Origin of the sequence: Sphingobacterium sp. UBA7249, assembly GCF_002472835.1 — a bacterium.
Classification (GTDB): Bacteria; Bacteroidota; Bacteroidia; order Sphingobacteriales; family Sphingobacteriaceae; genus Sphingobacterium; species Sphingobacterium prati.
The window spans coordinates 186,613-244,283 of the sequence record NZ_DKST01000007.1 but is presented as its reverse complement, the minus strand read 5'-3'; the positions used below and the strand labels follow the sequence as shown (position 1 = coordinate 244,283).

Here is a 57,671-nt window from a genome sequence, read left to right as displayed (position 1 = left end):
TTTGACAGCAGCCCAAAAAGAATTGTTATGGACGGGAAATAGTTATTTTACAGGACTTAACAGATTCTTTGAAGAACTGGAGGAGCAGACCTATAAGATTCAATATCGCGTGATGTTATCACGTTACCGCGGTAAGACGGACTGTCCAGACTGCCGGGGCACCAGACTGCGCAAAGATGCGACCTACGTCAAGGTTGGGGGCAGGTCAATCACCGATATTGTATTGATGCCTTTGGAAGAAGCCTTGGCATTTTTCACAGATTTACCTTTGGCGGGAAATGAAAAAGTAATCGCCAAGCGCTTGTTGGCCGAAATTAATAACCGGCTACAGTTTTTATGTGATGTGGGCTTAAGTTACCTTACGCTAAACCGTCTATCCAATACCCTATCAGGAGGGGAATCCCAACGCATCAATTTGGCAACTTCACTCGGAAGTTCGCTCGTAGGTTCGATTTACGTATTGGATGAACCAAGCATAGGTTTACATCCGCGTGATACACAGCGTCTGATTTCGGTCCTTAAGTCCCTTCGTGATGTCGGTAATACGGTCGTTGTGGTTGAACATGAGCAGGAAATGATGGAAGCCGCAGATTACCTGATTGACATTGGTCCAGAAGCGGGAATCAATGGCGGTGAGCTGGTTTTTGCTGGAACGTATAGCGAGATCTTAAAAGATAGCAGAAGTTTGACAGGGCAATACCTGAGTGGCAAAAGCCAGATAGAAGTACCCAAGAAAAGGCGTAAATGGTCCCATAGTATTACCGTCAAAGGAGCACATGAGAATAATCTTCAGGGGATCGATGTCCAGTTTCCATTAAATACATTTACCGTTGTATCTGGTGTATCTGGCTCAGGAAAGACCTCCTTGGTAAAACGGATCCTGTATCCCGCCTTACAGAAATCAATTGGTAATTATTCTGGCGAGCAAACCGGGGTCTATGATTCTATCGAGGGGGATATAGCACAGGTGGAACAGATCGAGATGGTCGACCAGAACCCTATCGGTCGTTCTTCCCGTTCCAATCCGGTGACTTATGTGAAAGCTTGGGATGAGATCAGAGCGTTGTATGCTAATCAGGCTGCATCCAAAGCTGCGGGATTGAAACCTGCTGCATTTTCTTTTAATGTTGAAGGCGGTCGCTGCGACGTCTGTCAGGGTGAGGGAGAAGTAAAGATCGAGATGCAATTTATGGCAGATATTGTGCTACCCTGTGAGGCCTGCGGCGGCAAACGGTTCAAACAGTTTGTCCTTGATGTGCAATATAAAGGTAAATCCGTAGCCGATATACTCGAGTTAAGTGTGGATGAAGCCATCGTGTTCTTCGGCGATCAGCCTAAGATATTAGCCAAGCTACAACCTTTGCAAGATGTTGGTTTGGGCTATGTTAAGCTCGGTCAATCTTCCAGTACGCTGTCTGGTGGTGAGGCCCAGCGGATTAAGCTTGCCTCCTTTCTGATCAAAGGGAATAACAGCAAGAAAACCCTTTTTATCTTTGACGAGCCCACCACCGGCTTACATTTTCAGGATATTAAAAAACTGCTGAAATCGTTTGATGCATTGATTAACCTTGGCAATAGTATCTTGGTTATTGAGCATAACATGGATATGATCAAGTCGGCAGACTGGGTCATTGACATTGGACCTGAAGGGGGGAATAAAGGCGGGAAACTGGTTTTTGCGGGATTGCCCGAAGACCTTGTACATTGTAAAGATTCTTATACAGGGCAATTTTTAAAAACACATTTAAAAGATTAAACTTACTTTAGCACCTGTTATTAAATGACTTGCTAATGCAGAGCGTGCTGGAATTAAGAATAAAGAGAACAAGGAATGAAGAATCGTATTCGTGACCGAAGGTTTGCATGACTGAAATCTCAAATCTAATAGCTCAATACTAATATCTAACAACAATGATTAAAAGATTTTTTTTAAGTATCGTATTTGGAATAGCTGCACTCTCCACCATGGCACAACAACCGGACAGACCCAAATTGGTCGTCGGTCTGATGGTGGATCAGATGCGCTGGGATTATCTCTATCGTTTTGCGGATCGATATGGCAATGATGGTTTCAAGCGACTTTTGAAAGAAGGCTTCTCCTGTGAGAATACCCTGATCAATTATATTCCGACCTATACAGCCATTGGTCACAGTTCGGTGTACACCGGTTCTGTTCCTTCAATACATGGTATAGCAGGTAATGATTGGATTGAAGAGCTTACAGGTAAGAATATGTACTGTACACAAGATGATCATGTCGTTGGTGTGGGTACGACTGAAAAAGAAGGTAAACAATCTCCACGCAACTTGCTGGCATCTACCGTGACGGATCAGTTGAAATTGGCTTCAAATTTTAAATCTAAAGTCATTGGTATCGCGATTAAAGATCGCGGTGGTATATTACCTGCAGGACACTTTGCCGATGCGGCCTATTGGTTTGAGGCGAAGTCAGGCAACTGGATTACCTCCAATTTTTATATGGATAAACTGCCAAAATGGGTGGAGGACTTCAACAAGAAAAAATTGGCTGAAAAATATCTAAAAGGGGATTGGAAGCCCATGTACGATGTGAGTACTTATGCAGCCAACAGCATTGCCGACGATAATATTTATGAGGGAAAATACCCGGGTGAAGAAAAACCGACCTTGCCGCGTGCGACATCCAAGCTGATGAAAGATGAGGGCCTTGAGTTGATCAAAACAACACCGATGGGAAATCAGTTCACCCTAGATCTAGCCATGGAGGCGATCAAAAATGAGCAAATGGGAAATAATCCAACTAAAAATACCGATTTTCTTTGTGTCAGCCTTTCGGCAACGGATTATGTTGGACACCGTTATTCATTGACGGCGGTTGAAATTGAAGATATTTACTTGCAGTTAGATAAGCAGTTGGCCGATTTCTTCGCTTACTTGGACAATACAGTTGGAAAGGGCAATTATACCTTCTTCCTTACAGCTGACCACGGTGCCTCCTACAACTCCAGATTCTATATGGATATGAAAGGAAATGGCGGTTATTTCTATTCCCGTCAGATTATTTCGGATCTGAACAAAAAATTGAAAGCGAAATTCGGACAGGAAAAAATTGTCAAAAGCTTAATGAATTACCAAGTCCATCTGAACAATCAAATGATTGACTCGCTTCAATTGGACCGTGACAAAATAAAAGAGACCATTATTCGCGAGTTGCGCCAGACTGAAGGTGTTGCTTATGTTGCGGATATGGAAAAAGGTGAAAGCCTGATGATTCCACAGCCTGTCCGTGAAAAAATGATCAATGGCTTTAATTACAAACGGAGTGGCGTTATCCAAATCGTTTGTGAGCCGCAATGGTATGACGGAACGCCACGCTCTACAGGTACGACACACGGTACCTGGTCGGGATACGATTCCCATATCCCGTTAGTATTTATGGGCTGGGGCATTAAGCCAGGCGTATCCAATACAGAGGTACATATTGTCGATATTGCGCCGACCATTTCATCGCTGCTGCATATTACCGAACCTAATGGAAGTATCGGTAAACCCATTACAGCAGTATTGGGCCAATAACGATTTGATATTAAATACTATTTGCCCTTAGCATAGATCCGTGGATTAAACTGTGCTAAGGGTTCTTTTTTACCAGCTAGGTTATAGGTTTTATTCTATAGAATAAAAAACGTAAATTTGCAATTCAATAGGGGGTTAACAAATTATGCTTTCCAAAAAGACAAAATATGCAATTAAGGCACTTATGGTGCTCGGTCGTAACTACGGAAATGAACCTATGCAGATCGTTAAGATTGCACAGGAAGAAAATATTCCAAAAAAATTCTTGGAACAGATTCTCCTAGAGATGCGAAACGCAGGGATTCTCTATAGCAAAAAAGGTGCAGGTGGTGGCTATAGTTTAAACAAAGCTCCTGAGGATGTATTTTTATCGCAGGTGATGCGTCTGATCGATGGACCTATCGCTTTACTTCCCTGTGTCAGTCTAAATTTCTACCGCTCCTGTGAAGAGTGTACGGAAGAACATGCCTGTGGAATCCGGGATACATTTGTTGAAGTGAGAAATGCGATGTTACAAATTTTGAACGATACCAGCATCGCTCATTTAATTAGTAAAGAAAAAGAATTGAATCTAAATGTAGATTAGGTAAAATAAATTGAGTCGTCAAAAACGAAATGGAGATGTAACAGATAAGTTGCATCTCCTTTTTGTTTTAATAAAATACTGATAAACAGTATGCTGATTTCTTTGCTAGCCTATTTTTTTATTGTCTGTTATTTATATTTTTAATTTCTTAGTTATTTAACATTATTTTACGAATTTTCCGTAGTAACATTAATATCTTTATTGCGACAATATATAAACGGAAATTTATGAGACTAACCTACTCTTTAGTTTTGTTTCTTTTACTCTCAGCCATCAGCACTATTTCCTACGCCCAACAGCGGCTTATAGGAGTCGTTGTTGATGGCAAAGATCAAGCTAAACTTCATCAAGCCGCTGTTGCGCTACTTAATCCCAAGGATTCTATTTTAATCAAGTTTGACCGGACAAAAGAAAACGGAGCTTTTCAGATTCTTAACCTTGACACAGGCATGTATAAGATGGTCGTGTCTTATCCGCAGTATGCTGACCTTGTCAAAGATATCCATATTACATCCCAAGGTCTGGATCTTGGGGCTATATCATTGTCAAAAGCAGCATTGCTTTTAGAAGAGGTGCAGGTCAATGGAAGAATCCCAGTGGTGATCAAAGGAGATACAGTGGAATACGATGCGGGTAGTTTTAAAGTGGAGAAAGACGCTAAAGTTGACGATCTGCTCAGGGTACTGCCTGGCATTACGATTGACGGGACAGGTAAGATCACGGCGCAGGGCAAAGAAGTCAAGAAAGTGTTGCTTGATGGTGAGGAATTTTTTGGAGACGATCCCACCCTGATCACCAAAAATATCCGGTCGGATATGGTAAGCAAGGTACAGGTGTATGAAAAGAAATCGGATCTGGCTGTGCGCACCGGTGTGGATGATGGCGAACGTACACAGACCATTGATATTAAGCTCAAGGAAGATAAAAAGAAAGGAATTTTTGGGCAAGCAATTGCCGGTGGGGGGACAGATCAATATTATGCTGGTAAGATCATGCTCAATAAATTTAAGGGATCACAGAAAATTGCCGTTTATGGTATCCTGGCCAATGACGGTATGGTAGGATTGGGCTTTGAGGATAGCCAGAAATACGGTGTTGGCGGAAGTGATAATGTGCAGATGATGGATGGCGGTGGTATTATGATCACTTCCAGTGGGGATGATACGGATGGCGGGTTTGACGGGAGATACCGCGGTGGAGGAGTCCCCAAAGCCCTCAATATGGGCGTCAGCTATTCGGATAAAACTAAAGATGATAAACATAAGATTAATGTCAATTACAAGCGCAATCAGATCAACGTAGATAATACAAGCACCTATAATGCACAGAATAACTTGCCCGAGCGAGCACAGATAGACAGTAATATTACCCGATCAGACAATGAGAGCAAATCACATGTTGCCAATCTGAGATATGATTATAAATTGGATTCACTTACCGATCTGACAGTTAATATGGGCTTTAATAAATCCAGCAGGGACAATTTTTCTGACGCAGAAGCCTTCCAGAAAACTTTGGATGGTCAGCCTATCACAAATACTAGGTCACGCACGGACCTGAATAGTGATCAGGATAAATTCAATGTGAATGCTCTATTGACACGACGTTTTAAAAAAGAGCGCCGTTCCATTACATTCGGCCTGAACGCCAATACAGATCAGAACCGTTCGGAGACATGGTATTTTTCGGAAAACTATTTTAACAATGACAGACGCACCGATACGATTGATCAATTTAAAAAAGACAAGTTCAGCAATAACACCTATGGAGCGTCGGTCACCTATACCGAACCCCTGTCCAAAAAGATTACCGGTTCAATCGGATATTCATTCTCCAGCAATCAATCGGAGACGCTCAATCAAGCATTCAATAAAGATTCCATCAGCAACGAATATACGGTATTAGATCCGCGCGTCTTAAATGATTTTGATTTCTCCAGTATAAAAAACAGCATCAATACTGCATTGAGCTATAAAACCAATACGTTGACCATCAATTTGAGCAACCGGACTGATTTTGAGGCTGTAAAGCGGACGTATAACAATTTAAATACAATACTGCAACGAGATCAAACGTCTATTAGGCCCTCATTAAATGTGAACTATAAGATTTCGAAAACGAAAAACTTGCGGTTCAACTATTATGGGCAGACAGTTCAGCCTTCACTTACACAGATAGAGCCACTCAAGCAAAATAGTCAACCCCTCGTAGAATATTTGGACAACCCCGACCTCAAAGCCGGGTTCAATAATTCCTACTCCCTCAGTTATAATTCTTACAAACAGCTCAAAGACCAGAGTTTCTATTTTTACATCAGTGCAAATCAGGGAAAACGAAATATCAATAGCAGTATTCGTTATAACCTCGAAGATGGTACCCGACAGATCTCTTTTGTGAATATTGATAAAGACAACTGGCGTTTGTATGGGAGCGGGTCATATAGTTTCATGCTCCAGAAGAAATGGGGTTTGAGAATGAGTACGGGACTGAATACACAATACAATAGTCAATATAGCTATTTATCACTTTTCAATGAAGCGCCTAAGCTCAACCGTAATACAACCTGGAGTGTAGGGCCCGAAATAGGTTTTAACCGATACAAGGCCAATAAATTAGATTTTTATATCCACTTAAGTCCGGGAGTCGAACAGATGGATTCCTATCTGCAGCCCGAATTGAACCAAACCACATTTAAATTCGATTCGTATGCCCAAGTCACTTATTACCTACCCAAAGATTTTAAGATCTCGGTATCCATGCGGCAGGATTATCAGGCTGCAACAAAGACTTTGCAGTCTATTAACATGCTCAATATGAATGGGTATATCTCTAAAAAATTCCTGAAGGACAAATCGTTGGAAGCGCAGCTATTTGTCAATGATATATTAAATAAAAATATTGGGGTACGCCGTTATCAGGATGGAACCGCATTTGTCCAGACCAGTAACGATGTATTGCGTCGTTATGGGATGTTAAAACTGATCTACAATTTTACAACGATGAACCGGCCATGATTAAATTAGCATTTTTTTTATCCAAACTCCATCTGGTTGATGGAAATAAAATTAATTATTTACAGATGAAAGGAGGCATTGTCAAATGAGCAAGCAATTGATAATAATGATGTGGCTGTTAGGTATGTCCATTACGGCAATACACGCCCAGAATGCATTTTTCCCAAGCAGTGGTACGGTGACCTTCGAGCGCAAGTTTCATGTACAGAACTATTTGAAACGAAATTATCTGAGTAAGCCAGATCTCAATACCTGGGAGAAGCTTAATGTAGACAATGCCGTCAAAAATGGACCAGTTGAGGTGATCACACAGCATACACTGAAGTTTTACGATACAGAGACGTTGTTTGAAACCGTAGAGGAAGATTATCCCACTAATTATCGGAATGTATCCCAATACAATCCGTCATTAGCTGATTCAAAGACCTATATAAATTTTAAGAATCAGGACTTCATTAAATTATTGCCTTTTGGCGACGAGCAGCTGCTGCTGAAAGACTCCCTGCCGGCAGTGAAATGGAAGTATACGGATGAATACCGCAACATTGCCGGATATGATTGTAGGCGGGCAAACGGGATCATCCAGGATTCCATCTATGTTGTCGCTTTTTTTGCAGGACAGATTCCCATCCCAGGAGGGCCAGAATTAATCCATGGCTTGCCGGGGTTAATCCTGGGGATATCCGTTCCCAGTATGAATCTTAATATGTTCGCAACGAAGATTGAGCTCACCAATACCCCAGTTTCCAATGTGCTGACCAAAAAGAAAAAGGTTGTCGCAGAATCGAAAGCGGAAATCATCAAAAAGCTGAAAGATACAGTTTACGATTGGCTTGATGACAAGGATTTTCAGAGACGGCTTCAAACTGTGTTATTTTAAGTAAACAATTACGGCTAGTGGCTGAATCATTGAAGGAGAGGTAAATGGCTAGCCCGGGCCGGCCATTTACCATGTCAACTTCAAATTTCAAGTGAGCCAAGCTTAGGGTTTTATTACAGATACTTTATCCATTGTCATGGACGTTGCATCAGCCGATAAAATTGCCGGACGGAAGTCATCTTCAAGAAGCTTAAGCGTGATATTGTGCAGGTGCAAGCCTGATACGTGACGCACAAACAAACCCCAACAAGGCATTTCTCCAAACATTGAAAATTCAGGATAGTCATGGATTTTTTCCGGAAAATCTTTGAGCCTGCCCACCGGAAAATATGCTTGCGCTTTAGAAGCCCTGCCTGGGTAAGTGATATGGATATTTTCTAAGGTGACATCCTTCACCAGGTGTCCTGGAATACCTGTTATAGAGGAAGGGAAAGGATTATGATAAGCCGGTTCAGCCGCCCTGATATCATAATTAATATCAGGGCGTCCGAATGGCACCTCCACCTCCATATTTCCTATATACACGTTTGAGATTGTTCCGGGTGTCTTTTTAGTCCGGTTTCCCAGACGGATAAAGAGTGCATTTCCCGTATTTTTTGCTGTAATATTCGTTACCCTTATATTTTCGATGATACCCCCGTCCACCGACTCGATGGCAATCGCAGAGCGAAAGGTATCAAATACCTTGATCTGATCTATGATGACGTTTTTGAAGCCGCCGTATGAAGCCGTACCAAATTTTACCGCACTAGCACCCGACCTGACCGTACAATTGGCAATATAAACCGAGTCATTACTATTTCCCGGATAGTACGATTTGAGACAGATTCCATCATCAGCGGCATTGATGTCGCAGTTTGTGACACGTACATTTTTACAGTCAGTGATATCCATGCCATCGTTGTTCCAATAAGCGCGGTTATGCACTTTTACGCCGTCAATAGTGAGCCTGTTGCAAAGTTCGAACGACAGGCCCCAACAGGCAGAATTCCGTAAAGTAGCCTCTTTTATAGAGACATTGTTGCACAACGAAAAGCGAAACAGCTTAGGCCGTACTTTTTCATTAGGTCGGTTTCCCCAGGAAGAGTAATTAGGATCCTTAATAATACCCAGATGGTATAAGCTATCAATATTTAAGGCAAGAGCTGTGCCTTGTCCATCAATTGTTCCAGGGCCAGTGATGCTGAAATTATCAGCTCGATAGGCCACCAATAGGGCCAGCGAGGAATTATCATCCTGTTTGGGACTCACAGGATGGCCCGGCATTTCAATCTCTTTGTAATCAAGAGGATTGGTATTTCCCAATAGAGTAGCGCCTTCTTGTAGGTGTAATTCAATATTGCTTTTCATGACCAGAGTCCCGGTCAAAAATTGACCAGCCGGAATGATTACCCGGCCACCTCCGGCGGCTGTTGCCTGATCAATCACCTGCTGTATTATTTTTGTGTTAAGGCGCTGTCCATCACCTATCGCACCATATACAGTTATGGGGTAGTCTTTTTTCTGATGAGCATGTACCATAGTGCCACACAGCAGACAAGCGAGTAGGGACATCCTTAAAAGATTAAAGATAAAGGGTTGTATTCGTATTATTATCATATTATATACACATTTAAAATATACTAGTTCAGCAATTTTCTTTCAATTCTCAGCTTTATAGTACCATTAGCCCTAGAGCTATATTCGAGCTCTTGAAAGCGTAAGTACTGTTGCCGGCAGCACGCCGGCAACAGTACTTAATTTAGCTTAAAGGTTGGCAAAATTTTAATAACCTTCATTCTGGATTAGTCCAGGATTCGCATCGATTTCCGATTGAGGAATAGGCCAGACGTTGTATTTAGGCAGTACGTCTCCATACGAGGGATTTAGGCGTTTCACACGGTCATATAGCAATCCCAATCGCATGAGCGTTAACCTACGTTTTTCCTCAATGCCAAATTCCCGAAGCCTTTCGTCCAAGATAAGATCTATGTCCACATCCGATGATGCCACTGATTTTGCTGCTGATCTAGCGCGCACAGTATTGATATCATTGGCCGCTAATCCCGGATTATTTAAATTCATATAAGCCTCTGCCCGTATCAGATAAGTTTCTGCCAGGCGAAACATATATTGGTCCATATAAGTCACACCAGCATTAGAGCTGAGTTGGAGTGAGCTCCCTGGTAAAAACAAATTTGCTGGATGCTCCCCAGGAGTGGTACATTTTGCCTGGTAAGCGTAAAACGCCCTAGAAGGTACTGTGATTCCAGGTGGCGGATTCTTGGTAGAGATGACCTGACCATAATAGGGTGACCGGGGATTTGTCGCCATCATTTCCCGGACAAAGTTGAGGTTGCTATTCCGGATATCATTATCAAAGTCGCTTTTCCAGATCGTTTCGCTAAAGTAAGTAGTCGGTATAGACCAACCTATTCCACGGCCACCCGTGAGATCATCGGCTGGTGTAATAAACGGATTGACAGCAATGGTGCTGTTCGGAATCTGTGCGATATAAGGTGCACACTGTCTTTCCAAAGCATATCCGGTCCTACTCGAAGAAGATGCTCCACCGCCGGGGATATCCGTTTCAAATTGAACGACCCACAATCCTTCCATGTTGCCCGCTTTACGGTTTTGGTTCCCCGGTTGAAACAAGTCCCAATACACGTTACCATCCGACCTAGTAGATTTAGCGCCGAAGCGATTATGCATTAGTTGTACCTTTGCACTAGAAATTACCGACGAGGAGAGGTCAACCGCTTTCTGATACTGCTTATCTGCCAGGTACACTTCCGCCAACAAATGTTGAGCGGCCTGTTTGTTGATAGCACCATCAGCCACCTGGTCGATATCTTTTAATCCGGCAACAGCTGCCGTAAGATCTTGGATACATTGTGCGTATACTTCCGCTTTAGAAGCGCGGGTATAGTCCGTTTTCACATCAGTTACACGTGCCAAGTTGAGCGGGACACCACCATATAAATACCCTAGAGTACGGTAGGCAAAAGCCCTGAAAAATTTAGCCTGTGCCGTGATTTCTGTTTGTTGCTCGGCAGTCATTTTGCTCTGCGCAGCAAGATCGATGATGGTATTCGCGCCCGATACAATTTTGTAAAGATTCACCCAATGCACCTTGGGGATATCATGGGTTGGATTAAGTGAGGTGGCCATTGGAGTGAACCTATTGACACCCGTGCCCGGCTCGCCATCATACAGAAAATCACAACCAGCAATATATTGAAATGGCGTGAGGTCATCATTTGAATAAAATTCCGTGCGTACCTTTCCATAAAGGTCAGTGACTGCATTTTTAAAATCCGAATACGAGGCATAACCATTTTCTGTTGCCAAAAAGCCCAAAGGATTTTCATCCAGAAAACTTTTGCTACAGGAGCTTAACATCGTACCAGCTCCCAAGTTAAATAATAATATATAGAGTAATTTCTTCATCACATAAATAATTTTATCAGCCGATTAAAAAGTTGCTTTTATTCCTACCGAATACGCTTTTATGAGCGGTCTACCGCCGTTGCCCAAGTTATTCCCGGTCGCCGGTGAGATCTCTGGATCCCAGCCTTTCCACTTTGTCCAGGTGACCAAGTTTTTTCCACTGACATACAGTCCAAGATTTTGAATGCCCCACTGTTTTGCAAAAGCCATTTTCCCAAAATCATACGCCAAAGTAATGTCCTGTAGGCGCACAAAGCTGCGATTTCTATACACATTCGGATTAATAATTGGCTGCGCATTGATTAATAAAGGGTATTCCCCATTTGGATTAGCCGGCGTCCAGTAGTCAATTTGACTATTACGGTTGATTCTGGTAGCCAATTCATTCGTCTGTACAGATTGGGTGTTATCGCCCAAATAACCATTTTTGCCCCCCTGTATTGAATTGACAAATACACTCAAGGAGAAACTATTGTATTTAAAAGTATTCAAAAAACTGAATCGGTAAGCCGGATTGTCAGAGCCCAGAATGACCCTGTCATTAGCCGTATATTGGCCATCCCCGTTAGCATCCACCACCCGATAGCTACCCGGGTAAAAACCCTCCGGGATATTATCGTTCAATTGGTAGATGCCATCCGTCTGATAACCATAAATAGTGCCCAGAGGATGCCCGATAAATAAGCTACTCGATGGCAAATCCCCCGTTCCCAATAGTTCTAACACCTTATTTACATTTCTTGAAAAAGAGAAAGTTGTATTCCATTTAAAACGGTCATTTTGGATATTAGCACTGTTGACCATGAGTTCGAATCCCTTATTGCCCACAGCCCCGATATTAGATTGGATAGAGCCAAATCCAGTTAACTGCGGGATCACCCGAGCAAAGAGCAAGTCGTTGGTCCTTCTGTTGTACACTTCAAAAGATCCCGAAATACGGTTATTTAGGAATCCAAAATCCAGGGCAAAGTTTAATTCCCTTGTTTTTTCCCATTTCAGGTTCGGGTTGGGCAGTACAGCAATAGACTGACCAAAGCTGGTTGATCCACCATCGCCAAATACATAGCCTGGTACAATATTTACACGATCCAGCGATGTGTAACGTGGTGTTTGGGTACCACTGATGCCATATCCCGCCCTTAATTTACCGTAGTTTAACCAAGCAATATTTTTGGCAAAATTTTCATCCGAAAAGATCCAGCCAACAGAGGCCGACGGAAAGGTTGCGAATTTATTGTTCTTCGCAAATCCAGAGAATCCATCACGGCGCAGCGTTGCTGTCGCCAGATATTTGCCTTTGAAAGCATAATTTACCCGAGCCATCTGATAGTTAAGCGCTTCGCGGTAAGCATCCGACTCAATAAAAGGCTGGGCCGCCAGACCAATATTATTATACCCGAGTGTGATATTCGAAAAATCAATACCACGGGCGCGAGTCCGATCATATTTACGTTCCACAGCACCATATAAAGCAGTAGCCGTAATACTATGTGCGCCAAAAGTCCGATCATATGTCAGGATATTGTCCAACGTATAGTCATAGAGCTGTTCGTCATCTTTATACGCTTCACCTTTTTGATTCTGCGCATACTTGCTGGCGTAATAATGTTTATCAGTTCTATAGTTGTTTCCAAAGTTGATTCGGTAACTCAGGCCCTTTATAAACGGAAATTTGATATTGGCATACGTATTTGCGGTAAAGTAATTATGGCGTTCGTAATCATCCACATCATACGTAAAGAAAGGATTGAGATCAAAGGTGTCCGGCACCGGATTCACCGCGTATGAGCCATCCGGATTATAAGGTGAGTTGAGCGGGGACATGATAAAGAGACCATAGATGGAGGGCTCTGCACCATCTTTGTTCACAAAAGACCCCGACGCCTGTAGCCCCAGCGTCAGCCAATCATAAGGACGAGTCTCCACGTTAGAGCGTGCACTCGTACGTTTAAACAAATCATTAACAATAAATCCGGCCTGATTGGTATACCCACCGGAGATCAGGTAGCTCACCTTTTCACCACCCCCAGATATACTGAGTTGATTGTCGTTGATAAAGCCCGTCTTTGTTCCCGCATCCCACCAGTCAAAGTCCGTCCCAACGAGTTCCGTACGGCTTTCATTTGCGTGCGAGCGATGCACATACTTTGACAGGTCAAAATCAGGGTTGGGCTGGACATAATTAGGTCCTAGGTAAGACTTGTCCCAATACAAGTCTTTGATATAATCCAAAAACTCATTCCTATTCATCGGGCGGTTGTCAGTCGAAGGATTTTGGGTAGCATAGGACGAGGATAAAGCAATGACAGGTTTGGCATTATAGTTTCCCTTGCGCGTAGTAATGAGCAATACCCCATTAGCAGCTTGAGCGCCATACACCGCCGTTGCACTAGCATCCTTCAAGAGATCAATCGATTCAATATCATCCGGATTGATAGAGGAGAGATCATTGTTATACTGTATTCCATCCAGGATAATCAATACATTCTGTCCACCACTGATCGTATTTTGTCCCCGTACCTGAATGTTGGGCGTGCTACCGGCTTGAGTCACGGGGCCAATATTTAACCCTGGAACTGTTCCCTGCAGACTCTGCATGAGATTGGTGTTGGGGGCATCTCTAAAAGCATTGATATTCGCTCTGACGACAGACCCCGTGATATTACGCTGGCGTTGCGTACCATAGCCCACAGCGACTACCTTCACCTCCTCCAAGCTTTGAGTAGCCGCCTTGAGGACAACGTTTACATTGGGCTGATCCCCTATGGACAGCTCTTTGATTTCATAGCCCACAGAGCGCAGTAGCAGTACGTCTCCCGGGTTGGCAGCGATCGTAAATTGACCATTTTGATCCGATACCGCATTTGTTGCGGTACCCTTTACGGAGACTGTCACCCCAGCAATAGGTCTGTTGGTGGTATCCGTCACACGTCCTTTGATTTCGATCGCTATAGAGGTCGACGATTTTACCTGACCGATATCCTTTTGATTACGTATCGGGGTCAAGATGATCGTTTTGTCCAGTACTTCCCAAGTAAAACGTTGGCGTTCAAATATGTTAGACAGGGCCTGTTTTATGGGTGTATTTTTTAAGTTAACACTGACAGGAGCAGCTTCCTTTAAATAAGCCGCATCATAAAAAAAGGCATAGCCGGTCTGTTTTCGAATTTCTTTGATTACTTTTTCTAAGGGAGCCTTTTTGAGCGATAAACTCACCTGTTGCGAATATACAGCTGCCTTGATCTGTATGCAAGCCACAAAGGTTAGTAAAAAAGTGAATTTCATGGTCAGTAGAGTTTTGAAAGGCATATAACGTATGCCCTTACCACAAATATTATTCATACATTTGTATAAGTTAAGGTTATTAAACAATTGATTAATTACTTTAGTCGGTAGATCATTAAAAACTAATCTTAACAAGGTTTTATGTTGGCGCATACACCTCGACCCCCAATTTTTGGGGGTTAGTTTTTTAAAAAGATATTAATTGACCATATAGAGCCTCCTTCCTTCGATTTTAAATTTTATCCCACTCGTTTTTTCCATCATTTGCAGTACCTGTGAGAGCTTGACATTGCGAGACAGTTCACCATTAAATTTCTTATTCGGGATATTCTCCATATCAATTTCGACATTATACCAGCGTGCAAGTTGTCTTAGAATAATACTCAAGTCCGTATTGCTAAAATAAAACATCCCTTTTTTCCAGGCGACGGCCTCTTCTGTATCGATGTGGTCCCTGAGCTGAATCTGTCCCGAAATTCCGAGCAATGCCTGCTGTCCAGGTTTGAGCGATTTTTTTATACCTGTTTTTAGCGCAGAAACGATTACCGCGCCTTCCAGTAGTGTCGTCTTGACCAACTTTTCATCATCATATGCGCCGACGTTAAAATGCGTACCGAGCACTTCGATTTTTTGCGTTGGAGTTTTGACGACAAACGGACGTTTCATTTTATTTCCCGGAGCATATAGCGAAGCGACTTCAAAGTACGCTTCACCCGTCAATTCAACCTCACGTTGTAACTGGTCAAAGGCCACAGGAAATCGCAGCGAGCTCCCCGCATTGAGCCATACTTTCGTGCCATCTGGCAAGGTCAATTGATATTGCCCACCTTCGGGGATACTGATGCGATTATATAAAGCATGTGAAGCATTCTTTTTAGAGTTGCTCTTCGTTGCGTAGGATAGTCTTCCATCGGCGGTCTTGTTGATCGTTGAGGATCCTTGGAGGGCAAGTATTCCCTGTTGCGAATCGTCCAAGTTCAGTGACGTACCATCACTTAACGTCAAGATAGCTTTATTGCCGCCAGGTTCGATATCATAGTTATTTACTTCAGGCTTTAACGCGGTTATTTTTGCTGGTTGAGGGGCCTCAAGCGTGTGCCAGACATAAAATATAGAAACAGCTAGGAGTATTGCCGCCACGGCAGATATACGGACAAATAGCTTTCGAATAATGATCTTTTTTGAAGGCATATTTTCGGCAATACGAGCATGTAGGAGTTCTGCTGTCGCAGAGGTATCCCATCCTGTATCATCCTCGTTATCCATATTTTGCTGAATTTGGGCATAATAATAAAGGTAACGTGCAATCTCCCTTTGGGATGCGGTACCGTTACTGATTTTCTCTGTCAGCTGTTGAAATTCCTCTTTCTTCATAATGGTTCTTATAACTAAGGCAGTTATAAGAATCATTACCCCCAAAGCAAGTTAAAAAAAAATTAAAAAAAATAAGAGACGAATTCTCGGGAAATAAAAAGGGTTATTAAAAAATAAAAAGTAATATAGAGATAAGCTTTGCCAAGGACGATTTCAATTTTCTTAGCACGATGGTCATTTGATTTTCAACAGTTTTGATCGATATATTTAGTGATTCAGCAATTTCTCTGTTACTCAAATGCTCTTGACGACTCAGCAAAAAGATCTTACGTGATTTTTCAGGCAGTTGACAAGTAAATTTGTGGATGATTTCCATCATCTCTTTAACCTCTAAACTGTCCTCCAGAAGGTGCTGAGGCTCCTCGATCCCCTTAAGCTGGTCAAAAAATGAAGATCTGATTTTGCCTTTTTTGATATAGTTGGCCACCTTAAATTTGACGGCGGTGAGCAAATAAGGGCGAAGGGATTCGATATGCAGATTGTTACGATGCTCCCATAGCCAGACAAACAACTCCTGTACGATGTCCAGACAAGCCTCTTTATCTTTCAGGAGGTTAAAGGCCGACCGAAACATATCATTCCAATAACGCCTATAGATTTCATCAAAAGCATGCTGATTATCGCGGTACAGCAACAATAATAATTCTTTATCTGAAAGATCCTTTACTGTCATCATCAAGGTTTAAAACTGCTGCAATTTAGTGATTTTTCGTTACATAAGATTTATTGGCATCAATTATCCATTTCTAACCAACGAACTTTAACGACGAATGAGCGCAATAAGTACCAACATGCAAAAAAAAAAGCCCACAGATTTTTTTCTGGGGGCATAATTTTGAATGGCGAGTCAGTGGCTAGCGCACTATGCTTCCTACTTTGATCGCAGTATCCGGTTTGACAAAATCCAGTCGGCCGTCTGCATCTTCAGCCATCAGGATCATCCCCTGTGAGGTAATACCTTTGATCTCTCGCGGTTCAAGGTTCACTAAAATAGATACCTGGCGTCCGACAATTTCCTCAGGACTAAAGAATTCGGCGATACCAGATACGACAGTGCGGTTGTCAATACCCGTATCGATTGTTAATTTTAGTAATTTCTTTGTTTTCGCAACTTTTTCAGCCGCTAAGATTGTTCCTACGCGGATATCCATTTTAACGAAGTCATCAAAGCTGATATTTTCTTTTGCAGGGGCTACCTTCGTATTGTCCGCGCGGTTTTTCAATTTCGCCTCAGCGAGCTTGTTCAGTTGAAAGTCAACTTGTTCATCCGTTACCTTGTCAAACAACAATTGTACCTCACCCAGTTGATGACCATCCTGAATGAGCGCTTCGTTGCCTGCATCGTTCCAGTTTCCTTGAGGGAAATTGAGCATTTCAAATAATTTAGTTGCCGTTTTTGGTAAAAAAGGCTGTGCCAACACAGCAAGGTTGGCAACAATTTGAGATGCGACATTCAGGACTGTTTTTACACGTTCGGCATCTGTTTTAATAATTTTCCAAGGCTCTTCATCAGCCAAGTATTTATTACCCAGGCGTGCCACATTCATAAATTCGGCAAGCGCTTCACGAAAACGGAATTGCTCCAGTGAAGACTTGATGGATGCCGGGTAGCTTTTTAATTCATCCAATACCGATTGATCTACTGTTGTCAACGGGGATCCACTGAATACTTTGCCATCGAAATATTTATGGGACAGTACCATCACACGGTTGACAAAGTTCCCGAAGATAGCTACCAGCTCGTTGTTGATCCGTGCCTGGAAATCCTTCCAGGTAAATTCAGCATCCGAGGTCTCCGGTAATATTGAGGTCAATACATAACGTAATTCATCCTGCTTGCCTGGGAATTCCTCCAGGTATTCATGCAACCAGACGGCATGATTTCTAGAAGTAGATAATTTATCACCTTCCAGGTTAAGGAATTCATTCGCTGGAATATTTTCCGGCAAGATATAATCCCCATGCGCATGAAGAATTGCCGGGAATATAATACAGTGGAATACAATATTATCTTTTCCTATGAAATGGATTAATGTTGCATCATCGGCCGGATTTTCATGCGTTTTCCAATAATCTTCCCAGTTTTTTCCATGGTCGATTGCCCACTGTTTCGTTGCAGAAATATAACCTATTGGTGCATCCAGCCATACATACAGCTTTTTTCCTTGCGCTTCTGCCAGCGGTACATCCACACCCCAATCCAAATCGCGCGTCATGGAGCGGGGCTGCAGACCCGACTTTAGCCACGATTGACATTGGCCAAAAACATTTGATTTAAGAATATTTTTCTTGCCTTCGATCAGCCATTTTTCCAACCAAGGTTGGTATTTATCCAAGGGCAAATACCAATGCTTCGTTTCTTTCAATACCGGAGTTTTTCCACTTAATGTTGAAATGGGGTTGATCAGGTCCGTTGGACTTAGCGAGGTCCCACATTTTTCACACTGGTCGCCATAGGCGCCTTCAGATTTACAGTTTGGACAAGTACCCGTGATGTAGCGGTCCGCCAAAAACTGGTGGTATTCCTCATCATAGTATTGCTCCGAAAATTTCTCGACAAATTCACCTTTATTGTATAGGTTCAAGAAAAAATCTTGTGACAATTGGTGGTGAATCGGTTCGGAAGTACGGTGATAAATATCGAAAGAAATGCCAAACTCCTCAAAGCTCTCCTTGATCTGTTTATTGTATTTATCAATAATCTGTTGTGGGGTAATTCCCTCTTTTTTGGCGCGGATGGTAATGGCTGCACCATGTTCATCCGAACCACAGACATAGACCACATCCTTTTGATTTAAACGCAAATAGCGAACAAAAATATCCCCGGGAATATAAGCGCCGGCAAGGTGTCCGATATGTAAAGGACCATTGGCATAAGGTAATGCCGAAGTAATTGTATAACGTTTTTTATCTAGAATACTCAATGCTTGGAAGTATATTAAAGTTTTTACTTGTTTCTTTCACAAAGATAATTCAATTTGCGGTATAAAACTAAGATAAATTTGTTCTCCCTTGATCCATTTAAATTTTTAATAGGGTAGACCAGTGTGAGCTAGGGCAGATATTTGGGGTCAGAATAAGCACATGTGCTCATGATAGCTTCATGACTGTATACGAATTAAATGATATGAAATATAAAGAATATGTCTAAAATACCTGATTTTCTTAAAGAAGGCGACAAAGTCGCCATTGTTTGTCCCGCCAGCTTTATTCGAGGGAATATTGATATTGGCGTTGAAACCTTAAAGAGCTGGGGGCTGGAGGTTCTGGTAGGGGAGACAGTAGGGACATCCTACCATCAATTTGCAGGAGATGACCAGTTGCGTGCTGCTGATCTGCAATGGGCGCTGGACGACCCATCCATCAAAGCGGTATTTGCCGCACGGGGAGGTTATGGCTGCGTCCGCATCGTGGATGCAATTGATTTTTCCAAGTTTGAGCAACATCCGAAATGGCTGGTGGGTTTTAGCGATATCACCGTATTGCACAGCCATATCCAACGCAACTATAAAATAGCGACAATTCACGGGCAGATGCCAAAGTCTTTTGAATCAGGAACGAAAGCTTCCCTGGAGACGCTAAAAAACGCACTTTTTGGTGAGTCTGTAGACTTTGCTTATGAGCAATCGGTGTTCCCCAATCGTCCTGGAGAGGCCGAAGGGAAGTTGATCGGTGGCAATTTGGCAATTTTATTATCCCTATTGGCTTCGGACTCAGATGTCAAGTATGCGAATAAGATTCTTTTTATCGAGGATGTGGGTGAGGCCTACTATGCTGTGGATCGGATGCTCTGGGCTTTGAAGCGAGCTGGCAAATTCAAAAAATTGAAAGGCCTTATTGTTGGCGGATTTTCATCCATGAAAGACAATGATCCGACATTTGGACAGACGGTGGAGGAAATTATCTGGGATAAAGTCAAAGAGTACGATTTTCCCGTTGCCTTTGGCTATCCAGCGGGGCATATCGATGATAACCATGCCCTGGTATTAGGCCGGAAAGTGAAATTAGTAACGAGTACGAATAAAACAGAACTCATCTATTTATAGCTTTTAGCAATCAAACTGTTTGATCTCGGATGAAACAGTTTGATTACTTGCGCTCAAGGCATCAGCCTGAATGTACAGGAATGACCATCATTGCCGCCTGGCTTTTCCAGGCCATTTTCTGTGCGATACTGGTATTGAAAATCCGGCTGAGCAATCCTTTGTCACGATGGAAAGTAACCATCATATCAATATGATTCTCATTGATGTATTGATTAATGCCCACGGCAATATCCGAGTGCAAGATATAGCTGTATATTGGATGGTACGAGGCCAGCATATTGGTCATTATATTAATTTCTGTGCTTAGCGCCTTACTGGCAGGATCCTCCTTGGTGACATGAACGACATACACCTCACTCTTGCGCAGTACTTCTGCAGCATTGATTAATAAGCGGTCTAACTTAAGCCGCACCTCCTTGAGATTGGTTGCGATCAGCATCTTTTTGGGGATTCTGAATTCAGCTTTGGCAGGTACGACCAATAGCGGTGTGTGACAGTTCTCAATCAATTTTAGCGTGTTACTTCCTAAGAGCAGTTTTTTAAAGCCACTTTTGCCCGCTGTTCCCACGATGACAAGATCAATGTCTTCTTCGGCGCAGGTTCGGTTGACACCATAGCTTAATTCATATTCCTCCAACACCACTTTCCATGCAATGCCCTGTGGGAAGAGCTGCATTAGATCCACCTGCCAGACGTTGAGATCCTTTTGTTTTTCTTCCAGGATATCCGAATTACTGATGACAACAGGCTCTGTGCCAACCGTGGGTACCACCTCATAGGTATGGTACAGCACAACCTTTTCTATTCCCCAAAGCGGTGCTAATTTTGCTGCATATTGCGCCGCAGCATATGCATTGTCAGAGAAGTCCGTTAATAAGAGAAGATTCTTCATAGTAATTTATAATCAGGTCTATGTCCTTAAATTACGTATTTTGTATCATAAATACAATATTTTTCTAAGGACATCCATTTCCCTGCTGTGAGGACCTTATTTTCAATCTTAATATTTGAGTGAAAATAAACACGCATCAATAACCGATTTTGGTTATTTTAGAAATATCAATCAGTAATTAACATTTTAATACATTAATTTTCTATTTATGGCAATTTGGAATTCATTGGGGAAATATAGAGATACAGGCTTATTGATACTTCGTATCGGATTAGGTGTCATGATGATTATGCATGGTTTGCCCAAGCTTCAAGGAGGGCCTGAACTCTGGGGGGGCGTCGGAAAAGCAATGGGCAATATCGGGATCAATTTTATGCCGGCATTTTGGGGTTTTATGGCCGCAGCCACAGAAACTATTGGCGGTCTTTTTTTGCTATTAGGTCTCTTCTTCAGACCATCGGCACTGCTACTTGCCTTTACCATGGTGGTCGCAGGATTGATGCACCTTTCCAAAGGAGATGGTGTTTCAGGTGCCTCACATGCCATCGAATTGTTTTTCGTGTTTTTAGGTCTAGTCTTTGTGGGGCCAGGGAAACATTCCGTAGACAAGAAGTAGTTGCAAACATATAAGCGGGCAAGTCGCATTTTATAAACAACTGGCGATACCAGTTGTCAGATCATGAGGCAAAGGGCCTTGCATGGATTGNNCAATCCATGCAAGGCCCTTTGTCCGGATGCTTACTTTGCCTTATTATTTATGACTTGTCCATTGGAATGACCAATAAGTTGGCCGCACCATTCCATGCCATCTTTTTGGAGATGCTCGTTTTGAATAAGCTTGCCAATAAACCCTGTTTCTTATGGAAGGAGAGGATAAGGTCAATATGTTTCTCCTTCGCATATTCTGCTATCCCCATCGTGATATCGTCATAGCTGATGTAATCATAGATCGGTTTGTACTTGTCTAGGCGTTCGTGCAAATGTTTTAATTCCTGAGCCAGATCTGCGGCAGAACCCTCCCTTTTGGCCACGTTCAAAACATATAACTGGGCGGAGAAAGCATCGAGCACCTGATCCAGGTCAAACAGACTCAATTTGCGGTCTACTTCTTTTAGGTCAGTTGTTGCTAGTACATGCTTTGGCACTGCTGGATTAACCTTATGGGAGACAATCAACATCGGCTTATTGCAGATATCCATTAAAGTAATGGCATTGCTTCCCACCAATATTTTGGCAAAGCCAGTCTGGCCTGTGATGCCCAGCGCCACCAGATCGATATGCTCCGATTTGCATAAGTCATTTACACCTATCGGAAGGTCGACATCTTCCATCCTATGGGATAAGGTCACTTGCGGTGGAAAGAGCGGTCTAATCAGCTCTAGCCATGCATTTAATTCTTTCTCTTTGGCCTCTTTTACTTCATCATTAACCACAACAATGGGTTCGTTGTTTACAATTGTTACGCTGTTGTACGTATGGTAAACAATCACTTGTTCAGTGTGCCAGGCCGTTGTACATAGGGCTACTTGTTTTGCAGCTAGAAGTGCATTTTCTGAAAAGTCGGTTAAAAGCAGGATACGTTTCATGCTCATGTATTTTTAATTGTAAAATTCGGTTTCTCAGGAATCGCTGGTACAGTACGTATTGTTGCAAGGTCATTACCCTTAGCGTCTGTTTGTACTTCCGTTTTTAGTATAACAACTAATCTTACGATAAGTTACAAACAAAAGGTAAAATTGCGATTTAAAGGCTATATTATATAGAATAAAAGGGACATAGCCTATCGCTCAAAACTAAGAGCATCTGGCATAAAGCCCCTTTTTCCAATCATTTGTACGAATAATTATTCGCCAATCGCGTAATATTTAAATCCGATATCTTCTAATTCTTTACGATTCAAGAGCTTGCGTCCGTCGAATATGGAAGCCGGTTTTTTCATTTTTTCCTTTATCTTTTGCCACTCATAGGTCTTGAATACGTCCCATTCTGTGAGTATTGCAATGGCGTGGGCGTCATCGCAGGCTTCATACGGCGTATTAACGATTTTGACTAAACGTCTATTTTCATCTGATGAGCGTGAGTTTAAATCGTCAAGGTCTGCATAAATTCGCTCGGCACTGACCTTTGGGTCGTAAACAGTAATTTCGGCCTGCTCGTTGAGTAGGTAGTCTGCAACATAAATAGCGGCAGATTCGCGTGTGTCGTTGGTATCTTTTTTAAAGGCCCACCCTAAAAATGCAATTTTTTTACCAGAAACCGTATTATATAACGTTTGAATAATATGGTCTGCGAATCGATGCTTTTGATAGTCGTTCATGATGATTACCTGGTCCCAATAATCGGCGACTTCGGTTAGGCCGTAGCTTCTAGCTATATAAACCAGATTGAGAATGTCTTTTTGAAAACAAGATCCACCGAAACCCACCGACGCTTTAAGAAATTTTGAACCAATACGCGTATCCATACCAATTGCTTTAGCTACTTCGTCTACGTTAGCTCCGGTCTTTTCACATAATGCTGATATGGCATTTATTGAAGATACTCGTTGCGCTAAAAATGCATTAGCTGTTAATTTAGAAAGTTCAGAAGACCATAGGTTTGTGGTCAATATCTTGCTCCGGTCTACCCAGTTTGCATAAATATCGACAAGTGCGGCAATGGCGTTTTCATTTTCACCTCCAATTAGCACTCGGTCCGGATTGATCAGATCTGTAATAGCTGTACCTTCTGCCAGAAATTCTGGATTTGATAAAATATGAAAGTCGACTCCATTTCCAGTGTTGTCAAGAATACTTTTTAGAGCTGCTGCTGTACGGACGGGAAGAGTGGATTTTTCAACAACTATTTTGCTGTTTTTGGCCACTGCAGCGATTTGGCGGGCGCACAATTCGATATACTTTAGATCTGCAGCAAGGCCCTTTCCTTTGCCGTAGTTCTTTGTAGGCGTATTAACCGAAATAAAAATCATATCTGCTTCGTCAATAGCGCTGTCGATATCTGTTGAGAAAAACAAATTTCGGTTACGCGCCTCTGCGACGATTTCACTTAGTCCTGGTTCATACACAGGAAGGTTTTCTAAGTTTTTATCATTCCAGGCATTAATGCGGGCGGCATTTACGTCCACAATTGTAACGTCGATATGGGGACATTGTTTGGCAATTACAGACATGGTAGGGCCTCCCACATAGCCAGCTCCGATGCAGCAGATTTTCTTGATCGTTTTGCTCATTTTGCTTATCTAAATTATAATATAACAATAAATGTAAAGTGTTCAGAACAGTTTTAGTGTTTAAATGTCGAGTAATTTGATCTAAAAAAAAATAAATCTTGCAAGCAAGTGTGGTCTCGTGGTTGTAGGTCAGGCGATTTTTATGTAAAACAGCGCTTTTCAAAAGACGACTTTAAGATATAAAAAAAAAGTTAAAAGCTGCAGCTTTTAACTTTTTTTTTAACTTGGAGCAAGTTTTTTCTTTTTTTGGATACTTTACTTGATCACTTCTTATTTTTTTTCAGCAAAATTGATGATGTAATCCGTCATTACTTTTGCACTTTCATCTTTTACGAAGTCAAGGTCCATTTTTGGTTGCGGTTTGCCCTCTTCCCATGCTGGTTTGCCCTGTAATTTCAATAAAGCATTGATACGCTCTTTATTTTTCTTGAGATTGTCATCTTTTTCTTTTTTGAATTTATTCAATTCCAGTGAAATTTTAACATCTTCATCTTTTTGAGCTTCTTCGATATCCTCTTTCAGGTATTTGTATTCAAGGGAATTTTTGATACGCGCCTCGTGCAAGGTTTCGAGCTTTTTGTCCACACCACTCATATCCGCGACTTTTTTAAAGTTGCTGGATTGGATTTGATCCCAAGGAAGCGCAGATTTTTCAGAACTTTCACCAAATTTCTCGGCCGAGAATTGAGATGGGAATGTAATATCCGGCGTCACCCCTTTGTGTTGCGTACTGCTACCATTGACACGGTAAAATTTACCCAGTGTAATATTGATCTGTCCATACTGTGGAGCACCTTCAGGTGTATCAGGGTCTTTCTCGCCCGAAGCTTTTAGTAGTAGACGGCTGGTCGGGCTGATGACACGTGACATATCGATCGCAGATTGTACAGTTCCCTTACCATAACTCTGTGAGCCTAAGATTACCCCTCTGCCATAGTCTTGGATTGCACCGGCAAAGATTTCAGAAGCCGAGGCCGAAAAACGGTTGATCATTACCCCTAATGGGCCATCCCAAGCTACCCCTGCATTTTTGTCTTCTTCGACATCAATATTATTTTTTGTATCCCTTACTTGTACGACAGGTCCTTTGTCAATAAACAATCCTGTCAGATCAATAGCCTCAGGAAGAGAGCCTCCGCCGTTGAAGCGTAGATCGATGAGTACAGCATCTACTTTAGCCTGCTTGAGCGTATCTAGGATTAGCCTTACGTCTCTTGTTGTACTTTTGTAGTTGGGGTCACGTCTCCTGTATGCCTCAAAGTCCATGTAAAATTTAGGGATATTGATCACCCCCACCTTATACATTTTTCCATCTGTACCTTTGATGTTCATGATCTCTTTTTTGGCCGATTCCTCCTCGACAACGATTTTTTCGCGGACCAAGGAGACAATACGTGGATGCGAGTTCATCGGTTGCCCTGCCGGAATGATCTTAAGTCGTACGATTGTTCCTTTAGGACCTTTTATTTTAGCTACAGCAGCATCCAATCTCCAGCCGATGATATCTTCAAATTCACCATCTTTGCCTTGAGCGACACCAATGATCTTATCATTTACCTGAATGGTCTTGTCCTTAAAGATAGGGCCACCAGGGATGATCTCATTGATGCTCACCGCCTCATTGTCAATCATAAGCCTCGCGCCAATACCTTCAAAAGTATTTGCCATGCCTTCGTTAAAGGCCTGTGCATACGATGGGTTGAAATAGGAAGTATGCGGGTCTACAGCATCTGTCAGCGACTGCATAATGATCTGGAAGGCGTCGTTGGAATTGTATTTTTTTGTTTGCGAGATTAAATTCACATAACGTTTTTTCAATGTCTCCACCTGCTTGGTTTTGGCGCTGTCGGTAGATTTTCCACTCGCTGTTTCCAAGTTTAACAAATCATATTTCACACGTTTACGCCATTGGTCATTCGCCTCCACGTCAGTTTTGAACCAGCTTAATTTTTCCCGGTTAGGTTGATAGAATTCGTCTTTAGTAAAGTCATGTGTTTTGTCTATTTCAGAAAGCGCATATTGCATTCTTTCTAAATATCTTTTTTTGTAGACATTAAAGATATGGAAGGCAGCAGAGAGATCGCCATCTTTCATATCTTGGGCAAGATTACTCTTGTAAGCTTGAAATTCATCGATATCCGACTGGAGCAAATAATTTTTGCTTTGGTCCAAACCTTTGATCAGATTATCGTAGATAATTCCAGATATCGAATCATTCATTTTGACCTTCTTGTAGCTCGCATTTTCCAATAATCCAATCACTTCTTTCGCGATGATCTGATGCTGGGTACTCGGCTTGAGGCCGCCATCATCTGGAAGCACCACCCGTGGTTTTGATCCACAGGAGACAATAGATACCACAAAAAGTGCAAATATGAGTTTCCTAAACATATTTTCGACAGTTTTAATAATCATTTTATAAAAAAAATTCAGCTCTTATTGATAAGCGTGCTAAATTTAGTGAAATTCATAGCACATTAACATAGATTCTAAAAATTTATTTGAATTAACCTTTAATCTTTACAAAAAGCTTAAAGTACAATTTATTTCCTACTTTCGGTTCCTCGGTTGATATTTTGTATGAAAGTCCTAATTGTACAATTCGTTTTTCAGTTGTGTATAAGCTTTGTATGTCTGGTCGGCTGAGGGATAATCTTTCAGCACAAGATATACTTCGCCCAATTTGTCCAATATAGCCAATGAAAGCTGCTTGTTATTCTCATTAGAAGCCAATTCCGCCGCCTGAATAAATTCTTTGATGGCGATCTTGTAATTACCATCCTTTTGTTTGGAGGCAGCAAGGAGATATTCGATCTCTGCAAGTTCGCCGCTCAATTTCTTTGCATTGGCCAGGTCACGTGCCTGTAGCAAAAACCACTGCGCTTCTGTGTATTTATTCTGGTTAAAATAAATCTCAGCAAGCATCTCCCAGGCGAATATTTTGCCTTCATAAGCTTTTGCTTTATTGAATAGCGGGATAGCGCTACGGATAATGTTATTCTCAGCGGCCTTAAAGTTTCCCTGTCCCGCACGTGCCATCGCAATTAACAGCCAGGCATTTGCCTGTTCGACATAGCTTTTGCTGACTGTCGCATGGCTATGGTATTTTTGGGCGCTCTCTTCTGCTTTGACAAAGTCGCCATGGTACAAAAGAAAATTGCTCAAGTTCAGACTGATCGTAGCAATATCATTGGTATTGTCTGTACGATTTGCCAATGAGAGGGCGTCATAGAGAAATTTTGACGCATTGCTGCTATCATTATTTTTAATGGCAAATAGCGCGGCTTCATTTGCCAAGGCATAGCCTGCGATCCAGTTTTCCGATTTCTTTTGATTTTCGATAGCATTATTCCATGCTGCGGTATTGGGTGGGACAGGATTCATCAGGTATTGAAAATGCCCGATGTTATTGGTGCTTTTCAATTGCAGCAATAAGCGTTGAAAGAGCAGTTGCCTCTCGATTTCCCTGCGGAAGCCCTTTTTATCGCTATAATTGTCCTCAATAATTTCATTTTCGGTCTTTGGCGGTGGCAGGAAATACACCTCCGGACCTATTCCTCTAAAAGAAGCATCGTATTTTTTTATTGCCCCAGTATAATCCTTTGGGGTTTGCTGTGCCCATACCTTTCCGCTCATTCCAAGGGTTGTGGTTAGGGCTGCCAAAAGTAAGGTCCAGTATTTCGTCATCCTTATAAATTTACGCTGTAATTAACGTGTAATACAAATATGAAGAAAAATTATGTGAAAAAATGTTAAAGTGTTTTTTTGAGTATTGTGTAGTTAGTATTGAGCCCCTGCCGGTACAAGCCTGCAGTTTTTCAGCGATACTTAATCAGGTTGACTAAAATATTTAGTTATTGTACTGTTTAATTTTTAAATTTGTCGTATGGCAACACGTATCCCACTTGCAGAACGACTGCGTCCCCATCAATTGAGCGATTATGTAGGGCAACAGCATATCGTCGGTCCTGATGCAGTACTCTATCATGCGATTCAACAAAAGAATATTCCTTCGATGATCTTGTGGGGGCCTCCAGGAGTTGGGAAAACGAGCTTGGCGCTGTTGATTGCGAAGGAGCTGGATAGACCCTTTTTCTCCTTGAGCGCCATACAAGCTGGTGTAAAAGATATCCGGGAGGTGATTGATAAAGCCGAACGGCTGATGAATTTTAATCAGGATCAGCCCATTCTATTTATCGATGAGATCCATCGTTTTTCCAAATCCCAGCAGGATTCATTGTTGGGGGCTGTCGAGCGCGGCTTGGTCACATTGATCGGCGCCACCACCGAAAACCCCTCATTTGAGGTGATATCAGCATTGCTTTCCCGTTGCCAGGTCTATGTGCTTGAGCATCTGTCCGAGGAGGATCTTATTGGCCTCGTGCAAAAGGCATTGCATGAGGATGAATACCTCCAAAAGCATGATATTGTCGTTGAAGAGTATGAAGCACTATTGCGCTTGTCTGGTGGCGATGCACGCAAGCTACTGAATGTACTTGAGCTTGTAATCAATGCAGCTGTTCTCCACAAAGAGCCGATTACCAATGCTTTTGTCCTGCGACAAGTGCAGCAGAATATGGCGATCTATGACAAGGCGGGCGAACAGCACTATGATATTATTTCAGCATTTATAAAGTCTATCCGCGGATCCGACCCCAATGCAGCGGTCTACTGGCTCGCACGCATGATCGAAGGTGGCGAGGATCCATCCTTTATAGCGCGGCGTTTATTGATCTTGGCTTCCGAAGATATTGGCAATGCCAATCCCAATGCACTTCTGTTGGCCAACAATTGTTTTCAGGCGGTGAATGTAATCGGATGGCCCGAATCACGTATTATACTCTCGCAGACCGTTATTTATCTAGCCACTTCAGTTAAGAGCAATGCCTCGTACGAAGCCATCAACAAGGCACAGGCCCTGGTGAAGCAGACCGGTGATCTGTCCGTTCCCTTGCATATTCGTAATGCGCCTACCAAGTTGATGAAAGAACTCAATTATGGAGCAGAATATAAATATGCACACGCCTTCCCTGGGAATTTTGTGGTACAGGAATTTCTGCCGAAAGAAGTTAGCGGTGTCAAGTTATACGAACCGGGACAAAACCCGCAAGAAGAGAAGATTCGTCAGAGCCTGCGCGACAAGTGGAAGGAGAAGTATAGGTATTAGATTGGCGTATTGAGATTCTGGGAGTGCGAGCCTGCGGTTCATAAAAGCAAAGGCGAACTGTTATAGCTCGCCTATTGCGGATATGAGTAAGGAAAATTATACTTCTGTGGTAGGGTTGCTTTTTAAGACAAAAGTTCTTTTTGGCGGCGAAGCTTTCTTGATGTCACTATTCGCTTCACTGGATGTAACCTGTTTTGCGCTACCGTTTTCTTTTCTTGCGGATTGCAGCATCTTTCTGAAGATCAACAATCCGATGATCCCTAATGAAAGCCAGAGTAAGTCCACCAATAAGATGTCATTTGCTCCTGAACGATAAGAGACCCAGATCCAATTGCCCGTCTTTATCCCATTCACAATCGGAACCGCCAAAGCCAACACCGAGCCCAACAAGAGTGTTTCCCGATTCGTTTTTCCAATATTACGGCGAATGATATAAAAAACACTCAAAGCCAGCCAGCTGTAGAAATAAACGTGAAATACAAACGGTTGATCTACTTTCGTAGCCAGTTTAACCGCGATAAACGCCACTGCTGTAACCGGAAACATGGTTAGACAAGCAGCCATAAATACATTGGCTGCCCAGAAATTGAAGATGCGCTTGCGCTTGGGGATATTGTTTTTATCCCGTGCAACCAGCCAGATCAAGATACCTGAAATAATCACAAAACAGCCCATAATACCCAGGACAAAGTAGATGATTTTGATCGGATAGCCCCCAAAATCGGCAAGATGCAAGCGGTAAATGAATCCTTTCACATAATCCAGGTAGGTGCCATTTTCGGCAGCAGATTTTTCGAAAAGTATTTTATTATCTGCTACACGATAGACCAACCGGCCCGAACCGGCAAAATTTTTATCGATATCAGCATCGTACAACGCAACCACATGCATGCTCCTGTCACCATAATTTTTGATAAAGATGCGGTTCATATGGCTGTTGGGCCATTTGCTTTCCAGTTTATCCAAAAAATCCCCCATCTTAAAGCCTGTTGTGAGTGGCTCGTATAAATAGGTATATTTTGTATTATCGTTGTAGCCCAGTGCAGCATATACCTCATTTTCCTTACCATCGTAAAGGTATTTGCTGAAGGGAATGATAAGGACCGAATTAACGATGAGAACGATACCTGTCAGCGCATACATAAACTGGTAAGGAAAACCGATTACACCGAGCGCTGTATGCATATCTGTCCACACCGTTTTCCACTTGTTTCCCGGCCTGAACACAAAGAAATTCGATTTTATTTTGTCCCAGTGGAGCATCAAGCCAGATATCAGTGCAAAGAGAAAGATAAATGAAACCAGGCCTGCCAAGGTATAACCAAAAGGCCGCCCGATATTGATCCCGATCTGGTTAAGTGGGGCTAGAAAATGGAGACGGTACAAAAATTCGCCCATCGTATAGCCGTCGCCATAGTCCGATGGCTTTTTTGTTGCCAGGTCATAGCTAAAATACATGGAATCGTCCGCGCCACGTCGGCCCCGGCCACGTTTTTTCTTTTTTTCACCCTTCGCTTCGCTGTCTTTTGTTATACCTTTGGTCTTTTGGGCGGCCATTAATTTTGCCCTATTCGCTACAATTGTATCCTGGGAGGCTCCGATATTGACATAGCTTGCATGACCATTATGCTGCATATAGAAGGCGATATCTCTTCCCTTAAGTTCTTTGACCTGGTTTATGGAGTCTAAGAGATGATCAAAAACCAGGTTTCGGTAAGTACCCCCTTTGTCCGACTCATTTTTTTGCCAGGCATTGATCTCATTTTTGAAGAATGAAAAAGATCCCGCAAAAAAGATCACATACAAAATAGCACAAATGATTATCCCTGAGATGGTATGCGTATTGAAATAGATATTATAACGTCTTAGATTCATGATAAGGATGATTAGAGGTAAATAAAGATGCCATAGAACACAGCAATCAAAAGCAGATAGATACCCCATATCAGCCAGCCGTTCTTAGAAAGAAAGGCGGCAAGCAATAAGATTCCCCAGGCGATAAAACCCGTGACATAGGCTGTGATCAATATGTCCGTTTTATCAAACAGTTTCGTCAGACAGAGGTGCAGGTAAAGCATCACAAAATAGCCGCCAAAAAAGCCTGCGGTAATTTTTAGAAAGCGTTGGAATGGACTGCTTAGATATTTTTTATTGGCAGGCATGGTTCAGAAGATGATTGTTTCTAATAGGAGAGCGATTAAAAAAACAACAGTAAGTTGTTTCCATTGGAAATAGCGGTAAGGCCATAAAAGCACGATAAGGCTAAAAAATCCCATCGCATAAGCGCCGAAAGCGAGTGTTCCTGAGAGGGTACCCTGAAAATACATGGTCAGCGCCCAGGAAAATCCAAAAAGGACAACGCCAAGGATCCTCGCGCGGGTTTTGTCATTCACCAATGTTAACAGTGCTGATGGACCATGCTGTATCTTGACCTTTTCCGAGGAACAGTACCAGAAAAAGCTACCAGCAAAAATTAGCAAGAGTAAAAATGTGTACATAGTTAGGAGTGCTGCTTGGTACAGATACCCAATATGCAATCTATCAGCATATTGGGTATTTACTTTAAATATAAAATGAGGTTAATCTAAATGTTCGATAGCAGTAATGGTTCCGCCTTCAACTTTTAGACCTCTAGTTGCGGTAGCTGCTGCTGCATCGATTTTATACACATAGCTTTCGCCAGAAGTTAGGTTTACGCCAATGTACCCTGTTTTGCCATCTTTCTTGCTATAGTTGTTTCTTTGTGTAAATGACTTTACTTCAATGGCTTGTGGTAAACCGGATATAATTTTAAATGTTTTGTCTACGACATTTACAGCTGCAATTGTTGTCGCCGCGCTGTAAGTGCCATCGGATTGTTTCTTTTTGGAGCTTACAATGAAATTGTTGCCGCCGACATAGGTCCAGTTAACGATGTTGTAACCACCTGAAATCTCAGCCACATTAAAGAAATAGCTTTTGTCAAATTCCGTGGTACCTGATGATATCCTTAAGATTGCAGAGGGATTAGTTGTTGTGATTTCAGATTTTGTAGGGTCATCTTTTCTTTTTGAAGTGGCATTGGCTGCAGAGAATGCATAAATATCACCATTCTCTACGGTTCCCAAACCATTGGTGAAATATTGACCGATATAGCTGGTACGCTCATCCGTAAAAACTTTTTCAAGCTTCATATCCGGATAAGAAAATACAGCAACCCAAGCTTTGTTAGGGTATTTTGTTGTAAAAGAAGAACTTTCTATACAGAAGAAAGGCGCATAGACTTTATTACCTACTTGTGTTAACCAGCTAAAATATCCAATTTCACCATTGTTGGCCAATTCGAGTGCATTCATCGATCCTTCGCCCACAATAGACAAGCTATTGGTACTGACTCTGTACCAAGTATGTGTTGGGGTAGCTAGGTTTCTTGACATTTTGGCCATCAATACATCCTCATTTACCGCGGCAAATGCTGCTACAGTCTCTGATTGGAAATTGGTTAATTTTTTCAATTTACCATTTTCAAGATTATACGCTGTTACAGCACCAGGGTTGCCCTGCCCGTATAGAAAGCTAAAAAACTTATTGTTTGTTGTTAAATAATAGCGATATGTGCCATCCTGCTCAATTCCGTTCCCAAGGATGGATGCCGTTCCTTCATCAAGGCTATTTGTCGTAACAAGATAGTCCGCTACGCCGGTACTTGCAATAGGAGTTACTGCGACAATATATTTGCTGCCTCCATCAGTAGTATTGCCTCCAGTGGGTTCGCTTTTCGAGCAAGATCCAAATAAAATAGCGGCTGCTAATAGGGAGAAAAGAGATTTTGTTTTCATGATTGAAATATTTATAGATTAATTTTGTTTGTTGAAGAAATAACGTAGGTTGATATAGAAGCCACGGCTTGGTTTTTGTAAACTGAAATTGTCAACCAAACGGTTATCCGTGAGGTTTTTGCCTTCCAGAGCAATATTGTATCGACCATTTGCGATGGAGTATACGACGTTGGCATCTAGGCTTAACTGTGTCGGAATTTTTCTTTTTTCGGCATCTGCGTCGGTTGAACCTAAGCCTGGCCAGTATAACCAGAATTCATGCACATACAATAGGTTGGCTCCCACGTTTAACCGGTTATTTTTGCCCCCAAGCTCTGGAAAAATTACTGAGGCGTCTAGATTGCCAAATAGATAAGGAATATTAGGCATTTGATTTTTATATAATGGACTTATACCTGTATATCCTGGTTCTACTTTTTGCATATTTTTAACAGATTGGTAGGTAGCGTTTAAGCCCGCCATGAACCATTTTTGGTACGAATAGCGTAGATCTAAGTCACCTCCGATAGAGCGTACGCCATCCCTATTGTCTGATACATATTTAGATTGGTTGTTATTTAATCTTTGGTAGATGAAGTCATCCGCATGGCGGTAAAATGCATTGGCCATTAAAGCAAAACGGTTATCTGGATTCAGCCTGAAATCGTAAAGTATACCCAAGTTGAGATTATTGCTTCTTTCTGGTTTCAAGGCAACATTTCCTTCGTAATTTTCAACGTCACCAAAAAGTTCTGTAGGCGTTGGCATCTTTGTGGTGAGTTCATAAGAACCCTTAATCTGGAGGGTCGGAGCTAGGTAGTAAGAGAGAGCAGTTCCATATCCTAACTTGCTAATATTCTTTTCCAACTCGTTATTGCCACTAGCGTTGTGCTGATTGTAGTGTTTTAAAAAGGCGTTAAAACTAAATTTGTCTTTTATATCATATTGATACCCCAAGGAGAGAACATTTTTCTGACTTAATTGGGCTTGTTCGTTGCTGGCATTTTGTGGATTTACCTCATCCTCACCACTACGCTTAAAAGTGTTGAATACGTCAGTAAGTGATAGACTTTGTCTTTCAGAAAGTTTATAATTTAAGATGGCATTGGCTACACCAGCATTATTTCTGTATTTATACATAGTGTACGAACGTTCTCCACCAGGCCCTTCGAGGTTTTTTCTGTTGCCATACCAGTCAAAACGTGCATGTACAGTATCAATATTTTGGTTATTCCCTAAGTTGATATTTCCGTTTAGGATTACATCCAAACCTTTTATAAAAAGATCATTCTTTTTATACTTGAATGTCGGCATCACAGTGGTTCCCCGATTGTGCCATCCCCCAAAAACAGATACCATGCGTGCCCCAGTTTGAATTTCCTTATAGCTTTGTCCGAGGACGACACCAAAGAGGAGTTTGTCAGCATAAGATTTATTGACCACACCAATATTAGCAATGAGCGATTCGTTATGATAGGTGTCGTGGAATCTTTTTAATTTCACTCCTTCCTTATATACACCAGTGTTAATGTCGGCTACGTCGACAGTGACCTTATAATTGTTGTCTGAATAATTTTGAAAAGCATTAAGTTGGAAGTATAAGCCTTTTTTTGTTGTATGTGCAGCATTGATCACAGTACGGTGTGTATTAAAGGATCCAAAAGAATAGGATGCATCCACATAACTATTCATACGGTCTCCGGTGACGATATTGACAGCACCACCTAATGCATCAGATCCCAACCATACTGGTACCACTCCTTTATAGATTTCAATTCTTTCTGCAATATTGATGGGAATATTATTGATTTGGAATGCTGAACCAAAATTTTCCATCGGAATACCATCAATAAAATAACGGATTTGGTCTCCATTAAATCCGTTCAACATCAAATTAAAATTAGAACCTACACCACCAGACTCTCTTACACGGACACCGGCTACACGGTCCAACGCACTAGAGATATCCATGGTCGTATTATAAAGCTTGGTTGCATCTACCGCAGTTACATTAAAAGCCTGCCGGTTCACTTCCTGTGCTTTTGTTCGGCCAAATACTTCTACCTGCTCAATTTCTTTTTGATCTGATACTAGTTCAAAGTCGAATGTATTTTCGCCCGCTTTTAAGACAATAGTTTTTGTTGTATTTCGATAGCCTACCGCAGAAGCCGTTATTGTAACGTTTTTTTGGTTAATGTTTTTGATTTCATAATACCCTGCTTCATCTGTTGACGAGTAAATGTTTCCTATGCGTATGGTTGATGACGCAACACCCTGTTGGGCTGTGGTTTTAACATATCCCTTTAATGATGCTGTAAATTGTTGCGCCTTTGCGGTACATACTAGTAAGAGAAGGAAAAGAATACTTTGGTATTTGATGTTTTTCATGTTTAAATTGATCATGTGATCTGCATTGTAAATTCTAGTCGTTTAGTAATATTAATATTTATTTAGATTCATTATAAACAGAGCAAATGTACGAATTATCTCCATACAGACAAATGCGGTTGTTAAAAAAGTTGATTTTTTTGTAACGGTCTACTTTTCATGCATTCCCCATGCAGATATTATCTTGTTATGCGCATTTACGTGCAGAACTTACAGCTAATTGAAATTTTAGAACTTTGTTTATGCCTGGATGGTAATTGATCGCAATGGAGTGCTAGAATGCCGAATTAATTTCTTTTCCAATAGATTTAGCTTTGTGTATCAAGCTAAATTTCTCTATGTTTGTTTTACAAAAAGCTTCAATATATGAACATAGTCCCTCTACAGCAAGTAGGACGTTGGGCAGCGATAGCGCTGATCGGACTTACTGTACTCTCCTGTAAAAAGGATCATCCTGAGCCCGAACCGGAGCCGGAACCGACTGACCGCACCGAAGGTCAGCTTATCAAAGACGATATTTATAAATATTATAAGCTTTATTCCGTATGGGCGGATGGATCTATTCCAGATTATTTAAAAAATCCAGCGGAGTACACCGATCAATATGGATCGGCCAGTAATGTGCTCGATGCACTCAAGAGGCTTACACCCGTTCATGTTGGGGCAGGCTATTCCGGGGTCTTTGACCGCTTTTCCTTTATGGAAGGGATCAACGGTTACAATATCTCTGGTCAGGCCAGTACAAAGATGGATAACAACGAGGGTTATGGAATCTCTGTGCAATGGTTTTCGATAGATAGCAAGATTGCACGACCTTACATTTCTTTTGTCGAAGGCGGATCCCCTGCGCAAGAGGCAGGGTTTAAACGGGCCGATATTATCACATCTGTCAATAATGACACGGAAAATTATTCAGTAGAAGTCAGCTGTCCAGACGAAGGCGGGACCTGCGAAGTGAAAGACCCTGCGGCGTATAGCCGATTAAGGGGTAAGATCAATTCGGCATTGGATGCGGCAAGTCTTACGCTTCAAGTGAAACGTGCGGATAATAAGGTTTTTGAAAAACCAATGAGCTATAATAATTCCTATGTGATCAATCCCATCTACAAGGATACGGTATATACCTATAGCGGCAACAACATTGGTTATTTGGCCCTTTCTTCCTTTGAAGAGATTGAAAATAACAACCAAAATCAGAAAAATATCAATGCCGCCTTTGCTGCTTATGAGACCAAACAGATCAAAAGCCTAATTGTTGATCTGCGGTACAATGGTGGTGGGTATGTGGATGCTGCTATTTATGTCGCGGATAAGATCGGCGGAGCCAAGACCAAAGGGAAGCTGATGCTGACTTACGAAATGAATAAGTATATGCAGTCCGATGCAGCAAAAAATCTCAGGGATCAATTGCATATGTATGATACCTACTTTGAGGGGCTCAGTACGCTAAATCTCAATAAAGTCTATTTCTTGGTGAGTGAGGAGACCGCCTCTGCAGCCGAGATGCTGATCAATGTGCTTACACCACACCTTCCCGTGCAGATCATTGCCACCGAATCACGGACCTATGGCAAACCCGTTGGTTTTTTTGAGCAGAAAGTTCAGAATAAAGTATCCTATTGGCCAGCTTCATTTATCCTGAAGAATTCACGGGGAAATCTTGGCGAAAAATATAACAAGGGCACTGACCGAGACCTGCGTGATTACTGGGACGGCCTTGTTCCTGATCAGTCTGGTGTCGGTGATGATGTGTCAGCCGGTGTGGGTGATCCTAAGGAAAGCATGCTGGCAACAGCCCTAGCTGATGCTGCGCCGACAAGCGGAACACGGGCAGCATTACGAAGTATTTCTTCCCGAACGATCCAAACAGTGGAGCAAGGCAAAATGCGTACCAGGCCTGAGCGTGGTATGATCAAGACAAAGAGCAGATAAAGTTCAAAGCATTAAAAAAGGTCAGCAGATAACAAGATATCTACTGACCTTTTTTAATAAAGGCACTTTATACAAACCAAGCTTGCGAGCCCGGGATGATATTACGCGCTAGCAAATATAAATGAATGGCACAGCTCAGCTGCGGCAGCATCCGGCAAACACTGTAAATAACCTACTTGCACTTCGCCAACAATTTTTTCCAGGATAGTATTCATCCCCGAAAAAAGGTCTTTATTCCACCGGATAGCGGTACAGCTCGGGAGCACCGCAATAAAGCCCTTGAGGTCAGGCTGCCAAGTAAATGTATTGGTAGGAGCCTGTTGTAGCCTGACAAAAGCTTTGAGCGGCAGTCGTTCATTTTTATAACAAGGCGTTTTGCCGCTCCAAGGCGTTCCATAGATAAATATACCATCACTTGTTATGCGGACAGCCGGATTATCATCATTTAACAGTACCGTGTTGGGAATATGAGTTTGCCAAAGTCTGCTGTGCGTGCTTTTTCCAGTTCCACTTTTACCTAAAAAAGCAACCCCCTTTCCTTGATGGTTGACTACAGAGGCATGGATCATAATCGTATCATGCGAAAGACTGGCCTGACCAAATATCATCATCGACATCCAGGTAATCACAGCGCTCTGTTCATCCGCTGAGCTATCAGGGACATAGATCGTAGATTCGTCAAAGTTGCGGTTACTGTACTGGTACCATGTCCCATTGCCCTTCTCATTTATAATGGTCGTAATAAATGTATCCCCCTTTTCATAAAAGCGAAACCGATCACCCCAGGCAATAGAGTCATCCGTTCGTAATACACCCATGTCAGCTTTTGCTGGAGCCTCTTCCACACTGATATTAATGACAATGTCAGCTTTATCATCCGTCGTATGGATTTGAAAATCCCGAAAGGAGAGGAGGATCGTATGGAGAGGGATATTCGTTGGATGGTTAAAATCCAAGATTAAATCTGCGATACGGTAGCGGGTTTGAGCAAACTCAGGTGATTTCGTTATATTCATGGTTCAGTTCATATTTTAACTTATTACTTCGACCTTCTTTAATCGAGGTAGATGCGATGCTGGCATTTATCCGCCAGGTTCAAGTCGTGTGTTACAAAAAGACATATTTTATGCTTTCCGTACTCCAGCAGGCGTTGTGTTAAGGTATCCGAAGTTGTCCGGTCCAGGGCCGAGGTGACTTCATCAAAGAGCCAGATATCACCATCATGCATCAGCGCACGCGCAATAGCGATACGTTGGGCTTGCCCCTCCGATAGGCCCATTCCCGATTCGCCCACTAAAGTATCCACACCATCTGGAAAATCATATACAAATTCCGCACAGGCCAGCCAGAGCGCCTTATCTATTTCCATTGGTCCATCATCTTTGACATGGAGCATGAGGTTTTCCCGTATTGTTCCACTAAAGAGCGAATTGCCCTGTGGAATATACGCAAAGTTGATGCGGTGTTTTGCTTCCAATGCCCTTTCGCCATCTTTGTCAACCAGTGTGATATCCCCTTTTTCAGCTTTAAGCAACGCCAGCAATAGACGGATCAACGTTGTTTTTCCCTTTCCGCTGGGGCCGATAATTGCTGTTGACTCGCCGACTTTTAGCGAAAGGTTCAACTGCTGCAATACCCATTTATCTTCGTAGCGAAAGGACAGGTTGCTGATACGCAGTTCCTCGGTACCATTCAGTCGTTGCTGCGCTACCTGAGGTTCAACTTCACCCTCCTGTAATTCTAAGAGGCGATCAGCAGAAACCCGAAAGCGGACGAAGCCAGGGATATAGCCGATCAAGGCGAGAATTGGGCTCTGAATGCGCGCCACCAATTGCAAAAAAGCCGTCATTGTTCCGAAGGTAATCTGCCCGGATTGTAGCCGATAGACCCCCCAGATAAATGCGACCAAATAACCCGCGTTCATGGCCACTTTCATCGCTCCCTGTGTATAAGTTGAAAAATTGATCTGACGCATTTTCAGCATAAAGAGCTGCTGCTGCGTTTCGGTCAACTTTGCACGCCTTTTGGGGAAAACGCCCATGGCACGTATCAGGAGACGAAAGCGAAGATTTTCCTGTAGCACCTTTGAGAAATTACTTTCCTCCTCTTTCACCTCCCTGCTGAGTTTGCGCATTTTACGGAAGTAAATCTTTGAAAAGACAAAAAGGGGTGAGATGGCCAGGATCATCAGAGCCAGCATGGGGTCCATATACCACAAAAAACCCACAGAAGCCAATAGTTGGATAATGGTCAATACAAAGGAAATCACCGTACTGGCGATGGTATTGGCCACTTCTTCACAGTCGGTCTGAATCCGGATCTGAATATCACCTGTATGCCAGTTTTTGATCAGCCGCCATATGGATAGCATCTGTGCGTCGAGCATATGACGTTGCAATTGCAGCGTCAGCATCAGCTTCACGCGTTCGAGTAGACGCCCCGAATAGCCCTTGATGGCCACATTGAGCGTAATGCTACCTACAATGCCAATTAACAGCCATTTGAGCGGCAATTCCCCGGGAGAGGTGGCTACGTCAACTGCTTTTTTGGATAGGTATACAAACACGAGGGAAAGCGCTATGCACATCAGTTCCAATACAAAGTATAGGAACAATCTGCCGCGATAGCCTTCGCTGATTGACCATGCCCAGCGCGCATGCTGTTTCAGACTGTTGTTGTTCATTCAGATTGATAATGGAAAGGTTATTTTTCCAATAAGCCTTGTTTTTCAAAGTCCGAAAGTAAGACTTTAGCATCGGATTGCGCTTGTGCTGCATCTACCTCATAGTTATCACAGAGCAGTTCGACGATTGTTGTTTGATCAAACTCCCTTCCTTTTAACTCTTCCCACAGCCATGCGGCAGAACTATTCAGGGTATACACGGTGGATAGATCCACCATATCCTGACTAGGGTCAACAATTAAATGATCTGAACCAATTGTTCTCAATACTAAATCCGATCTCAATTTCATATGTAAATTATCTGTTTTTAATGGTCATATTAGGTATCCATTTATATTTAATTCGCTTGAGCTATTTGGATACGTTATATGTTAGGATTAAATAGAATAAATAAAATCAAAGTTAATAATTATTTTTCATCGGCATAATTGTTTTAGTGCTGTACAATGCGTTTCAATTTTGCAACAATCCGACGGAGCAGCCGAATATGATACCATGCTAAGCCCCGGAATCTTGCCCAGCCGTGATTTAAATCAATTTCCTTTACTGCATGCTGTGGATAAAGAATCGAAGCCACAGCGATAATATCTACAGCGTAAATAAATTCCCTTAATACCAGATTACCATCACCAGCCAGGACGATCCGTCCTTTTTTTTGCCCAACATACCGGTGAAAAACATACTTTCCCGCATGTTTGGCCAATAGATTACTACCTATTTGCAAAGGTCCGCCCCGATAAGCCTGTAACAGGATACTATCGCCATCCTGAATAAAAGGGCGCATACTTCCGCCTTTAATCCGGATACGAACCTCCTTGCCTTCATCCAGCATACGCTGCACCTCTACAAAATATAGGTCATTGGAGATGATTCGCGTACCATTGTCTTTCGAATGTTCAGCCATATCCTATTGGTTGGGTTGAACAAAATACTCAACCACCGGTTGCAGATAGGTATCCTTTAATATGACCTTCTTGTTTTCATCCAGAAGATATATTGTTGGCGAGGCCTTGAGGTCGTATAAATTGAACGATAGGATCTTGCTATCACTGTCAAATCCATTGATCCATTGATCCGACAATTCTGATTGATAATCTTTCCATCTGCTGCGGTCCCCCCAGGGGTCAATGGCCAGTACCTGTACCTGTCGCTGGGCGAATAGCTGTAGCAATTGCGGTGTATCACGGAGTTGGTGGATCGTTTCTTTGCAATGCGAGCAATCCGGATCATAGAAGATCAAGAACGTATATTTCGCTTTCGTCTGTGATAGCTTTTGTTTTGCCCCACTGGCCAGTTCGTAGTTGAAATCCTCCGCAGGTTGCCCTACTTTATTACGTCGTACCAGCTTGTATATTGGCCGATAAGCCTCTTTTTCCAGATCCGACAGCAGATCCGTTTTGATTAGATGGCGCAGCACCGACTCATAGATACTATCATTGCGCATCGGCGAATTACCATCATAGAGGTAGTGTTCGTATAGTTGAACAAAGTGGTCAAAACTTGGTCTATTAGATTTGGCTTTGTCCAGCATCAGGTCCACAGCCTTGTCCCGCATTGCTGAATCAGGTGTTTTTGATAGTAGCCCGATAAAATCAGCAAGTTTTTGTTCGCCAATATCCGGGCTCTTCACTTGTGCGCTGTCTTTCATGTCAAACTTATCCCAGAAATGCAACAAGCTACTGTCTGCAGTATTTAGCGTAGCTGCCTTTTGCTGCATTGTTTCGTTACTTTCCTTTTTTGATTTATTATTTCCATTGCAAGCCCATAGCAAGCCTACGATCAGGCCCATCGGCAACCAAAAACCAAGAGTTGAACTTTTCATTCTAATTTAATGCTTAACTTTGCTAAGTTAATAAAACTTTCAGGATTCCATCCGCAGAATCATATACGAGATGGAATTGTTGCCGCTTGTTTACTAGACCAGCCTATTAAATTCATGGTGCTTAATAGAATAAGGTGTAAAGCGTAGCAAAAGAAAGCTCTTTTACGTTAGAAAGCTAGATAGTGACAGACTTAATCAAGGAGTAAAGTTTTATTTCCTGCGCGTTTAAAGCTTCCAGTGTAAATTTTTAAACGATTTAATTAAATAGTTTTACTAATTTTGCGCCAAATGCCAATATATCGAATGAAAAAAATAATTTTATGGTTTTGCATGATCGGATTTGTGGGTTCAGTATACGCACAGACCAATCCTGCCAATATCAAAGTGGATAATCTGACTGATGCCCAAATCGAGCAATATGTCAAACAGGCTGCTTTAATGGGCTATGACGAAAGCCAATTGGATGGATTTGCCCGTGCGCAAGGGGTATCTGCCGTCGAAGTGCAAAAACTAAAAGATCGTTTGGCGAAAATTAAACGCAAGAAGCAACAACCCGATCAAACACAGGGGAATGATAACAATAGCGCTACTTCAAGTCGAACGAGAGGACGTCAAGTAGGTGGAACAAACAATACCGATTCCTTACAGAATAAACGGACCAATAATCAAGACTCCGTTCAGCAAGACGATGGAAAATTAAAGATTTTTGGTGCAGATCTGTTTAAAAATAATAGCATTACTTTTGAGCCCAACCTTCGGATGGCGACACCGAGTTCTTATATCATTGGTCCAGATGATGAGATCTTATTGGATATCACGGGGGATAATGAGGCGTCCTATACATTGCCTGTGAGCCCAGATGGGATGATCAAAGTCGAGTATGTCGGCCAGATTAGCGTTGCAGGCCTATCCATTGCAGCAGCAAAAAGTAAGATTGAACAACATTTGAGTGGCACCTATCCAGCGATCCGTTCGGGAAGGACTAGCGTGAGCGTCACAATTGGTAATATCCGTACGATTCGCGTTACGCTGACCGGAGCTGTTACCAAACCAGGTACCTATAGCCTTCCATCTTTGGCTACAGTGTTCAATGCACTCTATGCTTCTGGCGGTCCCAATAAAAATGGTACCTACCGTCAGATTCAGGTAATTCGCGGCAATCGTGTCGTCAGTACAATTGATGTGTATGATTTCCTGGCCAATGGTATACAACAAGGCAATATACGTTTACAAGATCAAGATATTATTCATATACCTGTATACGGTGCGCGTGTACAGTTTGAAGGAGAAGTAAAACGACCGGCTATTTTTGAGACCGTAGCAGGCGAATCCTTATCCGATATCTTGCGCTATGCGGGTGACTTTACGGAGAATGCCTATACGGCTAAGATTAAGGTATTGCAGACGACAGGCCGTGAACGCAGTGTTCAAGATGTTTATGCTGATCAATTTGCCAATTATACGCCAAAAGGCGGTGATCAATATATTGTCGCACCGATATTAGAACGTTATGCCAATCGGGTATCTGTCCTGGGTGCGGTATTCCGCCCGGGTATATTCGGGCTGGAGCCCGGTTTGACCTTAAAGCAAGTGCTTGAAATGGCCGATGGCGTACGTGAAGATGCCTTTTTAGAACGTGGTATCATCAATCGCCTCAAGGCGGATAATACATCCGAGTTGATTAACTTCAATGTACGTGAAGTACTCGCTGGCACAGCTGCTGACATTCCATTGAAACGTGAAGACAAGATCGAGATCGCCTCTATTTTTGATTTGCGTGACGAATATAAATTTACCGTTCAGGGTGAAGTACGTTTTCCAGGTGACCTGCCTTTTGCGAGTAATGCGACTTTGGGTGATGTGATCCAAAAGGCGGGCGGATTGACCGAAGCGGCTAAAAATGCTCGTGTGGAGATTGCCCGGAGGCTTGCTCATCGTAATGCTGGAGATCACAACTCTTCACAAACCATTTTAGTTGATATTAAAGATGGCATGCTGACTGATCCGACGATTGCTTTACAGCCTTATGATGTGATTTCAGTGTTAGGCGATGCCGGTTTCCGTACGCAGCGTCAGGTGACTATCGAAGGGGAAGTATTGTATCCTGGTGTTTATACCATCTCAAGGGAGGACGAACGCATTTCCGATATCATTAAGCGCGCTGGTGGTTTGACTACTTATGCTTATACAGAAGGTGCCTCCTTAAGACGTACCGGTATGTCTAAATTAAAAGCAGAGGAAAAGAAAGAAAAGGAGCGCCTGAGAAAAGAATTAGAAAAGGACAGTTTAGACGACAACAACGGAAATACGAGCGATCAAAATAAAGAAAACGAGGAAGAGGACGCAAACAGCTCTAAAGCAAAAAATAAAGCACTTGCCAAAGTATCACAACAGGGCATGTCTGCTGATGATATTGAGCCCAGTGATCTAGTTGGTATAGAATTGAATAAAATTTTGGAGAAACCTTACGAAAAAGGCGACTTGCTTGTTTTAGATGGTGATATTATCAACGTGCCAAAAGAACTGGAAACGGTGAAAGTCGCAGGGGAAGTTTTGAATCCAAACAATGTGGTCTATGTCAAAGGTAAAAACCTGAAATATTATATCAATCAAGCGGGTGGGTTTACAGACAATGCCTTGAAAAAACGTGTCTTTGTTCAATATGCCAATGGCGCTGTCAAAGGAAAAGATGGCGGTTATCCTGATGTTAAGCCAGGAGCTGAGATTGTTGTTCCAAAAAGAGCACCAAGAGAAAAGTTAAGTTCGCAAGCATGGATTGGAATTGGTACTGGAATAGCATCGACTTTGGCTATTATTGTTAGTTTATTTAAGTAGGATATGGCGCAGACGAAGAATAGGCAAGATATAGCTTTAAAGGAATTCGTGTTAAAAATTCGAGATTGGTTTAAGTATTTGCTTTCCAAATGGTATGTATTCGTTATTGCAGGTGTTTTAGGGACTATTATAGGCTTCTTCTATGCAGGGGCTAAAAAGCCGACCTACACAGCTACTACAACTTTTGTTCTGGAGACAGGTGATCAGGCAGGTGGAATGGCACAATATGCTGGTATGGCAGCTCTTGTCGGCATAGATTTGGGCGGTAAGGGTGATGGCATATTTCAAGGAGATAACTTATTGGAATTATACAAATCTCGGAAAATGATAGAAGCGGCATTGTTAATTCCATCAAAAACTGACACTTCTAAGCTGCTCATTGACTCTTATTTGCAGTTAACTAACGCTAGAGATCTTTGGATGGAAAAAAGTCCAGCGTTACTGAAAATAGATTTTAGACATCGGCATGATCCACTATTGGACAGAAGCCGTGATAGCATCATTCAAAGAGCGGTCAGCGACATTAACAAAAACAATCTAGTTGTCGGTAAGCTGGATAAAAAGTTGTCCATAATTAAAGTGGACGTGAAATCAATAGACGAAGTTTTTTCAAAGGAATTTAATGAAGCTATTGTTGATCAGGTCAATACTTTTTATATTAAAACCAAGACAAAAAAATCGTTGGATAATATTGATATATTACAACATAAAACAGACTCAGTTCGTGCTGTAATGAATGGTAGCATTAGCGTTGCAGCGTCGGTTGCAGATGCAACACCTAATTTGAATCCTACTCGACAGGCCCAGCGATTAATTCCGACGCAGCGTTCTCAATTTTCAGCAGAAACTAATAAAGCTATTCTTGGACAATTGGTACAAAATCTTGAAATGTCTAAGATGGCTTTAATGAAAGAAGCACCTTTAATTCAAGTTGTTGATAACCCTGTGTTTCCGTTGCAGAAAAACGGGTTGAGTAGACTTATAGGCGGAATAATAGGAGGTATTTTGCTCCTAACCATTGCATTTATTAGCTTGATTTTTACAAAATTATTTAAAGATATATTTAACGAGGCAGGGTAGTACATAATTGCTTTTCCGATTTGGAAAGGTTCTATGAAAAGCTCTATTTATAAAAAAAGATATGGTTAACTACGACTATTTAATTGTTGGTGCAGGTTTATTTGGAGCCGTTTTTGCGCATGAGATGCACAAGAAAGGTAAAAAATGCTTAGTTATTGACAAAAGAAGTCATTCAGGAGGTAATGTATTTTGCGAAAATATAGAAGGCATTAATGTACATAAATACGGCGCCCATATTTTTCATACGAATGATAAAGATATTTGGGATTATGTAAACTCATTTGTTGAATTTAATAGATATACAAATAGTCCAATGGCCAACTATAATGGTGAATTATTTAATTTACCATTTAATATGAATACATTTTATCAACTTTGGGGAGTTAAGACTCCGAAAGAGGCACAGGAAAAAATTAAAGAGCAGGTTGAAAAATTAAATATAAAGAAGCCAACGAATCTTGAAGAACAAGCCTTGTCATTAGTTGGTTCAGATATTTATGAAAAGCTTATTAAAGGTTATACTGAAAAGCAATGGGGAAGGAAAGCTACTGAATTACCAGCGTTTATCATTAAAAGATTACCTGTCAGGTTTACTTATGATAATAATTATTTTAATGATAAATATCAAGGCATTCCCATAGGAGGTTATAATAAATTAATAGATGCGCTTTTGGAGGGGGTAGAAGTCAGGCTTAATAGTGATTTTTTTAAAAACAGAATGGAATGGATGGCTATTGCAAAAAAAATAGTTTTCTCAGGGAAGATAGACGAATTTTATGATTTTAAGTATGGTAATCTTGAATATAGAAGCCTACGTTTTGAACATAGTATCCTGAATGAAGAAAATTACCAAGGAAACGCTGTGGTTAATTATACCGCTTTCGATGTTCCATATACGAGAATTATCGAGCATAAGCACTTTGAGTTTGGTAAGCAAGTGAAGACAGTCATAACAAAAGAATATCCAGATAAGTATGACGACGGGAAGGAAGCATATTATCCTGTGAACGATGAAAAGAATATGGAGCTTTTCAAAAAATATAGTACACTCGCAAAGGCGGAACGCAATGTGATATTCGGGGGAAGGTTAGCAGAATATAGGTATTATGATATGCATCAGGTAATTGCGACTGCGTTAAAAGTAACTAGAGAATGTTAGATATTAGGAAAAACACAAAAGTTTTCGTTTACTGTCCTGCTCAGGTCGTTACCGGTGGTGCCGAGCTTTTACATCAGTTAGTGGATTTATTAAACAAGCAAGGACTTAATGCCTTTATTGTTTACTATGGAGACAAGGGAAGTCAAGTACCGTTAGCTTATAATAATTATAATATAAAGGTGGCTGATTCGGTAGAAGATAATGAAGAAAATGTGGTTGTCTTTTACGAGGCTGTTTTCGACAAGATTAAGGCTATAAAAAAAGCGCAAGTTTTTTTATGGTGGCTTAGCGTAGACAACTTCTTTATTTTTGGCACAAACTTTATTAATATAGCTGACCTTTGTAGATTTAATTTGTCTTTTGGCCTAAAAATAGCGTTGTCGAGATGTTATCAACTTATTTTTAAAGGGCGGAATCTTTTCAGAAATACCTTTTCAATCAAATGGCTTCGAAATTTGGATGCTGTAAACGCTTACCAATCAGAATATGCCCAAAATTTCTTAATTAATAATGGATTTAAATTGACTACTCCATTAAGTGATTATATCAATACAGATTTTTATACAGGATTCTCGACGAAGAACAGAAGCAACATGGTGCTATACAATCCCAAAAAAGGATTTGAATTTACGAAACGATTAATCTCCAATGCAAAACACCTTAATTGGGTTCCTTTAGAAAATATGACGCGGGAGCAACTCGTTGCCGTTTTTAATGAGAGTAAATTATATGTGGATTTTGGCTACCATCCCGGGAAAGATCGGTTGCCACGCGAGGTTGCTTTAAATGGCTGTTGTGTTATTACTGGAATGCGCGGATCTGCACGTTTTTTTGAGGATGTACCGCTCGCGAACGAATTTAAATTTGATGAAAATAAATCATCCATTGACTCTATTTCAAGGAGAATAGAAGAAGTATTGGCGAATTATGAAGAACTAGTCCCAAAGTATGATTATTACCGTGCACAAATTCTCAGTGAAAAGGAAATATTTGAGGAACAGGTTAAGCAAATATTTAAAGTGAATTCCTAAAAATGAAGCGTTTTCTATTTTATATTGGCCAATTACTTAATTTTTTTTTCAAAGATGTCACTACTTTAATTGGTAGGTGTACTCGAGTTATTTATTCGGGATACGTTTCGAAGAAATTTAAAACGTTCAGTTTTGGGTCTATTGTGGAGTATCCACTATATGTTACCGGGGGTAAAAATATCGAAATTGGCAAAGATGTACACCTAGGACAACGACTTCGTATTGAAACCTTTGAGGAATATCGAGGCACGCATTTTAAACCACGTATCAAAATAGGAGATGCGGTAGGAATAAATCATGATTGTCATATCGGAGCGATTGAATCGATAGAAATTGGGAACAACGTACTAATAGCGAGCAAAGTGTATATTTCAGATCATTCTCATGGTAGTACAGGTCTTAACGATTTGGAGTTGCCACCTGTTTGTCGGCCATTGGTTACAAAAGGCAAAATTATTATTGAAGAAGACGTATGGATAGGTGAAGGAGCAGCGATATTACCCGGAGTTAAAATTGGTAAAGGCGCTATCATTGGAGCAAATGCAGTTGTTACTAAAGATGTTGCTCCTTATACAGTTGTTGGTGGTGTCCCTGCTAGAATCATTAAACAGCTAATATGAAGAAAAAGAAACTTAATATAACTTCTTTGTTTTATTTGGATGAGAGTATTTTGAATAAAGATTTTTTTTTGGTGCCTTTCTTTTTAGCAAAGCGTCTAAATGCTGATTTCAATTTTATCTATCCGCAAAATAAAAACAATGAGAGTTATCCTCCAGTCCATCGTGGGGCTAATTTAATTCCAATTAAATCGGATAGCGAGTTTACTTTTTCTTTATGGAAAGAGCGACAATCTATCTATTATATATTGAAAAATGCCCGTAAAATAGACATCTTGTTTTTGGTTTGGCTGGATCCCCGGAGTATACTTCTTTCATTTCTTTATAAAATACTAAATAGAAAGGGATATTGTATTGTTAAGGGAGATATGGATGCAAATGAATTAAATGCCGTAACTTCTAATAATATCCTTTCCAGAATGAAACAAAATCTTAAGAATAAGCTTCTGAAATCAATTGATCTATTGCTCTGTGAGACTTTAGATAGCTTAAACATAATAAAAGATGGTATTTTGGGACCTGTTTTATCTTCTAGAGTCTACCTATTGCCGAATTGTTTTGATGAAGAAAATAGACTAGAATTAGGGATTGAAGTTAAAGAAAGTTCGGAAAAGGAAAATATAGTGCTTATCGTCGGCCGGATTGGTGCTGATACCAAGAATCATTCCATGATGCTTAAGGCGTTGGATGGTATCCGGATGAATGACTGGCGTGTAATTGTTATTGGAAATGTCGCAGATCATTTCAAACAGGAGGTCGATAATTTTTATAATCAGAATCCTGATTTAAAAAACAGCGTTAGTTTTATAGGTCCTATTTATTCAAAAAAGGAATTATGGCAATACTTTAGTAAGAGTAAAGTTTTCTTGATGACTTCGGTTAAAGAAGGGTTTCCCAATGTATATCCTGAGGCTTTACGTTTTGGATGTTATATTATAAGCACCAAAGTTAGTGGGGCTATGGATATAACTGATAATGGCCATGTTGGAAAACTAATAGAAGTTGGCGATGTGAGGGCGCTAAAAGAATTTCTACAAGATGAAGTTTTTCAGAATAATATTGATTTTACAAGTTCGTATCATTCGGCGATTGAATTATCAAAAAACAAATTTTTATGGAATCCAAATATGAGCAAATTAGTGGAAGCGAAATTTACTCACATGTCGAATTTTTAACAAGAGTATGAAGGATAATGTAGTTTTTACAATTTGTGCAAAGAATTATATTGGATTGGCACAGATTCTTGGAAAATCAGTTCAAGCCCACAATGCCGATACAGATTTTCTAATTTTTGTTGCTGACGAGGTGTTTGATGAGGCGATTCTTTCCGAACTGCCATCTAATGTAATAATAGCTAAAAACATACTTGGTTTAACTGAAGATATTTGGTCTGAAATGACTTTCAAGTATGATCTGACAGAATTTTGTACATCTATTAAGCCTGCGATTTTTCTTTATTTATTAGAAAATACGCGGTATAAAAAGGTTATATATTTAGATCCTGATATTTACGTTTTTAATACCTTGGCTCCTATTTACGATCTGCTTGATCGACAGTCTATCGTTTTGACACCGCATCTAGCCAGGATTTCGGAAAATTATCGAGGTGAACTTCCTGATACAGACTTTTTGGGGAATGGAATTTTCAATCTTGGATTTTGTGGGGTTCGAAATGATGCTGTAGCAAAAAAGATGTGTGGCTGGTGGCATAGCAAGCTTTTAAAAAACTGTTTTATCGACCCTTATTTAAATACTTTTACCGACCAAAAGTGGATGGATTATTTGCCTGCATTTTTTACTTCGGAAGAATTGATCATTACTCACCATCTCGGTTTGAACATTGCGCCATGGAATTTTTTTGAACGTAAAATAATTCTGGAGGATGGAAAGCTAATGGTTCGTGCTCGCGAACAAGATGATGATCAGATATATCCGGTTATATTTGTTCATTATTCAGGATATAATTATACAGCGCTTAAAGAAGGAAAAGTGATCCAGAATAACGTTTCCGCATTAAATGATTATGAAGATGTAAAACTCTTGACCGACCTTTACGCAAAATTTATACAAGAAAACCGTGCGGTTTTCGATCATTTTATCAGCTTGGATTATTCTTACAATAGCTTTGAAAATGGTATAAGCATAACTAATTTTCATCGACGGATTTATAGGTCGCTGAATAATAAGGGTGAAAGGATTTCAAATCCTTTCGAGTGCGGGGGGCATTCTTTCTTTGCACGGTTGAAAAAAGCAGGTATGGTTCGTCAGACATCAGTAAATATTGATAAAGTAGATAAATCTAACTTGAAAGGTGTTGGTGCCAAATTGAAAGTATTCAATCGACTTATGAGGCTTTTGTATCGTTTGATAGGTTTCGAGAGATATTCGCTTATTATCAAGCTTTTGCGTCCTTACAGCCGTTATGAATCTCAAATCCATTTAGTAGATAAAAGATACGATACGGACAATATTTAAAATTAAAAATTATATGTTTTGAGCGCAATTATAAAAGAAAGTTTAAAAACATCAGGTGTAAATTATATTGGGATAATTTTAGGCGCGCTATTTACATTATATCTTACACCTAAATATTTTCCAACTGAGGTGAATGGATTATATCGTCTATTGCTGGAATATTCAGCAATAGCAGCCGTTTATTTTCATTTTGGAATGCCTTCCATTATTAATAAGTATTACCACCGAGTTAATTACGAAGGAAGAGTTAACAAAGGGTTTGATTTTTTTGTATTTGTGTGCCCCTTGGTCGTTATTTCTGTGTTTGCTATATTCCTTTATTTCTTCAAGCCGCATTTTGTGAACTTAATAGGCTCGGATAAGGATTATCAGATGATAGATAACTATATTTTCTTCCTGGTGCCACTTATATTGTGCAACGTATATTTTTTCATTTTTGAAGGATATTCGGCTATGCTTGGGAATATAACAGTTATTAACTTCTTTAAGAATATTGTGCTTAAGATTTTTAATATACTATCTGTTATCCTTTATTTTTATACTCGGGATTTTAAGTTTGTAATGCTCTTGGTAACAGTGGGGTATCTCCTAAGTATAATATGTGTATATATCTATGTTCTTAAACTAAAAAAATATATTATAGACCTAAGGCCAAGTCTGGCATTTTTAAAAGAAAATGGATTGCTGCGTGACTTTGTCAAATTTTTACTATTTCTATCACTGAGTAACTTTAGTTTTTTCCTACTCTCAAAAGTAGATGTCTTCTTTGTCGGAAAGTTTACAGATTTATCTAATTTGGCATATTATACGACAGCAACATATTTTGTTACGTTATTACTTGTACCCTATTCGGCAGTATTAAATATATCTTTCCCTAAAATTGCCAAGACCTATGTTGATGGTAATATCGAAGAATTAAGGACTCTTATTGCTAATAATTCGGTATACGGATTAGTGTTGGCAGCATATATATTTGTCGTCATTTGGAGTAATCTGGATACCATTTATTCACTAATACCAAATGGTGATTTGTATAAAGCGGGAAAATTTATATTTCTTATTTTAAGCGTAGGTAAACTAGTTGATATATCAATCGGATCTTTGGGACAGTTAATTACAATATCAAAATGGTATATGCTAACACTTTATAGTTCTATTGTTATTTCAATTATAAGTATTTTCCTTGGTTATTTTTTAACCTCGAAATATGGAATTATCGGGGCCTCATCATCCATTAGTCTATGTATTTGTCTCTCTGTCGCTTTCCAACTTTTTGTGGCGAAATATAAAATAGGTGTTTCTCCTTATTCAAAGAAGGTATTGATTTTGATTTTGCTAGTTCCTTTTATACTAGTGGGGTGTATGTTGATCGATTTGTCTATCAGCAATATGTTTGTTTCTTCATTAGTTAAAGTTATCGTGTCAACAATTTCGTATTTTTATATAATTTGTAAATTTCAAATAAGCCAGGATGTCAGTTTTATTATAGAAAAGACTTGTGCTGTCCTTCGCCAGAAATTTGGTCAATTAAAATAGAAGATGTTGATATGAATATTTACATTATCATATTTACTATTTTGAGTTTGTTTTCTCTAATTGAAAGCACAAATCTCGATCGTAGGATAACACTGTCTTTTTACTTCATATTCTGTTTCGGGTTTTATATTCTGTCATTTGTTCGATGGGAAATAGGGACAGATTGGAAGAATTATTATGATTATTTCCAATCAGTGGGAAGTATTCCATTTGAAGATGATGTTTTTGAGTGGGGATATAGTATTTTGACTCGCGCAATAGCAGGTTTTACAGATAATTATAATGTTTTTTTGTTTGCAGCAGGCCTAATCCTTTTTTCATTTCAGAGTATGGCTCTCAAAAAAATGAGTCCATATCCAATTATGTCTTTATTGTTTCTATGGTCTATACAATTTGCGAATGTTTTATTTGTAAGGCAATGGATTGCGATAGCAATTCTTATGTTTTCAGTTATTTACATTGAGAAAAGGCAGTTTATTCCGTTTATTTTACTTGTTGTTTTAGCCGCTGGATTTCATCGTACCAGCTGGATTTTCGTACTGGCATGGTGGGTTTACCAGATGAACTTTTCGAGAAAAAGGATGGTTCTGCTATTATTGGCCTCCATAGGTTTTTCAGTTGTTATAACCAAGGTCTTGGAATTTTTGAGTGGTGGTATTGGGGGAGTCGTTCAGGCAAAAATAGATACCTATCTTAGTGATGAATTTAATGATGATACAAACAGCGAGATAGGTTTGCTATCTGTTATCATTAGAGGCTTTGCTAATAAATTTCTGATTCTCTTTACGTCATTCTATCTGTACGATAGAATAATAGAGAAATATCCTCAGTTTCGTGGATACCTTAATTTGTATTGGTTTGGTGCTATTATTTATTTTAGTACGATTTCCATTTCTGTGGTCTTTGTGCGCATTTCTTATGCCTTTGATGTTTTTCAGATTATTCTGGTAGCCTATTTCTTTAAGCTTATTGAAAGTCCGTTACTGCGTTTTACGGCATTTTTGGTGCTCGTATGCTATCTTTTTTTACGTATGCGTCAGCAACTTAATGGTCCATATGCTGATGAGTTTGTTCCATTTAAATTGTTTTTTTAGTTTTGATTAAGTATTTAAAGTTATATGGTCTATTTTGTGGAGTTGAATAAGGACAATGAAGCTCATTCTTCATTAAATTATTCGATGATAAAGGTTCTTACGCTTAAATATGAGGATATAACTGTTTTTTCATCTAAGCGGCATTTCAAAGCGATTGGGTTAGATGGACATGATCTGAAGCGTGTGCTTTTTAAATCTATTCGAGTCATCGATGGTAATTGGACCAGTTGGTTTACAAAAGTATTACGGGAAAGTTTTAATGTCTATACTATCTTCCGTGCCGCAAAAAGGGAAAGCGTTCAGCTGATTTATATTTCTTCCATATTTCCAATATCACATCCCTTTTTTAAGGTCATTAAAAAGTTATTCCCTGGTATTCGCGTTATTGTTGGTCTTCATGGTGAGATGGAATTTTTAAAAGATACGAAGAGCAGAAAACTTAGGTTTTTAGGATGGTTTTTAAAAGGAGGATTTAAAATTGTAGATCAATCTGTCAAATATTTGGTTTTTGGTGCTATTATAAAAGAAAACCTTAGTGGCTACAGCGTACCAAGCCAGAGCTCCCTCTTAAGCATAGATCATCCTTATGATTACAGGACAGTCTCAATAGGGACAGAAAAGAGAAGTAATAATTTACAGCTTGGAACAATAGGAATAGGTAGCATTAATAAAAGGACACAAAATTTATTTCTATTGGCTGATTATTTCAAAGCAGAGGTTTTGTCAAATCGTCTTTCTTTTAATTTGATCGGTACCATGCTCCCTGATTTGGAGAAGTTTGTCAACTCCTATGTTCAGACAAATGGATCTAATACGATTTTATCGAAGAAGGAATTTGAACGTAAAATTTTCGATCTTCATTATAGCCTTTTTTTCTACGACAACGAATTCTATAGTTTATGTGCCAGTGGCGCATTTTTCGATGCTATCAAATTTGAGAAGCCGATTTTAGCATTAAAAAATGATTATTTCACTTATTATTTTAATAGGTTAGGGAATATAGGCTATCTATTCGATGACCTTAATGCAATGAAAAGTAAAATAAACGAAATATTGCTTGGAAACTACCAAACCGAATATCAGGAACAGGTTGAAAACTTACAAAGGGCGAAGCTGCAACTGTCAATAGAGAAAATAGCAGATGATTTTTTTAGTCAATTTAATGGTAGTAAATTTTAACCATGATTTATATTAACGGCCGATTTTTAACGCAATCCATTACAGGAGTCGGGAGATTTGCACTTGAAATAAGTAAGGCTTTGCAAAAGCAAAGCGTAGAATTTACGCTTTTAGTTCCAAAGAAGTATAAAAATAAGTTAGGAAATGATTATGGGTTGAATATTAGGTTCATTGGATCTGGTGATTCCCATATTTGGGAACAACTGTCACTTGCCTTTTTTATGTTGACTCAAAATGATGCATTGTTGATTAACTTCACAGGTTTGGGGCCGATCTTATACAAGAATAAGCTAATGACTATCCATGATCTTTCGTTTTTACACGAACCGAAATGGTTTTCTAAAGGCTATTACTATTTTTATAAATATATGACTCCTATTGCGGCACGGAATAGTAAGCATATTATCACAGTCAGTGAGTTCTCAAAAAAAGAAATTATAAAATATCTGGGGATAGCAGCCAATAAAATACAGGTAGTGTACAATGGAAATAGCTTTACTAGAAATACAAATGGTACGGTAAAGCAATCTAAAGGATTTATCTTGGGAGTTTCCTCGCTAGATCCGAGGAAAAATCACAGGCTTTTACTTCAAGCGTTTGGACAGCTTTCAAAAAAGATCGATCTTGATTTGATTTTAGTAGGAAAAGCTGAACAGCATCTTAACTTTAATATTGACATAAAAGATTTTGACGCATCTCGAGTGCGATTTACAGGTTATATTTCAGATGTCGAATTGCAGGAACTCTATGCTCAGGCGACACTTTTTATATATCCAAGTCTGTATGAAGGTTTTGGGATACCGCCATTAGAAGCTATTTATTTTAATTGTCCAGTGTTGATTGCTGATATTCCAGTCTTTCGGGAAATTTTTCAAGATTCGGCAGTCTATTTCAATCCGCAATCTAAACAGGACCTCGAAGAGCGAATACTTTTTTGCTTAGATAATCTAGATGAAATCAGGTTATCGGATATACAGCGATCTGTAATTTTGGACAAATATAAATGGACGAACAGTGTATTAAAAATTATTGAACTATTACCATGAAAATCTTACATACTGTTAAACATGCTTACCCCTCTACAGGTGGAATGGAGTCGGTTGTTAAGGATATTGTTGAGGGTGGGCATGCTGTGAGTAATGACTTTAGCTTTACTGTCTACTCCAATTCTTATACTAACGATATGCGCTTTCAGCGATTTACTCATAATGGAATTTGTTATATTAAGGAACGCACTTTTGGGCACTTTAAAAGCCAACCTCTAACCCTTTACTATAGAGAACTCGCAACATTGATAGACCAACATGACGTAATCCATCATCATTATCCCTTTCCCAATATGGAGATTAACTTGGTAAACAGAATAAATCGTCTAAAAAATAAAAAGCTCATTGTTACGTGGCATGCCAATATTGGCCAGTCAAGGTGGAAATCTTTAGAGAAGTTTTATGACCCGTTCGTGAGGAAGATACTTGATCGAGCGGATTCAATTGTTGTCACTTCGCCACAATTGATTGAGAATTCTTCATTATTACCTTCTTACGATAAAAAGATTGAAGTTATACCACTTTCCTACAATGAGCGATATGATACATGTCAAGGGCAAGTGCGCTCACTGAAAAAAGGAGCCGTTCTAAATATACTATTTGTCGGCCGGCTAAGAGCCTATAAAGGACTTTCATTTTTAATTAAAGCAATAAAAGATCTTAATGTAAAATTAAGCATTGTCGGAAACGGGGAACATGGCCGATATCTACGTGAACTGGTGAAAGAACTTCGTGTAAAAGATAAAGTAGAATTTTATGAGAATCTAGATGATGTGCAGGTGGAGCAAATGTATAACCAATCAGATCTGTTTGTATTGCCATCAATCAATGAGGCAGAGGCATTTGGAGTGGTTCAGCTCGAAGCCATGGCAAAAGGACTACCCGTAATCAATACCAATTTAAAGTCCGGAGTGCCATTCGTCTCCTTGCACCAAGTCACGGGGCTTACTGTTGAGCCGAAGAATGTCGATGCATTACGCGAGGCTATCAATTTATTAATACGTGAGCGCGATCTTTATAGCTCATTTTCCAAGAATGCGCTTGAGCGGGTAAGAGAATTTTCGAGGGAGAAATTAATAAACGCTTATTTAAATTTATATAAAAAGTAAGATTAAACAATGTTTAGGAATTAAAGCCAGTATTTTTTTATTGTATATAGACAGCGAGCGTGCTATTATAGATAATTTGAGATATAATACACAGAAGATTAAAAAAATATTTTCTTCATGTAGCGAAAATACTATGGTTAACGTTTGTTAAATAAAACTTAATATTATTATATTTGCAAAGCTTTATTTGACTAACTAAATATATTTTATGATTTATATTTTTACCCTTATATTCCTTTTCGTTTTAGAGTTTCTTTATTTAAAAATAGCAGATCGGTTTAATATCATTGACAAGCCTAATGAGCGCTCTTCACATACGAAGGTTACCATTCGGGGAGCAGGAATTATTTTTTATGTCGCTTCGATCATATATTTTTTTAGTAATGATTTTGAGTACCCTTGGTTCTTTCTAGGGCTTACGCTTTTAA

42 protein-coding genes and 1 pseudogene (2 of these 43 only partly in view) are annotated in these 57,671 nt (G+C 40.5%); 22 read left to right on the top strand and 21 right to left on the bottom strand.

The window, feature by feature from the left end; genetic code table 11:
- The 5 genes from uvrA to B4A24_RS05000 all read left to right on the top strand — a co-directional run.
- Positions 1-1,756: the 3' portion of an excinuclease ABC subunit UvrA gene (gene uvrA, locus B4A24_RS05020; RefSeq protein ID WP_293943229.1), read on the top strand. 1,046 nt of this gene lie to the left of the window's left edge; the window shows 1,756 of its 2,802 coding nt (coding positions 1,047-2,802); its start codon lies off the left edge, out of view; the stop codon is at positions 1,754-1,756.
- Between the two features lie 155 nt (positions 1,757-1,911).
- Positions 1,912-3,555, top strand: coding sequence for an alkaline phosphatase PafA (gene pafA / locus B4A24_RS05015; RefSeq protein WP_293943227.1), 1,644 nt, complete (start codon positions 1,912-1,914; stop codon positions 3,553-3,555).
- Positions 3,556-3,700: 145 nt separating this feature from the next.
- On the top strand, positions 3,701-4,141 hold the full coding sequence (locus tag B4A24_RS05010) for an RrF2 family transcriptional regulator (RefSeq protein WP_293943225.1): 441 nt from the start codon (positions 3,701-3,703) through the stop codon (positions 4,139-4,141).
- 227 nt (positions 4,142-4,368) lie between these two features.
- Positions 4,369-7,155 (top strand): outer membrane beta-barrel protein, encoded by a 2,787-nt coding sequence (locus B4A24_RS05005; RefSeq protein ID WP_293943223.1) that lies wholly within the window; start codon positions 4,369-4,371, stop codon positions 7,153-7,155.
- Positions 7,156-7,261: 106 nt separating this feature from the next.
- Positions 7,262-8,035: a GLPGLI family protein gene (locus B4A24_RS05000; RefSeq protein WP_293943221.1), complete on the top strand. Its 774-nt coding sequence runs from the start codon at positions 7,262-7,264 to the stop codon at positions 8,033-8,035.
- A 102-nt stretch (positions 8,036-8,137) separates the two neighbouring features.
- Here the strand turns inward: B4A24_RS05000 and B4A24_RS04995 are convergent, their stop codons facing one another.
- From B4A24_RS04995 to metG, 6 genes are all read right to left on the bottom strand, one after another.
- A complete protein-coding gene (locus B4A24_RS04995) occupies positions 8,138-9,589 on the bottom strand; it encodes a glycoside hydrolase family 28 protein (protein WP_293943219.1) in 1,452 nt (483 codons plus the stop codon).
- Positions 9,590-9,799: 210 nt separating this feature from the next.
- Positions 9,800-11,467 (bottom strand): RagB/SusD family nutrient uptake outer membrane protein, encoded by a 1,668-nt coding sequence (locus B4A24_RS04990; RefSeq protein ID WP_293943217.1) that lies wholly within the window; start codon positions 11,465-11,467, stop codon positions 9,800-9,802.
- Between the two features lie 24 nt (positions 11,468-11,491).
- Positions 11,492-14,752 carry a TonB-dependent receptor gene (locus B4A24_RS04985; RefSeq protein WP_293943216.1) on the bottom strand — a complete coding sequence of 1,087 codons (3,261 nt, stop codon included), beginning with the start codon at positions 14,750-14,752 and terminating at the stop codon, positions 11,492-11,494.
- A 198-nt stretch (positions 14,753-14,950) separates the two neighbouring features.
- Positions 14,951-16,126: a FecR family protein gene (locus B4A24_RS04980; protein ID WP_293943214.1), complete on the bottom strand. Its 1,176-nt coding sequence runs from the start codon at positions 16,124-16,126 to the stop codon at positions 14,951-14,953.
- A gap of 106 nt (positions 16,127-16,232) precedes the next feature.
- Positions 16,233-16,802 carry an RNA polymerase sigma-70 factor gene (locus B4A24_RS04975; RefSeq protein WP_293943212.1) on the bottom strand — a complete coding sequence of 190 codons (570 nt, stop codon included), beginning with the start codon at positions 16,800-16,802 and terminating at the stop codon, positions 16,233-16,235.
- A gap of 178 nt (positions 16,803-16,980) precedes the next feature.
- On the bottom strand, positions 16,981-19,050 hold the full coding sequence (gene metG, locus B4A24_RS04970; protein WP_293943210.1) for a methionine--tRNA ligase: 2,070 nt from the start codon (positions 19,048-19,050) through the stop codon (positions 16,981-16,983).
- Positions 19,051-19,269: 219 nt separating this feature from the next.
- Between metG and B4A24_RS04965 the strand changes: the two genes are divergently transcribed.
- On the top strand, positions 19,270-20,172 hold the full coding sequence (locus tag B4A24_RS04965; protein ID WP_293943208.1) for a S66 peptidase family protein: 903 nt from the start codon (positions 19,270-19,272) through the stop codon (positions 20,170-20,172).
- Positions 20,173-20,233: 61 nt separating this feature from the next.
- Here the strand turns inward: B4A24_RS04965 and B4A24_RS04960 are convergent, their stop codons facing one another.
- A complete protein-coding gene (locus tag B4A24_RS04960; RefSeq protein ID WP_293943206.1) occupies positions 20,234-21,064 on the bottom strand; it encodes a universal stress protein in 831 nt (276 codons plus the stop codon).
- Between the two features lie 208 nt (positions 21,065-21,272).
- On the opposite strand from B4A24_RS04960, the gene B4A24_RS04955 reads away from it, so the two are divergent.
- Positions 21,273-21,680, top strand: a complete 408-nt coding sequence (locus B4A24_RS04955) for a DoxX family protein (RefSeq protein WP_293943204.1) — start codon at positions 21,273-21,275, stop codon at positions 21,678-21,680.
- Positions 21,681-21,819: 139 nt separating this feature from the next.
- On the opposite strand, the gene B4A24_RS04950 is transcribed toward B4A24_RS04955, so the two are convergent.
- The 4 genes from B4A24_RS04950 to B4A24_RS04935 form a co-directional block, all read right to left on the bottom strand.
- A complete protein-coding gene (locus tag B4A24_RS04950) occupies positions 21,820-22,650 on the bottom strand; it encodes a universal stress protein (RefSeq protein ID WP_293943203.1) in 831 nt (276 codons plus the stop codon).
- Positions 22,651-22,907: 257 nt separating this feature from the next.
- Positions 22,908-24,293 carry a nucleotide sugar dehydrogenase gene (locus B4A24_RS04945; protein ID WP_293943201.1) on the bottom strand — a complete coding sequence of 462 codons (1,386 nt, stop codon included), beginning with the start codon at positions 24,291-24,293 and terminating at the stop codon, positions 22,908-22,910.
- 270 nt (positions 24,294-24,563) lie between these two features.
- Positions 24,564-26,684: a carboxy terminal-processing peptidase gene (locus tag B4A24_RS04940; protein ID WP_293943199.1), complete on the bottom strand. Its 2,121-nt coding sequence runs from the start codon at positions 26,682-26,684 to the stop codon at positions 24,564-24,566.
- Between the two features lie 198 nt (positions 26,685-26,882).
- Positions 26,883-27,980 carry a tetratricopeptide repeat protein gene (locus B4A24_RS04935; protein ID WP_293943197.1) on the bottom strand — a complete coding sequence of 366 codons (1,098 nt, stop codon included), beginning with the start codon at positions 27,978-27,980 and terminating at the stop codon, positions 26,883-26,885.
- 199 nt (positions 27,981-28,179) lie between these two features.
- Between B4A24_RS04935 and B4A24_RS04930 the strand changes: the two genes are divergently transcribed.
- Positions 28,180-29,460: a replication-associated recombination protein A gene (locus B4A24_RS04930; RefSeq protein WP_293943195.1), complete on the top strand. Its 1,281-nt coding sequence runs from the start codon at positions 28,180-28,182 to the stop codon at positions 29,458-29,460.
- A 96-nt stretch (positions 29,461-29,556) separates the two neighbouring features.
- Here B4A24_RS04930 and B4A24_RS04925 read toward each other — a convergent pair whose 3' ends face one another.
- The 5 genes from B4A24_RS04925 to B4A24_RS04905 form a co-directional block, all read right to left on the bottom strand.
- The gene (locus tag B4A24_RS04925) at positions 29,557-31,335 is read right to left on the bottom strand and encodes a PepSY-associated TM helix domain-containing protein (protein ID WP_293943193.1); all 1,779 of its coding nucleotides are present in this window, start codon (positions 31,333-31,335) and stop codon (positions 29,557-29,559) included.
- Positions 31,336-31,346: 11 nt separating this feature from the next.
- A complete protein-coding gene (locus B4A24_RS04920) occupies positions 31,347-31,622 on the bottom strand; it encodes a hypothetical protein (RefSeq protein ID WP_293943191.1) in 276 nt (91 codons plus the stop codon).
- 3 nt (positions 31,623-31,625) lie between these two features.
- Positions 31,626-31,958, bottom strand: coding sequence for a hypothetical protein (locus tag B4A24_RS04915; RefSeq protein ID WP_293943189.1), 333 nt, complete (start codon positions 31,956-31,958; stop codon positions 31,626-31,628).
- Between the two features lie 81 nt (positions 31,959-32,039).
- Positions 32,040-33,278: a DUF4374 domain-containing protein gene (locus B4A24_RS04910; RefSeq protein WP_293943187.1), complete on the bottom strand. Its 1,239-nt coding sequence runs from the start codon at positions 33,276-33,278 to the stop codon at positions 32,040-32,042.
- An 18-nt stretch (positions 33,279-33,296) separates the two neighbouring features.
- Complete coding sequence (locus B4A24_RS04905) at positions 33,297-35,645, bottom strand: TonB-dependent receptor plug domain-containing protein (RefSeq protein WP_293943185.1); 2,349 nt, start codon at positions 35,643-35,645, stop codon at positions 33,297-33,299.
- A gap of 366 nt (positions 35,646-36,011) precedes the next feature.
- Here B4A24_RS04905 and B4A24_RS04900 point away from each other — a divergent pair, with 366 nt between their 5' ends.
- Positions 36,012-37,577 carry a S41 family peptidase gene (locus tag B4A24_RS04900; RefSeq protein ID WP_293943183.1) on the top strand — a complete coding sequence of 522 codons (1,566 nt, stop codon included), beginning with the start codon at positions 36,012-36,014 and terminating at the stop codon, positions 37,575-37,577.
- A gap of 101 nt (positions 37,578-37,678) precedes the next feature.
- On the opposite strand, the gene B4A24_RS04895 is transcribed toward B4A24_RS04900, so the two are convergent.
- The 5 genes from B4A24_RS04895 to B4A24_RS04875 all read right to left on the bottom strand — a co-directional run bounded on the left by B4A24_RS04895 (position 37,679) and on the right by B4A24_RS04875 (position 42,082).
- Positions 37,679-38,593 carry a hypothetical protein gene (locus B4A24_RS04895; RefSeq protein ID WP_293943181.1) on the bottom strand — a complete coding sequence of 305 codons (915 nt, stop codon included), beginning with the start codon at positions 38,591-38,593 and terminating at the stop codon, positions 37,679-37,681.
- A 38-nt stretch (positions 38,594-38,631) separates the two neighbouring features.
- On the bottom strand, positions 38,632-40,260 hold the full coding sequence (locus B4A24_RS04890) for an ABC transporter ATP-binding protein (protein ID WP_293943179.1): 1,629 nt from the start codon (positions 40,258-40,260) through the stop codon (positions 38,632-38,634).
- 20 nt (positions 40,261-40,280) lie between these two features.
- Positions 40,281-40,550 carry a PqqD family protein gene (locus tag B4A24_RS04885; protein ID WP_293943177.1) on the bottom strand — a complete coding sequence of 90 codons (270 nt, stop codon included), beginning with the start codon at positions 40,548-40,550 and terminating at the stop codon, positions 40,281-40,283.
- A 143-nt stretch (positions 40,551-40,693) separates the two neighbouring features.
- The gene (locus B4A24_RS04880; RefSeq protein WP_293943175.1) at positions 40,694-41,164 is read right to left on the bottom strand and encodes a S24/S26 family peptidase; all 471 of its coding nucleotides are present in this window, start codon (positions 41,162-41,164) and stop codon (positions 40,694-40,696) included.
- 3 nt (positions 41,165-41,167) lie between these two features.
- Positions 41,168-42,082: a DUF5106 domain-containing protein gene (locus B4A24_RS04875; protein ID WP_293943173.1), complete on the bottom strand. Its 915-nt coding sequence runs from the start codon at positions 42,080-42,082 to the stop codon at positions 41,168-41,170.
- Positions 42,083-42,385: 303 nt separating this feature from the next.
- On the opposite strand from B4A24_RS04875, the gene B4A24_RS04870 reads away from it, so the two are divergent.
- From B4A24_RS04870 to B4A24_RS04810, 13 genes and pseudogenes are all read left to right on the top strand, one after another.
- The gene (locus tag B4A24_RS04870) at positions 42,386-44,917 is read left to right on the top strand and encodes an SLBB domain-containing protein (protein WP_293943172.1); all 2,532 of its coding nucleotides are present in this window, start codon (positions 42,386-42,388) and stop codon (positions 44,915-44,917) included.
- A 3-nt stretch (positions 44,918-44,920) separates the two neighbouring features.
- Positions 44,921-45,997 (top strand): lipopolysaccharide biosynthesis protein, encoded by a 1,077-nt coding sequence (locus B4A24_RS04865; RefSeq protein WP_293943170.1) that lies wholly within the window; start codon positions 44,921-44,923, stop codon positions 45,995-45,997.
- Positions 45,998-46,058: 61 nt separating this feature from the next.
- Complete coding sequence (gene glf, locus B4A24_RS04860; protein ID WP_293943168.1) at positions 46,059-47,156, top strand: UDP-galactopyranose mutase; 1,098 nt, start codon at positions 46,059-46,061, stop codon at positions 47,154-47,156.
- Positions 47,150-48,187 carry a hypothetical protein gene (locus tag B4A24_RS04855; RefSeq protein ID WP_293943166.1) on the top strand — a complete coding sequence of 346 codons (1,038 nt, stop codon included), beginning with the start codon at positions 47,150-47,152 and terminating at the stop codon, positions 48,185-48,187. The genes glf and B4A24_RS04855 overlap by 7 nt, the downstream gene beginning before the upstream one ends.
- A 446-nt stretch (positions 48,188-48,633) precedes the next feature.
- A pseudogene (locus B4A24_RS23835) lies at positions 48,634-48,795 on the top strand (DapH/DapD/GlmU-related protein); the annotation flags it as partial.
- Positions 48,796-48,803: 8 nt separating this feature from the next.
- Positions 48,804-49,979: a glycosyltransferase family 4 protein gene (locus tag B4A24_RS04845; RefSeq protein ID WP_293943162.1), complete on the top strand. Its 1,176-nt coding sequence runs from the start codon at positions 48,804-48,806 to the stop codon at positions 49,977-49,979.
- A 7-nt stretch (positions 49,980-49,986) separates the two neighbouring features.
- Positions 49,987-51,279: a glycosyltransferase gene (locus B4A24_RS04840; protein ID WP_293943160.1), complete on the top strand. Its 1,293-nt coding sequence runs from the start codon at positions 49,987-49,989 to the stop codon at positions 51,277-51,279.
- Between the two features lie 18 nt (positions 51,280-51,297).
- Complete coding sequence (locus B4A24_RS04835; protein WP_293943158.1) at positions 51,298-52,815, top strand: lipopolysaccharide biosynthesis protein; 1,518 nt, start codon at positions 51,298-51,300, stop codon at positions 52,813-52,815.
- A gap of 11 nt (positions 52,816-52,826) precedes the next feature.
- Positions 52,827-53,909 (top strand): EpsG family protein, encoded by a 1,083-nt coding sequence (locus B4A24_RS04830; protein WP_293943156.1) that lies wholly within the window; start codon positions 52,827-52,829, stop codon positions 53,907-53,909.
- An 84-nt stretch (positions 53,910-53,993) separates the two neighbouring features.
- The gene (locus tag B4A24_RS04825; RefSeq protein WP_293943154.1) at positions 53,994-55,088 is read left to right on the top strand and encodes a hypothetical protein; all 1,095 of its coding nucleotides are present in this window, start codon (positions 53,994-53,996) and stop codon (positions 55,086-55,088) included.
- Between the two features lie 2 nt (positions 55,089-55,090).
- Positions 55,091-56,134 carry a glycosyltransferase family 4 protein gene (locus B4A24_RS04820; protein WP_293943152.1) on the top strand — a complete coding sequence of 348 codons (1,044 nt, stop codon included), beginning with the start codon at positions 55,091-55,093 and terminating at the stop codon, positions 56,132-56,134.
- Positions 56,131-57,243, top strand: a complete 1,113-nt coding sequence (locus B4A24_RS04815) for a glycosyltransferase (protein WP_293943150.1) — start codon at positions 56,131-56,133, stop codon at positions 57,241-57,243. Before B4A24_RS04820 ends, B4A24_RS04815 begins: the two co-directional genes overlap by 4 nt.
- 208 nt (positions 57,244-57,451) lie before the next feature.
- Positions 57,452-57,671: the beginning of a UDP-GlcNAc--UDP-phosphate GlcNAc-1-phosphate transferase gene (locus tag B4A24_RS04810; RefSeq protein WP_293943148.1), read on the top strand. Its footprint extends 902 nt past the window's final position; 220 of the gene's 1,122 nt are visible here — the first part of the coding sequence; its start codon is at positions 57,452-57,454; its stop codon lies beyond the right edge, outside the window.

Coding starts and splice junctions, on each gene's coding strand:
- pafA (WP_293943227.1), top strand. CDS start 1,912: ATGATTAAAAGATTTTTTTTAAGTATCGTATTTGGAATAGCTGCACTC.
- B4A24_RS05010 (WP_293943225.1), top strand. CDS start 3,701: ATGCTTTCCAAAAAGACAAAATATGCAATTAAGGCACTTATGGTGCTC.
- B4A24_RS05005 (WP_293943223.1), top strand. CDS start 4,369: ATGAGACTAACCTACTCTTTAGTTTTGTTTCTTTTACTCTCAGCCATC.
- B4A24_RS05000 (WP_293943221.1), top strand. CDS start 7,262: ATGATGTGGCTGTTAGGTATGTCCATTACGGCAATACACGCCCAGAAT.
- B4A24_RS04995 (WP_293943219.1), bottom strand. CDS start 9,589: ATGTCCCTACTCGCTTGTCTGCTGTGTGGCACTATGGTACATGCTCAT.
- B4A24_RS04990 (WP_293943217.1), bottom strand. CDS start 11,467: ATGAAGAAATTACTCTATATATTATTATTTAACTTGGGAGCTGGTACG.
- B4A24_RS04985 (WP_293943216.1), bottom strand. CDS start 14,752: ATGAAATTCACTTTTTTACTAACCTTTGTGGCTTGCATACAGATCAAG.
- B4A24_RS04980 (WP_293943214.1), bottom strand. CDS start 16,126: ATGAAGAAAGAGGAATTTCAACAGCTGACAGAGAAAATCAGTAACGGT.
- B4A24_RS04975 (WP_293943212.1), bottom strand. CDS start 16,802: ATGATGACAGTAAAGGATCTTTCAGATAAAGAATTATTATTGTTGCTG.
- B4A24_RS04965 (WP_293943208.1), top strand. CDS start 19,270: ATGTCTAAAATACCTGATTTTCTTAAAGAAGGCGACAAAGTCGCCATT.
- B4A24_RS04960 (WP_293943206.1), bottom strand. CDS start 21,064: ATGAAGAATCTTCTCTTATTAACGGACTTCTCTGACAATGCATATGCT.
- B4A24_RS04955 (WP_293943204.1), top strand. CDS start 21,273: ATGGCAATTTGGAATTCATTGGGGAAATATAGAGATACAGGCTTATTG.
- B4A24_RS04950 (WP_293943203.1), bottom strand. CDS start 22,650: ATGAAACGTATCCTGCTTTTAACCGACTTTTCAGAAAATGCACTTCTA.
- B4A24_RS04945 (WP_293943201.1), bottom strand. CDS start 24,293: ATGAGCAAAACGATCAAGAAAATCTGCTGCATCGGAGCTGGCTATGTG.
- B4A24_RS04940 (WP_293943199.1), bottom strand. CDS start 26,684: ATGTTTAGGAAACTCATATTTGCACTTTTTGTGGTATCTATTGTCTCC.
- B4A24_RS04935 (WP_293943197.1), bottom strand. CDS start 27,980: ATGACGAAATACTGGACCTTACTTTTGGCAGCCCTAACCACAACCCTT.
- B4A24_RS04930 (WP_293943195.1), top strand. CDS start 28,180: ATGGCAACACGTATCCCACTTGCAGAACGACTGCGTCCCCATCAATTG.
- B4A24_RS04925 (WP_293943193.1), bottom strand. CDS start 31,335: ATGAATCTAAGACGTTATAATATCTATTTCAATACGCATACCATCTCA.
- B4A24_RS04920 (WP_293943191.1), bottom strand. CDS start 31,622: ATGCCTGCCAATAAAAAATATCTAAGCAGTCCATTCCAACGCTTTCTA.
- B4A24_RS04915 (WP_293943189.1), bottom strand. CDS start 31,958: ATGTACACATTTTTACTCTTGCTAATTTTTGCTGGTAGCTTTTTCTGG.
- B4A24_RS04910 (WP_293943187.1), bottom strand. CDS start 33,278: ATGAAAACAAAATCTCTTTTCTCCCTATTAGCAGCCGCTATTTTATTT.
- B4A24_RS04905 (WP_293943185.1), bottom strand. CDS start 35,645: ATGAAAAACATCAAATACCAAAGTATTCTTTTCCTTCTCTTACTAGTA.
- B4A24_RS04900 (WP_293943183.1), top strand. CDS start 36,012: ATGAACATAGTCCCTCTACAGCAAGTAGGACGTTGGGCAGCGATAGCG.
- B4A24_RS04895 (WP_293943181.1), bottom strand. CDS start 38,593: ATGAATATAACGAAATCACCTGAGTTTGCTCAAACCCGCTACCGTATC.
- B4A24_RS04890 (WP_293943179.1), bottom strand. CDS start 40,260: ATGAACAACAACAGTCTGAAACAGCATGCGCGCTGGGCATGGTCAATC.
- B4A24_RS04885 (WP_293943177.1), bottom strand. CDS start 40,550: ATGAAATTGAGATCGGATTTAGTATTGAGAACAATTGGTTCAGATCAT.
- B4A24_RS04880 (WP_293943175.1), bottom strand. CDS start 41,164: ATGGCTGAACATTCGAAAGACAATGGTACGCGAATCATCTCCAATGAC.
- B4A24_RS04875 (WP_293943173.1), bottom strand. CDS start 42,082: ATGAAAAGTTCAACTCTTGGTTTTTGGTTGCCGATGGGCCTGATCGTA.
- B4A24_RS04870 (WP_293943172.1), top strand. CDS start 42,386: ATGAAAAAAATAATTTTATGGTTTTGCATGATCGGATTTGTGGGTTCA.
- B4A24_RS04865 (WP_293943170.1), top strand. CDS start 44,921: ATGGCGCAGACGAAGAATAGGCAAGATATAGCTTTAAAGGAATTCGTG.
- glf (WP_293943168.1), top strand. CDS start 46,059: ATGGTTAACTACGACTATTTAATTGTTGGTGCAGGTTTATTTGGAGCC.
- B4A24_RS04855 (WP_293943166.1), top strand. CDS start 47,150: ATGTTAGATATTAGGAAAAACACAAAAGTTTTCGTTTACTGTCCTGCT.
- B4A24_RS04845 (WP_293943162.1), top strand. CDS start 48,804: ATGAAGAAAAAGAAACTTAATATAACTTCTTTGTTTTATTTGGATGAG.
- B4A24_RS04840 (WP_293943160.1), top strand. CDS start 49,987: ATGAAGGATAATGTAGTTTTTACAATTTGTGCAAAGAATTATATTGGA.
- B4A24_RS04830 (WP_293943156.1), top strand. CDS start 52,827: ATGAATATTTACATTATCATATTTACTATTTTGAGTTTGTTTTCTCTA.
- B4A24_RS04825 (WP_293943154.1), top strand. CDS start 53,994: ATGATAAAGGTTCTTACGCTTAAATATGAGGATATAACTGTTTTTTCA.
- B4A24_RS04820 (WP_293943152.1), top strand. CDS start 55,091: ATGATTTATATTAACGGCCGATTTTTAACGCAATCCATTACAGGAGTC.
- B4A24_RS04815 (WP_293943150.1), top strand. CDS start 56,131: ATGAAAATCTTACATACTGTTAAACATGCTTACCCCTCTACAGGTGGA.